The organism is Alicyclobacillus acidiphilus NBRC 100859 (genome assembly GCF_001544355.1).
GTDB lineage: Bacteria > Bacillota > Bacilli > Alicyclobacillales > Alicyclobacillaceae > Alicyclobacillus > Alicyclobacillus acidiphilus.
Window position 1 is genome coordinate 1 of sequence record NZ_BCQI01000021.1, and the last position, 47,645, is coordinate 47,645.

42 protein-coding genes are annotated in these 47,645 nt (G+C 56.2%); 13 read left to right on the forward strand and 29 right to left on the reverse strand.

Translation table 11 applies throughout. From position 1 onward, the window contains the following. A partial coding sequence (locus AAC01S_RS19710) for a hypothetical protein (protein WP_217997826.1) occupies positions 1 to 227 on the forward strand: 227 nt, incomplete at its 5' end. Positions 228 to 265: 38 nt separating this feature from the next. Here the strand turns inward: AAC01S_RS19710 and AAC01S_RS09750 are convergent. Next, the gene (locus AAC01S_RS09750) at positions 266 to 1,159 is read right to left on the reverse strand and encodes an alpha/beta hydrolase (protein ID WP_067621511.1); all 894 of its coding nucleotides are present in this window, start codon (positions 1,157 to 1,159) and stop codon (positions 266 to 268) included. Positions 1,160 to 1,309: 150 nt separating this feature from the next. On the opposite strand from AAC01S_RS09750, the gene AAC01S_RS09755 reads away from it, so the two are divergent. Both AAC01S_RS09755 and AAC01S_RS09760 read left to right on the forward strand, forming a co-directional pair. Then, positions 1,310 to 2,284, forward strand: a complete 975-nt coding sequence (locus AAC01S_RS09755; RefSeq protein WP_067621512.1) for a helix-turn-helix transcriptional regulator — start codon at positions 1,310 to 1,312, stop codon at positions 2,282 to 2,284. 173 nt (positions 2,285 to 2,457) lie between these two features. Beyond that, positions 2,458 to 3,564: an NAD(P)H-dependent flavin oxidoreductase gene (locus tag AAC01S_RS09760; RefSeq protein ID WP_083511672.1), complete on the forward strand. Its 1,107-nt coding sequence runs from the start codon at positions 2,458 to 2,460 to the stop codon at positions 3,562 to 3,564. Positions 3,565 to 3,704: 140 nt separating this feature from the next. Here the strand turns inward: AAC01S_RS09760 and AAC01S_RS09765 are convergent, their stop codons facing one another. The 7 genes from AAC01S_RS09765 to AAC01S_RS09800 all read right to left on the reverse strand — a co-directional run bounded on the left by AAC01S_RS09765 (position 3,705) and on the right by AAC01S_RS09800 (position 12,238). After that, positions 3,705 to 5,504: an ABC transporter ATP-binding protein gene (locus AAC01S_RS09765; protein ID WP_067621513.1), complete on the reverse strand. Its 1,800-nt coding sequence runs from the start codon at positions 5,502 to 5,504 to the stop codon at positions 3,705 to 3,707. Next, positions 5,501 to 7,267, reverse strand: a complete 1,767-nt coding sequence (locus tag AAC01S_RS09770) for an ABC transporter ATP-binding protein (protein ID WP_245630156.1) — start codon at positions 7,265 to 7,267, stop codon at positions 5,501 to 5,503. Before AAC01S_RS09770 ends, AAC01S_RS09765 begins: the two co-directional genes overlap by 4 nt. A gap of 339 nt (positions 7,268 to 7,606) precedes the next feature. Then, positions 7,607 to 8,533: a hypothetical protein gene (locus AAC01S_RS09775; RefSeq protein ID WP_067621514.1), complete on the reverse strand. Its 927-nt coding sequence runs from the start codon at positions 8,531 to 8,533 to the stop codon at positions 7,607 to 7,609. 60 nt (positions 8,534 to 8,593) lie between these two features. Then, positions 8,594 to 9,679, reverse strand: coding sequence for a sensor histidine kinase (locus tag AAC01S_RS09780; RefSeq protein ID WP_083511670.1), 1,086 nt, complete (start codon positions 9,677 to 9,679; stop codon positions 8,594 to 8,596). After that, a complete protein-coding gene (locus AAC01S_RS09785) occupies positions 9,679 to 10,353 on the reverse strand; it encodes a response regulator transcription factor (RefSeq protein WP_067621515.1) in 675 nt (224 codons plus the stop codon). Before AAC01S_RS09785 ends, AAC01S_RS09780 begins: the two co-directional genes overlap by 1 nt. 695 nt (positions 10,354 to 11,048) lie before the next feature. Continuing rightward, complete coding sequence (locus tag AAC01S_RS09790; RefSeq protein ID WP_067621516.1) at positions 11,049 to 11,255, reverse strand: hypothetical protein; 207 nt, start codon at positions 11,253 to 11,255, stop codon at positions 11,049 to 11,051. A gap of 437 nt (positions 11,256 to 11,692) precedes the next feature. After that, positions 11,693 to 12,238 (reverse strand): MarR family transcriptional regulator, encoded by a 546-nt coding sequence (locus AAC01S_RS09800; protein WP_067621518.1) that lies wholly within the window; start codon positions 12,236 to 12,238, stop codon positions 11,693 to 11,695. A gap of 144 nt (positions 12,239 to 12,382) precedes the next feature. Between AAC01S_RS09800 and AAC01S_RS09805 the strand changes: the two genes are divergently transcribed. Next, positions 12,383 to 13,798 carry an FAD-dependent monooxygenase gene (locus AAC01S_RS09805; RefSeq protein WP_174520843.1) on the forward strand — a complete coding sequence of 472 codons (1,416 nt, stop codon included), beginning with the start codon at positions 12,383 to 12,385 and terminating at the stop codon, positions 13,796 to 13,798. On the opposite strand, the gene AAC01S_RS19245 is transcribed toward AAC01S_RS09805, so the two are convergent. From AAC01S_RS19245 to AAC01S_RS09845, 9 genes are all read right to left on the reverse strand, one after another. Further along, entirely contained in the window at positions 13,705 to 14,409 is a 705-nt protein-coding gene (locus tag AAC01S_RS19245; RefSeq protein WP_281178126.1) for an MFS transporter, read from the reverse strand. The two genes, AAC01S_RS09805 and AAC01S_RS19245, sit on opposite strands and share 94 nt — an antisense overlap. A 139-nt stretch (positions 14,410 to 14,548) precedes the next feature. Then, positions 14,549 to 15,010, reverse strand: coding sequence for a GNAT family N-acetyltransferase (locus AAC01S_RS09810; protein ID WP_067621520.1), 462 nt, complete (start codon positions 15,008 to 15,010; stop codon positions 14,549 to 14,551). Positions 15,011 to 15,103: 93 nt separating this feature from the next. Then, positions 15,104 to 15,814 (reverse strand): metallophosphoesterase family protein, encoded by a 711-nt coding sequence (locus tag AAC01S_RS09815; RefSeq protein WP_067621521.1) that lies wholly within the window; start codon positions 15,812 to 15,814, stop codon positions 15,104 to 15,106. A 378-nt stretch (positions 15,815 to 16,192) separates the two neighbouring features. Continuing rightward, entirely contained in the window at positions 16,193 to 16,531 is a 339-nt protein-coding gene (locus AAC01S_RS09820; RefSeq protein ID WP_067621522.1) for a hypothetical protein, read from the reverse strand. A gap of 110 nt (positions 16,532 to 16,641) precedes the next feature. Beyond that, complete coding sequence (locus AAC01S_RS09825; RefSeq protein WP_067621523.1) at positions 16,642 to 17,025, reverse strand: hypothetical protein; 384 nt, start codon at positions 17,023 to 17,025, stop codon at positions 16,642 to 16,644. A gap of 440 nt (positions 17,026 to 17,465) precedes the next feature. After that, positions 17,466 to 18,074 carry an SAM-dependent methyltransferase gene (locus AAC01S_RS09830; RefSeq protein ID WP_067621524.1) on the reverse strand — a complete coding sequence of 203 codons (609 nt, stop codon included), beginning with the start codon at positions 18,072 to 18,074 and terminating at the stop codon, positions 17,466 to 17,468. A 54-nt stretch (positions 18,075 to 18,128) separates the two neighbouring features. Continuing rightward, positions 18,129 to 18,653, reverse strand: coding sequence for a YfiT family bacillithiol transferase (locus tag AAC01S_RS09835; RefSeq protein ID WP_067621525.1), 525 nt, complete (start codon positions 18,651 to 18,653; stop codon positions 18,129 to 18,131). Between the two features lie 50 nt (positions 18,654 to 18,703). Next, positions 18,704 to 22,489: a helicase-exonuclease AddAB subunit AddA gene (addA, locus tag AAC01S_RS09840; protein ID WP_067621526.1), complete on the reverse strand. Its 3,786-nt coding sequence runs from the start codon at positions 22,487 to 22,489 to the stop codon at positions 18,704 to 18,706. Next, a complete protein-coding gene (locus AAC01S_RS09845; protein WP_067621527.1) occupies positions 22,486 to 26,142 on the reverse strand; it encodes a PD-(D/E)XK nuclease family protein in 3,657 nt (1,218 codons plus the stop codon). Before AAC01S_RS09845 ends, addA begins: the two co-directional genes overlap by 4 nt. A gap of 137 nt (positions 26,143 to 26,279) precedes the next feature. Between AAC01S_RS09845 and AAC01S_RS09850 the strand changes: the two genes are divergently transcribed. Continuing rightward, on the forward strand, positions 26,280 to 27,497 hold the full coding sequence (locus AAC01S_RS09850) for an MFS transporter (protein WP_245630157.1): 1,218 nt from the start codon (positions 26,280 to 26,282) through the stop codon (positions 27,495 to 27,497). Positions 27,498 to 27,506: 9 nt separating this feature from the next. On the opposite strand, the gene lepB is transcribed toward AAC01S_RS09850, so the two are convergent. The 7 genes from lepB to AAC01S_RS09885 form a co-directional block, all read right to left on the reverse strand. Further along, positions 27,507 to 28,043, reverse strand: coding sequence for a signal peptidase I (lepB, locus tag AAC01S_RS09855; protein ID WP_067621529.1), 537 nt, complete (start codon positions 28,041 to 28,043; stop codon positions 27,507 to 27,509). Positions 28,044 to 28,097: 54 nt separating this feature from the next. After that, positions 28,098 to 29,084, reverse strand: coding sequence for a tRNA dihydrouridine synthase DusB (gene dusB, locus AAC01S_RS09860; protein ID WP_067621530.1), 987 nt, complete (start codon positions 29,082 to 29,084; stop codon positions 28,098 to 28,100). 118 nt (positions 29,085 to 29,202) lie between these two features. After that, on the reverse strand, positions 29,203 to 29,433 hold the full coding sequence (locus AAC01S_RS09865) for an NINE protein (protein WP_067621531.1): 231 nt from the start codon (positions 29,431 to 29,433) through the stop codon (positions 29,203 to 29,205). A gap of 98 nt (positions 29,434 to 29,531) precedes the next feature. After that, complete coding sequence (locus AAC01S_RS09870; protein ID WP_245630158.1) at positions 29,532 to 30,419, reverse strand: D-alanyl-D-alanine carboxypeptidase family protein; 888 nt, start codon at positions 30,417 to 30,419, stop codon at positions 29,532 to 29,534. A 56-nt stretch (positions 30,420 to 30,475) separates the two neighbouring features. Continuing rightward, positions 30,476 to 31,165, reverse strand: a complete 690-nt coding sequence (locus AAC01S_RS09875) for a metal-dependent transcriptional regulator (protein WP_067621532.1) — start codon at positions 31,163 to 31,165, stop codon at positions 30,476 to 30,478. Beyond that, entirely contained in the window at positions 31,162 to 31,845 is a 684-nt protein-coding gene (locus AAC01S_RS09880; protein WP_306307175.1) for a fumarylacetoacetate hydrolase family protein, read from the reverse strand. Before AAC01S_RS09880 ends, AAC01S_RS09875 begins: the two co-directional genes overlap by 4 nt. A 158-nt stretch (positions 31,846 to 32,003) precedes the next feature. Continuing rightward, a complete protein-coding gene (locus AAC01S_RS09885) occupies positions 32,004 to 32,420 on the reverse strand; it encodes a BrxA/BrxB family bacilliredoxin (RefSeq protein ID WP_067621551.1) in 417 nt (138 codons plus the stop codon). 256 nt (positions 32,421 to 32,676) lie between these two features. Between AAC01S_RS09885 and hemE the strand changes: the two genes are divergently transcribed. From hemE to hemG, 3 genes are all read left to right on the forward strand, one after another. Further along, positions 32,677 to 33,735, forward strand: coding sequence for a uroporphyrinogen decarboxylase (gene hemE / locus AAC01S_RS09890; RefSeq protein WP_067621534.1), 1,059 nt, complete (start codon positions 32,677 to 32,679; stop codon positions 33,733 to 33,735). 73 nt (positions 33,736 to 33,808) lie between these two features. Continuing rightward, the gene (gene hemH / locus AAC01S_RS09895; protein WP_067621535.1) at positions 33,809 to 34,729 is read left to right on the forward strand and encodes a ferrochelatase; all 921 of its coding nucleotides are present in this window, start codon (positions 33,809 to 33,811) and stop codon (positions 34,727 to 34,729) included. Positions 34,730 to 34,742: 13 nt separating this feature from the next. Then, positions 34,743 to 36,206, forward strand: coding sequence for a protoporphyrinogen oxidase (gene hemG / locus AAC01S_RS09900; protein WP_067621536.1), 1,464 nt, complete (start codon positions 34,743 to 34,745; stop codon positions 36,204 to 36,206). On the opposite strand, the gene AAC01S_RS09905 is transcribed toward hemG, so the two are convergent. Next, positions 36,197 to 37,495: a WD40/YVTN/BNR-like repeat-containing protein gene (locus AAC01S_RS09905; protein WP_067621537.1), complete on the reverse strand. Its 1,299-nt coding sequence runs from the start codon at positions 37,493 to 37,495 to the stop codon at positions 36,197 to 36,199. The two genes, hemG and AAC01S_RS09905, sit on opposite strands and share 10 nt — an antisense overlap. 475 nt (positions 37,496 to 37,970) lie before the next feature. Between AAC01S_RS09905 and abc-f the strand changes: the two genes are divergently transcribed. Then, complete coding sequence (abc-f, locus tag AAC01S_RS09910) at positions 37,971 to 39,824, forward strand: ribosomal protection-like ABC-F family protein (RefSeq protein WP_067621538.1); 1,854 nt, start codon at positions 37,971 to 37,973, stop codon at positions 39,822 to 39,824. 49 nt (positions 39,825 to 39,873) lie between these two features. Here the strand turns inward: abc-f and AAC01S_RS09915 are convergent, their stop codons facing one another. Continuing rightward, positions 39,874 to 41,193, reverse strand: a complete 1,320-nt coding sequence (locus AAC01S_RS09915) for a HAMP domain-containing sensor histidine kinase (RefSeq protein ID WP_067621539.1) — start codon at positions 41,191 to 41,193, stop codon at positions 39,874 to 39,876. Beyond that, a complete protein-coding gene (locus tag AAC01S_RS09920; protein WP_067621540.1) occupies positions 41,190 to 41,885 on the reverse strand; it encodes a response regulator transcription factor in 696 nt (231 codons plus the stop codon). Before AAC01S_RS09920 ends, AAC01S_RS09915 begins: the two co-directional genes overlap by 4 nt. A gap of 221 nt (positions 41,886 to 42,106) precedes the next feature. On the opposite strand from AAC01S_RS09920, the gene AAC01S_RS20220 reads away from it, so the two are divergent. The 4 genes from AAC01S_RS20220 (at position 42,107) to AAC01S_RS09940 (ending at position 44,574) form a co-directional block, all read left to right on the forward strand. Continuing rightward, positions 42,107 to 42,370, forward strand: coding sequence for an SHOCT domain-containing protein (locus tag AAC01S_RS20220; protein ID WP_067621541.1), 264 nt, complete (start codon positions 42,107 to 42,109; stop codon positions 42,368 to 42,370). A 175-nt stretch (positions 42,371 to 42,545) separates the two neighbouring features. Then, positions 42,546 to 43,295, forward strand: coding sequence for a hypothetical protein (locus AAC01S_RS09930; RefSeq protein ID WP_067621542.1), 750 nt, complete (start codon positions 42,546 to 42,548; stop codon positions 43,293 to 43,295). A 41-nt stretch (positions 43,296 to 43,336) separates the two neighbouring features. Beyond that, positions 43,337 to 44,122: an SDR family NAD(P)-dependent oxidoreductase gene (locus tag AAC01S_RS09935; RefSeq protein ID WP_067621543.1), complete on the forward strand. Its 786-nt coding sequence runs from the start codon at positions 43,337 to 43,339 to the stop codon at positions 44,120 to 44,122. After that, positions 44,119 to 44,574 carry a hypothetical protein gene (locus AAC01S_RS09940; RefSeq protein ID WP_067621544.1) on the forward strand — a complete coding sequence of 152 codons (456 nt, stop codon included), beginning with the start codon at positions 44,119 to 44,121 and terminating at the stop codon, positions 44,572 to 44,574. Before AAC01S_RS09935 ends, AAC01S_RS09940 begins: the two co-directional genes overlap by 4 nt. Positions 44,575 to 44,901: 327 nt before the next feature. On the opposite strand, the gene AAC01S_RS09945 is transcribed toward AAC01S_RS09940, so the two are convergent. Next, positions 44,902 to 46,146 carry an MFS transporter gene (locus AAC01S_RS09945; RefSeq protein ID WP_067621545.1) on the reverse strand — a complete coding sequence of 415 codons (1,245 nt, stop codon included), beginning with the start codon at positions 46,144 to 46,146 and terminating at the stop codon, positions 44,902 to 44,904. A 389-nt stretch (positions 46,147 to 46,535) separates the two neighbouring features. Beyond that, complete coding sequence (locus AAC01S_RS09950; RefSeq protein WP_067621546.1) at positions 46,536 to 47,366, reverse strand: N-acyl homoserine lactonase family protein; 831 nt, start codon at positions 47,364 to 47,366, stop codon at positions 46,536 to 46,538. Between the last annotated feature and the right edge of the window lie 279 nt (positions 47,367 to 47,645).

The following is a 47,645-nucleotide window of genomic DNA, read 5'->3' on the forward strand; positions in this document are numbered from 1 at the left end:
TCCTGTTCAGCAAGCACCATCCCGTCGCTACACGTGTGTACGAAGACGTCCCGATCGCGCCTGCCGCCGACACCGTCGTATCAATGCCCACATTCTCGATGGTGCCAGTTGCGTCACCGAAGAAATCCACAAAAGCAGGAGTCGACCGTTTGTGGATCGCGCAAGCAACCGGATTTCACCTTCATGCTCGCGAGTCATCTGCGCTTGTCGGCGACAGGGACTTGTAAAACACCCGTTCTGTGAAACTTGCCAATCCGGCACAACATCAACTCAGATGCTGCGCGATGAAGAGTGCTGCTCGATCCAGCGCTTGATCGGCTTCCTCGAGGACACCTGCAAACGCTTGGAAGACGTGCGGAACATCCGCGGTCACGTCGAGGATCACATCCACGCCTGCCGCCATGGCGCGGTGTGCCATCTGCGTGGAATCGTCAAGCAGGACCTCATTGGTCCCGACCTGGAGCAGGAGCGGCGGGAATCCGGTCAGATCCGCGAACCTTGCGGGGCTCACAAGTTCATGATTCGGGTCCTGTCCAGCGAGGTACATCGCATCTGTGCGGTCAAAACTCTCACGGGTGAAGAACGGATCGATCCCGGCTTTGCTGTCCATGCTCGCCCCAGAATGCGTCTTGTCCAAGCCTGGCGAGAACGCGACCACTGCCGCAGGCATGGGCAGACCCGATTTTCGTGCCATGAGGCACGTCGAGACTGCGATTCCTCCGCCAGCGGAGTCACCAGCGAAAACGATGGACGCGGCTTCGATCCCACCGTCCAGGATCTCGCGATAGGCAGCGAGCGAGTCTTCCAGCGCCGCAGGAAACGGATGTTCCGGAGCAAGACGATAATCAAGCGAAATCGCTCGGATACCTGTCCTGCTGACAAGGTTCGCGGTGATTGGCATGGCGGTTTCGGGAGAGCCGAATATAAACGAGCAGCCATGAAAATAGAGAATCGTTCCCGGACGAGCAGTCTGTTGAAATTCCACGAGCACACCAGGCCGATTCCCCAGGGTTGTCTGCGTTGTCCGCACGTTCTGAGGCACATTCATCGTCGCCATCATGGCGGCAAAACCTGCTCGCATCTCCTCGACGGTTTGCGGCTTGGACGGTCGGACACGCCGAAGCATTGCGTCCACTGCTTTACGCTGTTCTCTACTCATAGGTTTCTCTCTTCCTTTCCACGACCAATATGAGGCCAGTCCGATGCGGCGAATTCCTGCTTGCTGTCATTTCGTCCTCATCCCATACTCATTCGTAGCGTAGAATACAATAGTGACAAAACACGTCACTATTTTTGGGGTGAACTCTTGATGAGCAAGTCGCGGCGCCTCATCGAATTGATGATGGCGGTGAATCGGAAACGAAAATTCACGGTCAAAGAACTCGCCGAGGAATTTGGCGTGTCTACCCGAACCATGCTGCGTGATTTGCAGGAACTGAGTGGTATGGGTGTGCCCTTGTACTCTGAAGTGGGCGCGGGAGGAGGATACCGGGTCCTTACGGAGCGAAGCCTTCCGCCGATCTCGTTTACGGAAAATGAGGCATTCTCCATATTCTTTGCCTGTCACGCGTTGAGACACTACAGTTCGCTCCCCTTCAAGGCGTCTGCCGAGTCCGCGCTTCGCAAGTTCTTCGCGTATTTGCCGGATGACCTGAAAAATCGCATCGATGACATGCGACACCGTGTGGACTTCTTTACACACAAACGTGCGCAACGGGCTGAATACCTTGAGATATTGCTTCAAGCATCCATGGAAAGGCTGCCTGTAACCATCGATTATGGCGTTCGGACGGATCAAACCACACGCAGGACCATCCAGCCTGTTGGAATCTATGCGGATGAGGGATACTGGTTCTGCCCAGCATACTGCTATCTGCGAAAGGCATACCGATTGTTCCGAGTGGATCGAATATGGTCAGCCGCTATAGCGAATGCCGAAACAATCCCGGAGCCGGTTGATGTTCGCGAGGTAAATTTGTCGAACTTTGGCTTGTATTTTCAAAGCGAATCCGAAAGCGTAAACGTCAAAGTGAAACTCACAGCGAAGGGAATTGAATTGTTCCGCGACAAAAGCTGGTTGTTCCCTTGGGGGAAGATTCGTGTGTCCGATGCCGGGACAGGTGTGCTCGAGGCAGGTATTCGCGCCTCAGAAATACCATTTTTCGCCGAATACTTTTTCTCGTTTGGAGCGGAAGCGATCGTGCTGGAACCGAACGACCTGAAAGAAGCGGTTAGAGCGAAGTTGATCCATGCTCTGAAAGAGTACGACCTCTCAAACGCCTAGCGTTCTGTTCCCTCGCCTTCTATGCCAACCAAGCCACTGCAAACAATGGCGAACGGCAGTATAATCAGCCTAAACCAACAGGATGTACGCCCTGCCGGGTGCAGCGCTTCCTGTTACCGGACGATATTTCTCGAGCTTTCAAACCGAACGCCTACGTCAAAGGGGAGAGTCACGTGTGGAATGACACGTCAGTCACGCGCATGTTGGGTATCCAATATCCAATTATCCAGGCGCCAATGGCAGGTGGCCCATCCACACCTGAGTTGGTTGCCGCGGTATCCAATGAAGGTGGACTCGGTTTTCTTGGAGCTGGGTACATGTCGGCTGATTCGATCCGATCAGGTATTCGCAGGATACGAGAACTGACAGACAAGCCATTTGGGGTGAACCTATTCATTCCGGATGAGAACATACAGCTTGATAGGGAGATCATCAACTCCATGAAACGTCAGCTAAAGTCGCTGGGGTCGTTTGCAGAGGAATTTGCGGGCGAGATCGACAGCATTCAAGTAGAACATACCCCTGGAGCCGACTTTGCAAAACAACTGGAGGTTATCATAGAAGAACGGGTTCCTATCTTTAGCTTCACTTTCGGGTGCCCTACACGGGAAACCATCGAGGAATTGAAAGCAAGGGGAACCTGTGTCATCGGTACTGCAACCACAGTTGCGGAAGCGATGACACTTGAACGCGCAGGCGTGGATGCCATCGTGGCTCAAGGTTATGAAGCCGGTGGCCATCGGGGCACGTTTCTAGGGTTCGGCGCGTCTTCCCTCATCGGCACGATCGCGCTGGTCCCTCAGATTGTGGATACGGTACACTTGCCAGTCATCGCGTCGGGCGGGATCATGGATGGCAGAGGCATCGCAGCTTGTCTTGCCTTGGGGGCGTCTGCGGTTCAAATGGGTACTGCGTTTCTCGCCAGTTTGGAAAGCGGAGCCCATCCAGAGCACAAGCATGCCATTCTCCATAGCCGAGACGCGGAGACCGTGATCACGACGGCTTTTTCGGGAAAACCTGCCCGTGGTATTCGAAACGACTTCATGACGATAATGGAAGCATATGAGGCACCCATACCGCCGTACCCGGTCCAAAATACGCTGACTCGTCCACTGCGAAACTGGGCCGCACGACAGTCCAATCCAGCGTTTATGTCTCTGTGGGCAGGGCAGGCTTTTGCCCTGAGTCGGGAGGCGAGTGCGAGTGACCTAGTCCGGCGGTTTGTTCAAGAAGCACAGCAGGTTTTGAGTCCGTTTCATGATGAACAGCCAAAGACGTGAGGGAAAATTTAACCTCATCGATACTCCAACCTTCCGCATCGAAATTCACCTCGGTCGCTTTCACTTGCGATTTGCGTCATGGTAAAGGCCAGTCGCGGTCAGTGCACGCCCGCGACTGGCCCTTGCGCCTCCTCCAAACGTCATGCAAACTGTTCCTGCCCGGATGTTCCAGGCTCCTCTTCCTCCAACAACTTGCCGTGCCACAGCTTGCGCATCTCAGAACTGGTCTGCAGCAATTCATCCAAGGTCCCTTGGGCCTCGACACGCCCATCCTTGAGAACGATAATCCGATCCGCTTGGGCCAATGCCGCCCGGCGGTGCGAGACGGCGATGCAGGTCGCTCGATTCTCCGCAAACAACCGCAGCCACAATTGCTTTTCCGTCTCTGCGTCCAAGGCGCTCGACAAATCGTCGAAGATGAGCAGCTCCGCTTGCGTCAGGAGCATTCGCGCCGTTGCCGCGCGCTGAATCTGTCCGCCGGAGAGCATCACGCCGCGCGGTCCGACGAAGGTGTCGAGGCCGTGTTCGAGATCGACCAGGTCCTGCTCCATCACCGCGTGCCGAATCGCCGTGTCCAAGGTCGTCTGGGATACGTCTCGGCCCATGGTGATGTTTTCGCGCAGCGGATCGCTGAACAATCTCGGCACCTGGGACGTGTAGGCGGCGTGCGGCGGCGTGAAAAACGCCGCTGGCTCGTGAATCGTCCGGCCGTTCCAGCAGATGGTCCCGGCCGTTTTCGGGAGCATGCCGAGGAGCGTGCGAATCAGTGTCGACTTGCCCGATCCGATGCGCCCCGTAATCACGAGGAACTCGCCGCGCTTGATGCGAAAGTCGATCCCGGCAATCCCGTTCTCCGATTCCGGATATCGGTAGGTCAGTCCGCTGACCGTCAGTTCGGCAAACGGCTCGGCGGCAGGCTCAGCGTGCTGCGGTTGGGTCTGACCGGGTTCGTCGTAGAGGTGGATATCGGCGTGATCGATCAGTCTGTCGCCTTCCCCAGGCTTGAACAGAATGCGCATCCGATCCAGCGCGACCCGCAGCCGTTTGTGTTGATACACCATGTACGCGAACAGCGAGACGCTGTTGCCGAACCACGCCAGATAGGTCGTGAACAGGGCGAAATCGCCGACGGTGAAATGGCCTGCCCGCATCTGCGCCGCGCACATCAGCAGAATGATGCCGGTCGAAATGTTCAGCACGTGCTGGTTCATCGACTGCACCCATTGGCGAAACAAGTTGTCGCGCAAGGCTGCCTGGCGGCGCTGTTCGTTCAACTCCAGGAACCGACCCAGCACATGATCCTCAGCCTGGCCCAGTTTGACGGCCTGAACCGCGCCGAACACTTCGGCGATGAACCCGGTGATACGGCCGGTAGCCTCGCGGTTCAACCTGCTGTACTTTCGAGCCCGGTTCCCCGACAAATTGTTCAGCAGCGTGACAATGAGCAGTGGAATCATCGCCACCAACGTGATCTGCCAATTGACGCGGACCATGATGGCGATGGAGACAACGGCAAAGACCAGGAATCCCCAGAAATCCGTCCACGACTCCACATATTCAACCACTTCCTGCACGTCTTCTCGAAACCGCGTCATCGCCTCTCCGGGCGACGCAGGCAAGTGGCGGCCCGGCCAACGCAGGATGCCAGCCAGCATGTTCGTCCGAAGCACGGCCTGCACGTGATAGATATGCGTTACCCAGGTGAAAAACGCGCCAAGAAACACGCCGACGCGCGTCCACCGCACGATCGCGACGAGCAGCAACGGCACCGCCATCCACCACATGCTGTGCGAATGATCTGTCATTCTATCAAAAAACCAGTCCATTCCAATCCCAATGCCAAGCGGCAACGAGTGGAACACGCACCACTGCAGTCCGTCGACGACGTACAGCAGCGATCGGAAGCGAATCAACTTCCACATAAACTGTGTGACTGTCACGCAAATTCCGCCTTTCCATCGGCACGCAAGAGCGCGGCATAATGCGACGACGGATCGACCGCCAACGCGTCGCGTGCTCCAAATTCCACAATGCGTCCGTTTCGCAGGACCATGATTTTGTCGACTCGCTCCAACGTCGACAGCCGATGCGCGATCACGATACCGGTACAACGCTCCAGCAATTGCTCCACTGCGGCTTGAAGCGTCGCTTTCGTGGCGGGATCGAGCCGAGACGACGGTTCGTCGAGGATGACGAGGCTCGGCTTGGTCAGAAACACCCGCGTCAACGCGAACAATTGCGCCTCGCCGGCAGACAACGAGGTCCCGCCAGAAGCCAGGTGCGTATCCAGGCCATCTGGCAGGCTGTCAATCCATATCTTCAATCCCAATTGCTCCGCGATGTCGAGAATATCCCCATCCGTCATGTTTCGGTTGAACAAGGTCAGGTTGTCGCGAAGCGTCCCGTCGAATAGTTGAACGTCCTGCGTCACCATTCCGACGCGGCGATACAACGCCTCAAAGGTCAGGCTCCGGATGTCGACACCGCCGACCCGAATCTCACCGCTGTCGAAGTTGTACAAACGCAACAACAATCGACTGATACTCGATTTGCCGCTGCCTGTGCGACCGACAATGCCGAGCCGTTCACCCGGCCGAAGCTCGAAGTGAACGTCGTGCAAGACAGGCTCGCCTGGGTTGTAGCCGAAGCTCACGTGATCAAACTCGACGCTGAGCGGGCCCTCCGGCAAATACGCGTGCTGGCCTTCTTCAATCTCGCTTCGCAAGGCCAACAACTCCCGTGCCCTCCGCATGCCGGATTTCGCGCGCTGAAATTCTTGCATCTGGTTGCCCAGTTGCTCGATTGGGTTGTTCAACATCTGCGTGTACTGAAAAAACAAGTAGACGGCGCCTAACGTCACCTGGTTGGTCAAGTACAGATGCAGACCGGTCAGCAGCACCGCGGTCACCGCGATGGTGAACAACACAACCGTCGCGTTCCACGGAATGACGCGCAGCATCCAGGCTTTCCGCCCTGTCTGAAAGACGTCGCGCATCGCGGTGAAGAAACGTCGCATCACGTAATCCACAGCGCCGTTGCTCTGGACGTCTTCAATACCCGCAATCCGCTCCTCAATCAACCCGAACAACGCCGCGCTCGACTGGCGTTCGGCTTGTGACGCGGTGACACCGAGATCGCGAATGGCCGCCATCACGACGAGAGACGCCGCCGTGAACGCCGTCATCACCGCCGCGATGAGCCAATTTTCAAAGAACATGACGACGAGAATCCCAGCAAGCAAGATGAAGCTGCCGACAATTTGCACCATGAACATGGCGAAAAAGTTGGACATGTTGGTGATGTCGCCATCGACCCGCTCAATCATCTCGCCTGGCGTCTTCAAATTGTGAAACCGCATGTCGAGGCGCAGCAGGTGCTTCATCAAATCGGCCCGCAGCTGATTGGTCGCGCGCCACGCGACATCATTGCCGAGGTAGCTGACGGCGACCGTGACAAATTGGTTGGCGATGGCAATCACAAGGTAGACGCCTGCAAGGTACAGCAGCGTTGCCACTGGCCCCCGCCCGCTCGCGACATTGATAAACCGCTGCACAATCTGCGGATTGACCAATTCAAATATCGTCGTCGCAAACAGCAGCGACACCAGTAAAGCCATTCTCCCTTTCACAGGTTGCAAATAGCGAATCATCCAGGTCATGGACATGGAATTGGATGAACGATGTGATGAATCCGGGGATTTCACAAATAAGCCTCCTTCAGGATGGATTCGGTCACAAAGCTGTCCATTCGGCTTCGTTGTGACATCTCCATGAGGAGGCCTGGGGATATGAGTGGAAATGGAAACAAAAACACCCCAGGCTTACCGCCTGGAGTGATGTGTTCGATTGGATAAAACTATCGCACACGCACAACGAGGTCAGCCGAAATCGACAAGCTTATGAAATTGGATGAGATAACTCCATGAAGTTGCCGCATGTATGACGACCTCCCTTAGATCAACGTGTATGCTTGACGCGTATTGACCATAACATGGCAATTCAACCATGTCAACCACAAAAGCGAAGCTGGTGCGACGTACAGGTCAGTCCAGTTCGACGCGATCGAAATCACGCAACGCTTTGAGCGTCTTGACAGTAAGATGCCCTGCCCATTCCACTTGTGCCTTTGCCCAATCTTCTTCGTATTCGCCGAACCACGACCAGTTGGGGTGCCAAGCGCCATCCTCGCCGAGATGCTGAATCTCGTAATCGAGATTGGCGTCAATCGCTTCCCGCAGGGGAGGCGTGAACGGGCTTCGCGGCGACCACGCAATGTTGAGCGGCTTGGCTGCATATCCCTCCCATTCTGCGGGATCGATCGCGACGGTGCGGTGAACCGATGGGGCCAAGCGCGCGAGAATGTGCGATCGATGCGACTGTGAGAGACTTTCGGCGAGCCGCTGATAGCAGAGAAAATCGTGCATGTCGATGGGGGCTGGCAAGGCATCCAGTTCGGTCATGGCTTTGTCCGTGATCGCCTGCAAAAACGGCTCAGGGACGAGCGCTGAGTAACGCCACAGATACCCTACGATCTCGGCATTGGGATTGGCCCACGTGCCCTCGACGCCGCATCGGCCAGTCGTCGGATCGAAGGTCCACCAGGGGGCGTGAGGGTATTCGTTGACCTCGTCAGGTACCGCGTGCCAGCGCTGAGCCGCCTCATCAAATGTGTCAAGAAGGTACTGGATGGCTCGCTGGACGATGGGATCGCGGGCGGTCAGGCCCAACTCCACCGCATATTGCAAGCCAACCGTCGTGGCCATGGCCGACGACGCCGGCAGACGAAAATCTGGCTCTATAGCCCGGCCGAAGCCGCCATCCTCATTTTGATAAGCTTGCAGCGCGTGACGGACGCTATCGATTGATCCGCCGTCGAAGTAGAATGCGGCAAGCGAAAGGTCGATCTCTCTGGCGTGTTCATCGATAAACCGACGGGCGCGACGCCAAGCGTCCTTCGACAAGATTTCCATCGTTTCACCCCATGATTGGAATATGTGTGCTATTGACCGAGAAACAGCGCTGCTCCTCCCTCACATCGACCCCGACTCGCGATTCGGCAGTTTGACAACGAACGTGGTCCCCTGGCCCAGTTGACTGTCTACCGCGATCTCGCCGCCGTGCATGTCGACAATCCGCTTGACGATGGACAAACCGAGACCGCTGCCAGATTCGCCGCGCGCACGGGCCTTATCCGCCTTATAAAACCGTTCGAAGATATGTATCTTTTCGTCATCGGCAATCCCGATTCCTGTATCTTGAAGCCGAACACATACAAACATGTCGTTCGTTTCCAACGCGATCCTGACGAAACCGCCTTCGGGCGTGAACTTGATCGCGTTTGCGAGCAGATTGATCCAGACCTGATTGAGCAAATCTCGATCACCGACGAACGAGGTGCTTGCGAGATCGAGATCGACCTGAATGGATTTTCGTTGCCACAACGGCTCCAGCGACAACACCACATCGCGAAGCTGCCTATCCAATCGATACGATTCGGGATGAAATGGATGGTATCCTGATTCGAGCGAGGTCAGTTTCAGCAAATTATCGCTCAGACGCGATAAACGGCGGCTCTCGGTCTCGATGATCTGCAGATAGTGGTTCCGCTGATCTGGCGCTAGGTCGGGCTGCTTCAAGGCGTCGACGAAACCGACAATCGACGTCAGCGGCGATTGAATTTCGTGAGACACATTGGAGATGAACTCTTGACGCATCTGTTCGAGCTGAGCCAATTCTTGCGCCATGTCGTTGATACTGTGAACCAATTCGAAAAACGGATGGTGTTCGACTCTCGGATCCTCGGCCATGCCGAGATCGACCCGAACGTTGAAATCCCCCTTGGCAAGCCTGCGGATCACCTCGATCACCGACTGCACGAACGCCCTCTGACGCGGCGCGGCAACCCTGCCGATCATGCCTCCTGTCACGCCAAACAGCAGCATCCCGATGGCGACCGACGTCATCTGCCAAAGATACGGACTGGGCTTAACGCCGATCTCCCGATACAACCATGCGCTTACCAAATACCCCAGCGAGAATGCGGCGAATGCCGCAGCGAGCGCCGAGGCGATCCGCCAGCCGATCCGCCAAACGTTCAGCCCCCGTCTCTCCCGCATCACCCTTCCGCCTCCAAACGGTATCCGAGGCCCCGAATGGTTCGGATCTTGAACGAACAGCGCTCCTCCGAAAATTTGTCGCGAAGCCGCTTGATATGGACGTCGACCGTCCGTTCGTCCCCGTCAAAATCGTAGCCCCAGATGTCCTCAATCAGTTGATCGCGAGACAACGTTTGCCCAGGATAGCTCGCCAGCTTGAACAGCAGTTCAAATTCCTTCGGCGGAAGCGCGATATCGTCGCCCTGATACGACGCCTCGCGCGTCCGGTAATCGAGGCGCAAGCCCCCAAGTTCAATCACTTGCTCCATGCTGATTCGATATCGCCGAAGCAGCGCGCGGACGCGAGCGACCAGTTCTACCGGCTCAAACGGCTTGACGACATAGTCGTCCGCACCCAATTGCAAACCCTTGACCTTCTGCACAGTTTCGCCCTGAGCCGTCAGCATCAAAATCGGCAACGAAGAATGCTCGCGAATCTCGCGACACAACGCCCAGCCGTCGACATTCGGCATCATGATGTCGATCACGGCCGCATCGACCTTCATCTCGCCCAATAGACGCAGTGCTTCGCGTCCATCTCCCGCTTCGCACACATCAAAACCATCGCGTTCGAGATTCAAGCGAACCAATTCGCGTATATACGGATCGTCGTCAACCACCAAAATCCGAGTCATATGGACCTCCCCATACTGCAGTGACATCGCTAAGTGGGATGATCCCACGGAAAGATGAACGCAAAATGAACAGCGCTTGGCTTCAGCCTGTCCGCACCTGCCCGCATCCATGATACTGCCAAATCTGCACCGGCGGCGAGCAATGGGCGTGGGGGCGTCGGGGCGTCGGGCGGGGATGCATACGGCAAATAAGCCGCCGTGGGCCGCTTAAGTGTGTCGAATCATCTGAGTCACGCCGAATAAGCGGCCCACAGACGCTTAAATCGCCGCAACCACGCCATTCCGGCGGGTACGGAAGCAAATAAGCGGCCCACGGCCGCCTATTTGCCATCCATTCGGCCATTTCATCGAAATAAGCGGCCCAGGGCAGCTTATTTCCCCCTGCCAACTGCCTGCCAACTGCGCGAGCCTGCCCGATCACGCCGCCCCCCACCTCCGCGATCGCCCCACCGCACGATCCCTGGCGAACGGGGGACGCACACGCCAAATAAGCCGCCGTGGGCCGCTTAAGTGTGTCGAATTATCTCAGCCGCGACGAATAAGCGGCCCACAGACGCTTAAATCGCCGCAACCACGCCATTCCGGCGGATACGGAAGCAAATAAGCGGCCCACGGCCGCCTATTTGCCATCCATTCGGCCATTTCATCGAAATAAGCGGCCCTGGGCCGCTTATTTGCCCTACCACCTATCTCCCCTACCACCTATCTCCCCTACCACCTAGAACGGTGCCGCTCGGCGCAATCGTTTTGCGGTTTTGGATGAACGTCATGCGCTTGAAATGAAGCGTGATCACATGAGCGTGCGATTGAACGCCAACATAGGCATCTCCCTTGGTTATAAACAAGGGAAGGTAAAATGCATTGAGCGACGAGCCCAGAAATGCATCTTCGATCTGCCTCATCTGAGTCTCCCGTTGTCTCCATCGCACGAGCCTTGCGTTTGGCGGGGTGAGTCCATGTGTAGGGCTATCGCGCGGACCACATTCGATCCAAGCGGCACATTACTTGGTGAATTCGTTGTCTGGGTTTGCGGATTGATTTTCCGTTCGGTTTTGCGATCGCGTATGATTCGAAACCGTCGTGACATGTGCAAGGTCCCCACGCTGGGCATGCGCAGGCGGGCCATGGTGCCGGCGATCGCGATGAGAATGGCGGCGACTGCCGTTCCGTTGGTTCCTACCCAATTTCGCTTCTGTGTTTTGTCGTTGCGACGATATATTCTTTCACCGTTTGTTGTTCTGTCACCGATCACGCCCCCCAACCTGATCCCACCATGAAGAGATTCTATCGCCTCGTCGCCGCGACAGTCGAAGAACCGTGTCACGATGACTCTGAGTCCCTAATCGACCTCATCAGGTTCGGGTGCAATCCATGGAGACGCCAAGCCGTCTCTGAGGAACGACACGATAAAGCGGAGCTCATTGACATCATACTTTTGAAAGAACCTCTGAACGCCCTCATCGATTCGTTCGTGGAGCATTCGATGAAGGCCAAACAGTTCGTGTCCCAACGGGGTCAAGCGAAAGTAAATTTCCTTCCTGTTTTCAGGAATGCTCCCCGCGATGATCAGTTCGCTTTTCATTAATCTTCGTGTGATCTTAGACACCGTGCCCTTCGGAACCTGCATCTCCTTCGAGATGGTAATTCCATTGACAGGCTGACAGCGACCAATGGTGTCGAGGACATGAAGCGTCATTGTCGTCATATTATCCACCATCTGCTGCAGGACAGGATTTTCACAGTGTGCTCGAAGCCATTGTTTCTCTTCGTCGAATTCGATACGTTGTTGCAACTGCACGATCAAACGAATGATTTCATTCATCAAAGTCTTGACTTCATGCCCATCGTTCCGCTCAACAGGATCGTTGCTTTGAAAGCGTTCCATGACTAGTCTCCTTCATCGTCCTGAGTCTCATTATAGTGGAGAGCGCGTCACCAAAAAAGTTTCTTGGAAACGATATTGATCTTGCCGTCTGTTTAGACTAGTATAGTTTCCAGGAAACTTTATGAAAGGGAGATGTACTGAATCATGGATGTGATGATTGCAGGAGCTGGCCCGACCGGACTTACGTTAGCCATTGACCTCGCTCGCCGTGGACTCGATGTCCGCATCATCGACAAGGCGACTGAATTCTTCGCCGGATCGCGAGGGGACGGGCTGCAACCGCGCACGCTCGAAGTATTTGAAGATCTCGGCGTTCTCCATCAAGTGCTCGCACAGGGCAGATCCTTGCCGACGATAAGGGTGTACCTCGACGGAAAATTTGCAACCGAGCGGCGGATGGCCGAACCGCTGCAACCGACGCCGGACATTCCCTATCCCAACGCCTGGGTCCTCGGTCAGTCCCAAACCGAGGCTATCCTGCGCAATCGATTGGAGGAATTTGGCGTACACGTGGAATTAGGCACGGAACTCGTCAGCTTCACACAGGACTCGGATGGTGTCACAGTGCACCTATCCACTGGCGAGATCTCGCGAGCGTCGTATCTCGTCGGGGCCGACGGCGGGCACAGCACCGTGCGCAGGGCGCTTGGCATCGCGTTCGAAGGTGTGACAGACAGCTCAATCCGCATGCTCCTCGGAGATGTGGCTGTGGACGGGCTCGATCACGAATACGGATACTGGCTCGCCACGGCCGATGATCCGATGACCGGGGTTGGTCTCAGCCCGTTGCCGAACACAGGCGGACTGTTCCAATTCAACGCCCCTCTGTCCGAGTGGGACAGCGATACCTCTCTGGACACCCTCCAGCGTAAACTCGATGCGGTCCATGCGAACGTGCAAGTCGTGAATGTCACGTGGTCGACCGTGTGGCGGCCGAATGTTCGGCTCGCCGAACGCTTCCGGATCGGGCGGGTATTCCTGGCTGGCGACGCCGCACACGTGCATCCTCCTACGGGTGGCCAGGGACTGAACACCGGCGTACAGGACGCCTACAACCTTGGCTGGAAACTCGCAGACGGCTCGCCGGAATTGCTCGACAGCTACGAGACTGAGCGGCGCGCGGTGGCGGCGAAGGTACTGGAAATCAGCACGAAGCTCATGCAACGGTATAAGGATGGTGCCGAGGACGCGCACGAACGCGGGGTGAACACCCGCCAGTTGGATGTGAGCTATCGTACATCAGAAGGCAGGCTCGTTCCAGGTGATCGCGCGCCAGACGCACCCGTGATGGGCCCCGAGGGTAACGCGATCCGGTTGTTCGATCTCTATCGCGGTCCGCACGGGACCCGCCTCGTCTTCGGCGCCGCAGCTCCGGACGAACCACACGCCTATGCGGTGCTCCGACCAGGCCAGTCTGTTCCCAGCGGCGCATACGTCGTCGACGTCGAAGGACACGCGTTCGCTGCCTACGATGCCGTGGACGGTACCACCATCGTCATTCGTCCCGATGGGTACATTGGCGAACGCAGTTTAGCGTCCCGTGATTCCATGCGCCCATGACCTTCTGGATGTCCAGGTCGCAGGAATTGTGAACCATATTCATCTCTCGTGTTCGCCCATGGACCATAAGAGCGGGAGGTTTCGCACAGCCTCCCGCCAACTGCCTGCCGTACGGGAGCCTTCCAACCAAACCGCCAAGATGGAATGTTCACGTCGGAGTTCTCCGCTGAATAGAACGACGAAATTAATTGATTGCGCGCTCGTTCGACGAGCAGATCGTCCTCAGACATGCCAGCAACCGTTTCTCGGACGGCATTTCGTAACGCTTCGATGGGACCTAATTCGGGCGGCTGTGCTTCGAGGGCCTCCACAATCCAGCGATCATACTCATCGTGCAAGACTCCGGCCTGAATGATGCCATATGTCGTGCAGACCAACCCAATGCTAAAAGCGGATGAACCAAAGACATCGATGTGTGTTGTGGCGGATCGTTCCGATTTTGGTAATCGAATTGCAATTGCGATGATGGTAACGATCACGACGGGCACGTTGATTAGAAAGATCCATCCCCACCAAAAGTGCTCCAACAACCAACCACCGATGATGGGGCCAAGTGGTAGAGAAAGCATGGTCCCAACCAGTAGTATGGTTATCGCCCTAGAACGCCCCAAGAATCAATTTCTTGCTCCCGAATCGATCACCGAGCAACCCTGCCGGCATCATGAGCGCGGCAACCACCAGTGTATACGCGTCTTGAGACGGTCTTCTTGGAGACGGATCGGATGCCGACGTCAAGCTCGCGTAACGTCACTACAAATTCAAAGCAAGCCTAACCATGTCACGGCACTGGATTCCGTTCTCATAGATGGGCTCGTCGTAATGATGAGTGAAAAAATCTCTATCCACACCGACGATGCGAAAACCACATTTTTGATACAGGGCCAACTGGCCGACGCTGGAGTTCCCTGTTCCCAGCTCAATCGTTTTATATCCCATTGAAATTGCGGTTTCTATCGCATGAAGAACCAAATGCTTGCCGATCCCTCTACCCTGTTCTTCCTCCGCAACCGCAACATTCACCAGTTCGACCGTTTGTGGTCGCGTATCAATGAGGACATACACCCCAATCATTTCGCCCTTCGATTCAGCAATAAAGCAATGCCCACGGTGAATATAACTCTCGACGGATTTGATACATGGATCGGCAAGCAACAGCAGTGGCATGGGGAACTGTTCTTCAGAGCGTAAGCGTCGAATTCGAAGACTGTCCATCGTCAGATCGCCCCTATTTTGACTATCTCAGAACCAACGATCACAAACACGCATCCAAAGCCATCAACTCGTGTACCCAGCGATTCTGTACATTTAGGGTCCGTCGGTTGGTGGATTCAAGACGTGATTGGCAAAATCATTCGCCATGGGTACGCCGGATTGACGTATCTGTTCGGCGGCCTGATGGTAATCATACGCCGTCTCCCGCAAATCCACATTCGGACCGAGCAAAACCCAGCAGGCTCCTCGTGCCGCGCTTTGGAGCCCAACACTGCCAGCGTTGATGATTCGTTTTCCAAGTACGGTGCGGTCAAATTGAATGTGCGTGTGGCCGCAAACGATTGTAGACTGTTTTACCGAATCGACCATCGCCGCAATTTCAGCTTCTGGGGTATCTTTTCGAATCGCTTCTTCATCGCTCCGCGGGGAACCGTGCACAAACAGGACTTCACCAAGCCCATCGATGTGTATCGTTACATGTTCTTGCAATCCGTTCAGGAAATCGATCTGTTTGGGGGTGAGTTGATCTGAGCACCATTGATTGATCTCGGCGGTCCCATCATCAAGACCTTGATCAACTCCGTACCGTTGTCCAACCTCCCTGTCGGCGTTGCCTCTTATGAAATGCACGTTTCCGCGAAGTGACATCAACCGTTCCATGACGAGTCCAGGCTGCGGTCCCCAGGCTAGATCCCCGCCAACTACAATGGTATCAACGCCGCATTGTTCAACTTCTGATAAGACAGCGTCTAATGCCGCGGCGTTTCCATGAATATCATAGATGGCTGCGACTCGCTTTGCCATGACTCGGCCTCCCTTGCGCGCTCATGTCTATGGGCCTCCAAACAGGAAAACAAGGTGCTAAGATAGTGCGAATTTTCAGATGGTCCTGACTGACACGGGCTAATGATTCATGCTGGTTAAAATCCACGTCTTTGCCGCCTCAAAAACATCATCATGAGTGACAGGCTCGTTGACAGTTCAAACCTGTCGGCCTTCACGGTGCCGATCAATCGATGCATGACGATGCACAAGAGACCAACGTATCGGCCTTTGTGAAATTCGGGCTACGATACCATTCGAACATGTGAACCACTCCTGTTAAGGAATTTCCCCGGGGATTTCGCAGGTTTTTCGATGGAGACAGAGAGCAATGCAGATGGTCGCAGGCATGAGGTCGTCTCAGGGTTGCACGGTTGCTAGTTTGTATTTAGCCCAACTCCGCAAACCGTCGGATAAGCCCTCAGGAGTCAGTGATTGCCTCTTCCACCCGTGTGAATCTGCATAATCAGTGTACTTCTTCATCAGGCGATCCCAAGAGCCATCAATGACCCGAATTTCATCCGTTACCATGTCCATGGATACCCTTATCAACTTTTCGCCATCCGGCTCGAACCATAAATCAAGCGCGACTCGTTTCGACTCTTGGTCAATACTCACGTTCTTGAATCCGATGATTCGATATCCATCTCCAGGTGCCAAGATACCCACAGCCTCTCTTTCAACGGTTCCAACAAGCATGCGCCACCACCACATTTGTCCGGTAAAAGTACACAATATTTCGCCTTATCTTAGCAACTTTCGACTTGTTTTGCCAGTGAGCGTAATCATGCACGACCGAAATGAGCTTGCTACTTCATGCGCAACGTTCTCCAAAGCCACCTGACAAAACGCACTAACCTCAATCCAGCGTCCGTGGTCAACAAGACGACAATGACCGTGGTACAGACAAAGCCAATCCCGATTGGCAGAAACATTGGGTCCGCTGTGACACTCTGGTTCATCGTGCCAGTTATCGCTGTATAGACGACCTGAACAGATAGGAATCCATATAACAGTGAAAAAACGAGTGCCCTATACCCCGTTCGAAAATTTCGTGAATTCGTAAACAAGAATAAGAGAAATAAGCCCACGACGAGCGTCATATACGTAGCTGCATCCTGTACAATGTAGAGCGAAACTGTTGCTGCAATGAAAGCCAAACAGCAGATCACGAACGTCATGACTCGCAGCATTTTCTGCTCTGACCTCCATGAGTTGCGCTATCACTCTGAATACCTGATGGGTGTACGGAGACTATGATTTGCGCCTTCTTTCATCATGTATTAGCTTCCCACCGAATTCCTGAAGAGTCTATTTCCGGAGCGGCATAAATTGTGCAGGATCTAGCGCATCCGATTCTATAACAATCGCAGTTAAGCCAACGTCCGTCTTCGTTTCATGCCATTCTCCCTGTTCCCAAAAGACCGCGTCACCAATTGCAACAGGAACGATCCTATCTGAATTGGAGCGGTCCGTCCTTAGCAACATCGCCCACGTTATCGCGTTCCATTCACTCTTGATCGTCTATTCCAAGTTCGACAATAGAGTGATGAGACACGAGAGCATGACGCGCGGTCTCCCGCGCGCGGCCATCTTCACATCCGGCACAGCGTGTGGCAGTCCGATCGCTCCCTCAGCGGATCCGCCGCGCGATCAACACGTCCATGGCGTGTTTGTGCGGGACGCCGCTCGAGTTGCAGTCGAAAATGACTTCTTCAAATGCAAGGATCTCCCAGTCCCAATAGTAGCGCAGCAAATCCCCGGACCTGTAGAAGTATTCGTCTGTGCCCCAGTCGGGCGGCGTCTCGAGGAACGGCTTCTCGACGAACGCGTTGAACACGTTGAGGCCGCCGACGCGGGTGCACGCCTTGTAGTTTTCAAACTTCTCGTCCCGTCGCTGCGGATGCAGGTACGTCAATGCACCACTGGAATAGACCATGTCGTACATCTCCGACAGGGCGAAATCGTCGAGGTGTGCGTGGATCGTGGTGATCGCGAGGCCCTCCTCGGCCGCCCAGCGTTCAGCTTTCTCGAGGCCAGGCAACGAGACGTCGACACCGACCGAACGGAAGCCATGCTTCGCAAAGTGAATCATATCTTTGCCTTCGCCGCAGCCGAGATCGATCACGTTTCCACCTCGAAGCCCGCAAGCATCGATGGCCATCCGACACAACTCGTTTGGTTCCTTGCCCCAATAGAATTCTGGCTTCCTGTACACTTCGTCGTACGTCTCCATGGACATGCGCCTCAACTCCTGTAATCGTACATTTCTCACATGCGTGGGGAAGCTTACGGTCTACCACCCCATGCGTGCCCGCAAACCTGTGATTTGTGCAAGATGGTGACGCCCATGCCAAGCAAACATCTGAATCGCACGTTCCAATGTCACACGGCCATGTGTGGGACTGACGAAGGTGCGGGCGAGATCGACAGGCTTGAGTTGTCGTACCAGTATCGCGAACCGTGTGCGCAGGGCTTCAAGCAACAGGATGGACGTCTCTGCAGGGGTCTCCCGGCTATCGCTCAACTCAGCCCACAAATCTTGTCGGTACGTGCCTGCGTTGGGATCTTCCTCGGTCAAAGCCCGTTTGAAGCGAACATATGCATGCACGTCGTTGTCCGCCAAATGGTGAACGACCTGCTGTACGGTCCAGCCCCCCGGACGGTAAGGCGTCGCCAACTGCTCCGCTGTCAGGCCGTGAATTGCCTCTCGCAAGGCTTGCGGCAACGCCAAAATCGTCTGCAGCCATTCTTCTCGCTGATCCACTGTCGATCCGTCGGCCGGCACAAACCGTCCAATCGGATAGCGAAGCTCGTCCATCTCGATTTCCTCCCGACTCTGAAGGGAATGCGCGGCGAATTCACAAATGATCACTCCCGCTCGTTCAATCGCGTTCGATCCCGATGAATCAACCGCAGAAACACGTCAGCCAAGTTCATGGGCCGGACGGTGACGGCCCTGGCCGGACGGACGAAGTACAGGTAGGCAATCGCTGGCTTGTCGGCCGTGATCGGAGCCAACGCCGCCAAATAGGTTGCCACCTGGGCTTCGTACTCGCGCGCCATGCTTGCGACACCAGCTTCGTCGACCCGATCCGTCTTGTAATCGACGACGACCCAGCCGTCCTCTTCCTCGAACAGACAGTCGATGACGCCCTGCGCAATCACCGATACCGACTTTCCGCCTTCCTCGGCCGGCACGTCGATCCGGTGAAAGAACGGCTGCTCCCTCACCATCCGCAGGGCTTTCTGCATCCGTCTGCCAAGCGGTGATTCGAGAAACGCCGCGACGTCTTCCAATTGGACGGCGGCGGCGAGATCGGGCGAAAGCTGTCCGATTTCGACCAGTCGATCTCGCTCGTCCATGAGCGCAGCCAGACTCGTGGAAGGCGGCCACGCGCACCGCTGCATGAACGTGTGAAACGCGACGCCGCCATCGCGAGGGGTGGCGCCGCCATCGCGTACAAAGACCGGTTCATCGAGCAGCGAAGCGGCTGCGTTCACGTGCAGTCGGCGCACACCGGAGGGCGACGTTGCCACATGCAAGCGACGCATGTCGGTCGCAGTCACCTTGGAGAAGATCATCTCGAAGGCGTCCGGTGTGCGATCGCGAATCTGGACGACGCGCGGGCGGGCGGGATCGAGCGTCAGTTCGCGCAACCGCCGATCCCAGTCGATGCCTGTTCTCGCGTCGCCGAGTTCATCCGAAGAGCCGACGTCCGTCCCGTCATTGCCCGCCTCGTCCGCAAAGACATGCAGTTTCACAGACAAACGGGCCCGATCCGTCTCGAACAGGCGGCCATCGAAGGCGAAACCTCCCGCAAATTCCCGCAGCGCGCGAGCTTGCGGATGGCGAAGAAGGACTGGAAGCATCCAATCGAGATACGTCCTCGCGGCAAAAAAGCGGCTTGTGGCGAGTCGGCGATCCGCCAGGTCATGGGCGTAACAAGCCATCCGAACCTGCTGTTCGAGGTTGCGGCAGGATCCGACCAGGATCAAACGTTCTTTGGCGCGCGTGAACGCGACATACAGGATGCGCGCCTCTTCGGCAAGCGTTTCGCGAGCTTCCGCGTACTGCGCGGCAATCGCGGCCATCGTGCGCCAGCGTTGGCCTGTGGCGGGATCGAACGCGTTCGCGCCGACACCCAGTTTGCGATGCATCGGCAGGTCGTCCGGACGCAGGCGGAATTGCTTGCCGAGATCGATCACGAAGACAATCGGGAATTCCAGCCCTTTGCTGCGGTGAATCGTCATGACCTGCACGCTGTTCGCTTCCGGCGGCGCCGCGAGGCCAACGTCCAGCTCTGCGTCCTCCTGTTCGCGCCATTGCTGCAAAAACGTGAAGAGGCTCGCCATCGGCTCTCGTTCGTCGTGCGCCTGCGCGAATTGCAGCAACTGGGCGACGTTGGCCCGCCGCGCGGCTCCTCTTGGCATGCCGTCGAGATACAGCAGAAGATTCGTGTCGGACAGCAGTTGCAGCAGCAGTTCCCGAACGCCGACGCGTCCCGCCAGCCGACGCCAGCCTTCGAACCGCTCGAGGAACGCGGCGCACGATTCGGCGACCGCGCGATACTCGTGATCTGCCGGGCAGCGGGCGCCCGATTGCACGGCGTGCCAATACGATCCACCCGCAACCAGCCTGACTTGCGCCAGCAAAGTCTCGTCCCAGCCGACGAGCGGAGATCGCAGCAAGGCCACCAGCGCAAGCGAGTCGAGTGGATTGTCGATAGCTCGCAGGGCCTGGATCAGCCACTGAATCTCCATCGCGTCGTAGAAACCCGTCGACGTGTTGCCTGCGGCTGGAATGCCGTGTCGCGCCAACGTGTCGATCACGACATTCAACGCGGCCTTGCCGGACCGCATCAGCACCGCGAAGTCGCCGAAGGCGACGGGCCGACTCTCCCCCCGCTTCGCATCGTAGACGACCGTTTCCTGTGCGAGCATGTCGTGGATCCGCGCGGCCACCAACGCCGCTTCGCGTTCGAGCGCCGTCTCGTCGATCTCGTCGGCCTCTCCATCGCGAAGGCCGCTGTCGTCGGCTGCCCCGCCATCCGAACCCTGATTGTCCTCCGACTCGGGAGCGCCGTTCGCGAAACGAGCGGGATCGCGCTCGAACAGATGCGCTTCGACGACGCACTCGTCGCCTGGAAGCGCCGGGTAGTCTGCCATGCTTCGCATTTCGACGTGTTCATCGTAGGCAAAACCGGTCGTTTCGACGTGAAACAGTTGCCGGAACGAGAAGTTGATGAAATCGACAATCTCGGCGCGACTCCGGTAATTGTCCTGCAAATCGATGCTTTGGCCGCCGTCTCCCCGCGCATATCGTTGATAGCGCGCCAGGAACAGCGACGGTTCCGCCATGCGAAAGCGATAAATGCTCTGTTTCACGTCGCCGACGGCAAACAGGCCGTCCCCGCGACTTGTCAGCAAGTCGACGATGGCGTCCTGAATCGGACTCGTGTCCTGATACTCGTCGACGAAGACATGCGCGTATTTCGCCTGGGCCCTGGCAAGCGCCGTCAAGTCCGAACTGAGAATCTGGTAGGCATCGTGTTCGAGATCGTTGAAATCGAGGACGCCGTCCTCCGCTTTCCGAAGCCGCGCGTGGTCAATCAGCCGTTGGCACAACGACGTCAGCGCGCGAATATGCGGAGCCATGCCAATCAAGTCATCGAGCAGCGCATCGTCTCCGCGCGACAACACGGGCAGCAGCGTCTTTTTGACGATGTCCGTCGCCATTTTGCGCAGCGTTTTGATCTCGTCCGCTTCCCAGCCCTTGTACGAAATGGACGCCGCGCGGCCTTCGAAGAACCGGAGTTCGCGGTCGACGTCCGCCAGATCCGCGCCAGGGCTGTTCAGTCGATCCAGAGCCGCATGCAACGCTGTCAGCGCGTCGCGCAACCATGCGGCGGGTTTGGCGAGTTCGTCCACAGGCTCCGCCAGACGAAGCGCGATTTCGACGGGCGTGACGGCCCGGCTCAGCCAGTCCCCCACCCATTGGCGGAACAGGCCGGCAAACGGCGTGCTTGGGTCAGCCGCGTGAAGCGGATACGCATTCGCGGCCTGGTCCAACCAGTCGACCGGATCGACCTGGGACCTTGCCAATTCGTACAACTGAATCAGCACGCGCGTGAGCGATCTCGCGTCGGTCAGCCGCAGGAAGGTCATCATCTGCCGGACCTCGGTCGCGAACGGCTCCTCGGCGAGCGCCTGTCGGACGGTTTCTTCGGCGAAGCGGCGGAGGGCGACTTTCTGTTCGTTGTCCGCCATCAGCCGAAACCGTGGAGATCGCCCAAGAACCGTGGGATTTTGTTCGATCACGCTAAGACAAAAGCTGTGAATGGTCGAAATCTGCGCCTGCCAAAGCAGGTCCAGTTCGCGGCGAAAGCGGCGCGCAAGCCGTTCGTCGCCAGCCGCCCGAGCGGCTTCGACGGCGGACTCGATTCCGCTCGCGAGCCGTTGTCGCATTTCGCCAGCGGCAGCCTCCGTAAACGTCATGACAAGGAACCGATCCATGGTGAGCCCGTCGTCTTCCCGCAACAGGGAAAGAACGCGTTCGACGAGCACCGCCGTCTTGCCGGACCCGGCCCCCGCCGAAACGACCATGCGTGTACCGCGCAAGCCAATGGCCCGCGCCTGCGTCGGCGACCATTTCATCGCGTGTTTGCCTCCTCTCCCTGATCTCTCCAGGTTTCGCGGGCGTCGAACAACTCGTCGAATCGCCGCGACCGCAAGACGCGGTAGTGCGTCGCATGCAGGCCATGCTCAAACTGGCAAATCGAATTGTAAGAACAGAAGTTGCAGGCCCGATCCGCCCGCTGGCGCAAATACGGGCGGACTGGGACCTTGCCCGTCTTGATATCCGCCGCGAGCTTTTTGATCCTCGCCTGGACGGCCTCAAGGACGTTCGACCACTCCTTCGCGGTCCAGACCTTGGCAGTCTTCAACAGCGATCCGTCCTGCTTGTACACTTCCTTGAACAGCATCGATTGGCGCCGCGGCAAATCGGCATCCATCGCCGCAATCACGGCATCGTCCGCCGCCATGTAGCCTTCGGCGCGGTACACCTTCAACACGTCGTCGTGCGCTTTCGACGCGTCCAGCGGACCATCGAGCAAATCTGGCTGCGTGACCAGCGGCATATAATACACGCCTGCCGGCAGCGCGGGCTTGTCGTCCGACAGCAATTGCCCGACGACTGCCGCGTACGCCAACAGTTGCAACTGCAGGCCGTAATAGATGTTGGTGGGATCCAGCCGCTGGCCGCTGCGCGTCTTGTAGTCGAAGATGCGATACCAGCGAACGTGTTCGGTCTCGAAGACATCGACGCGATCCACCCGCCCTCGCAGTTCGATCTCACTGCCATCGTCGCCCTCGATCCGAAACGCGGGCATATCGTCTTCGCCAAGCCCGAACGACCACTCGAGCGCGTGCGGCCGGAACTGGCTGCGTTCCATTTGCCGCCACAGAATCTCCCCAACCACGTCCACGTAACGGGCGAGATCGCGCGAACGGATCCGCCGCAAGGCATCGGCATCCATCGCCCGATACAGGGGACGGTGAAGCACCTCTTCAAACTTGTCCCGAACGAGCCGTTGGACATCCTCCATGCTCAGGTGCGCGACGTCCTGTTGACTCAATTCCTCGACCATCGCGTAGACCACATCGTGCAACAGGTTGCCGATGTCCTGCGGACGAACGTCGTCGAACGCAATGGGCTCGATCCGGAGCCCGTGGCGGAGGAAGAACGCGTATGGACAAGCGGCGTACGACTCCAGTCGGTTGACGCTCGTCTTGAGTGGAGAGCCAAACAAGGCCGTGGCGATTGGCTCCGGTATCCGTCCGTTCGGCAGCCGGTGGCCAAGCCCGCGCAAGCCCTGGGACCACGCGGCCGCGACGCCTTCATCCTGCTGTGGATGAAGCAGGTACTCCAAGATGTCCTGGACAAGCGGAACGCGCAGTATCTCGTCGGCCCCTTCTGCCGACGTGATGGAGGCCAAGGTTTGAACGAGCAAGGTCAGTGCCTGGCGCGGACGCAGGATTGGCAGGCTTTGATCAGCCGCATGAGCGGGGCCGATGGCCTCCGGTTCGATATGGTCAAACGACCGGTTCAACAATTCGCTGAGATAGGTCAACAGTTGCGCGGGCCGTCGTTCTGCACCGTGTACGAACTTCGCGTAACTGACGACGAGGCGTTCCCTGGCCCGCGTCAGGATGCGATACGGCACAGCCTGCAGCAAGAGAAACGTCTCGCGCTCGGTCCAGCCAAGCGGCGTTCCGAAAATGTGTGAAAACATCTCGCGCTCATCGTCCTGCAGGAGGCCGCTGGCCCGGGCGCGAAGCGGGATCGTCGTATCGTTTGCACCGATGACAAAGACATGCGGTTTCGTCCAGTTTTTCGCATGTTGAAAATCGCATAGAAACACTTGATTGACGCCGCTCGGGATGGTCGACAGGCGTTCGCGGTCAAGCGCTTCGAGGACGAGCCTCAGCGCGTCCAATCGGTCGAGCGGCAGATCGGGATGGACCGTGGCAAGATCGTTCAACAGCGCGACGATCTGACTCCACGCCTGCTCCTCCTGACTCGCGACAAGCGGATTGACTTCGGGGTCCTCACGCACGACCGATATGGCGACCTGAGCCCGGACGTCAAATGCTTCAAACAATCCCCAAACAGCTTGGGCCAGCTGGATCGGCGTGATGGCGGCTTGGCCAGCGGCCGCGAGAAACGGCTCCAGCCGCGCGTACAAGCGGCGACGCAACTTGTCGGCAAATTGATCTTCCGGCGCCACCTCCGAAGTCGCCTCGGATTGCCGCGTCCGTCCGGCAAAAGCCCACGGTTCCGAGGCTTGCCAGACGTCGGCGCCCTGAACGCCGTATTGGCGCAGATAGAGATCCAGCCGATCGCGCTCAGCCAGCGAAAGCTGCACGTAGTCGGTTCGAATGAACGCCGCGGCGGCGTCCACCGACATATCGTCGCGGGCAAGCTTCATGGCGGCCCCGAGAAAGCGGCCGAGCGGATGCGCGCTCAATTTGGGAAACGTGTCGATGGCGTACGGAATCTGCTGCTCGTCGAAGATTTCCGACAGCCGCAGGCCTTCGTCCTCAATCGAAGGACAGACCACGGCGATATCGGAAAACCGAACGCGTTCCAACTCGACCAACGCGGTGATGGCCTTCGCGACCTGGCGAAATTCCGTCTCTTCATCGCGACACGCCCACAGACTGACGCCCGCTCCGGGAACGCTCGGCGGCTGTCCGTGATCGACACCTGCCGTCACACCTGCATCCTCGCGCCGCACGGGCAGACTCTTGCCCTCGCGTATCGCCGTCTCGAGGGCCAGCAGATCGCTGTGCGCAAACCGCCTGGGCTGGTTGAATCGCCGGACTTCGATGGCGACGCCAGCACGCTGCAACACCGCCGACAACTGTGCAAACTGATATTCGCTGCCAAGCCACAGACTGCCGACCTTCTCGCCTGCCTGCAAAGCGTAATCCTGTAACCGCGGAAACGAGGATTGGGCTTCGTGCGGATGGCCCCCGCCGACGCCTGCGTCTGACGCGCTTCCGTCGCGATCGCCAATCACGATCACTTTCCCCCCCGCCGTCGCGATGGCCGACACGAGCCGTATTTGCTGATGCGTGAACGAGGTGAATCCGTCCACCGCGAAATGCGCGTCGGCGATCCACGGAACCTGGTGGACGGTGCTGGCGGCTTCCGTCAGATTGAAGGCGGGATCGAAAAAATTTCGTTCCTCCAGCAGCGCGCGGTAGCGCACATAGAGCGTGCACAAATCGCGCAGTTTGCCAAGCAAGGACGTGCCGGCTTGGCGGCGGAACGGCTGGTCGGATTGCGAGAGGGACAAGGCGGCCGACTCCAAGGCCCCTTGCAATGCGGCGAGATTCACCTCATGCTCCGCGAATTCGTCGAACACGTCGAGGATCATCTCGAAAAATCGTCCATCTGGATTCACTTGCCGGAGCGGCCCCAGGTCGCTCCGCACATCCCGATACGCCGAGCTCAACAGAATCTGCTTGCCGGTGCTGTTCACCGTCGGCCGACTCGGTTGCGCGGCATACGAGCGAATGCGTTCCGCCAATCGCTCGAACGTAATGACCTCTGGGCGCAAAGCCGACGACATCCGCTCCATCAACATCTGTTCGGCCGCGAACGCGGTATCGCTCGGAACCACCCAAAACAGCGGCGCTCCGATGGGCTGCTTGGCCGTTTCTTCAAGAAACGCCTCCACCACTTCATACGATTTCCCCGTTCCGGACGGGCCAATCCAATAGGACACAAGCTGGTTCATAGAAACCTCCTGCAACCTTACATCTGTTTCCTTATTTCGACACGTCGATGGCCGACTCCTGTACCTGGCCGTTTGTCACATGTTGGCCGTCGCCCACATATATCGAGGATATCCCGTGACGAAAGATGGTGAAAAACGTGTCAGACACGATAGTTCAACTCAGCAAACGGGTCTCTCCAGCCCGTATCCTCACCGCTTCGGGATTTGGGCTCTTATTTGACTCGTTCGACGTCGGCATCCTGTCGTACGTGCTGGTCGTGCTGGCGAAAGATTGGAATCTCTCGCACACGACTACCGGATTGATTGGCAGCATGAGCTCACTCGGTATGGCGATTGGCTCCGCGCTCGCCGGGCTGTTTGCGGATCGCTTTGGCCGGAGAACGCTGTTTTTGTTCACGCTGCTCATTTATTCCGTTGCCACAGGCTTGTCCGCGTTTGCCACAGGCATTGGGCTCTTCTTTGTCCTTCGCTTCTTTGTCGGCCTCGGCCTCGGCGGCGAATTGCCCGTGGCCACGACGTACGTGTTGGAGTCCTCGCCGGAAGCCGTTCGCGGTCGCCGCGTCGTCCTGCTCGAATCGTTCTGGGCGGTTGGCTCCTTGGTCGGTGCGCTCGTGTCGTTCTTCGTGCTTCCTTCACTCGGATGGCGAGTCGTGTTCCTGTTGGGCGCAGTCCCTGCCCTTTACTCCATCGTGCTGCGGCTCTCACTGCCGGAGACGCCAAGATTCCAGCATCTCCAGAAGAGGACTTCGATGCTGGAGGCGATGAAGAAGATCTGGGCGCCTGGGATTGCGTCGCGATCTGTCGTGACCTGGATCCTGTGGTTCGTCATGAATTACGCGTACTACGGGCTGTTCCTGTGGCTGCCGTCGGTTCTCTCGGATAAAGGCTACTCACTGGTTCACAGCCTGGGCTACTCGCTGGTCATGACGCTCGCGCAAATTCCCGGTTATCTGACGGCGGCTTGGCTCGTGGAAAAATGGGGACGGAAACGGACGCTGGCGACGGCGATCATTCTGGCCGCGCTGGCCGCGCTCGCGTTCGGATTCGCATGGAATACAGCCAGTCTCTTGATTTTTGGCTTGCTGCTGTCGTACTTCATGCTCGCGGCGTTCGCTGCCACCTATATCTTCACCGTTGAACAGTTCCCAACGGCGTTCCGCGCGACTGGCATGGGCTGGGCGGCAGGGTTCGGCCGCATCGGCAGCGTTCTCGCGCCGTTCATCACGGGTTGGCTGCTCGGCGCAAAGTTGGCGTATGGATGGATCTTCGGGGTGTTTTTCGCCATCCTCATCGTCGGCTTCATTTTCGTCACTGTGCTGGGGCGTGAGACGAAAGGTGCAACGCCCGAAGAATGAGACGGCGGTTTAGAAGTGTTGGGGAATCCGTTTGAACTTGGATAAGGGGAACAAGACAAAATCCGCTTCGCCGACAATGGCCTTGCGAGCCACGTACTTTTGTGCCCAAAACCGACTGTCGTATGACACGGAGCGGTTGTCACCCATCATAAAATAGTGACCCGCTGGAACGCGGTACGTTCCAAACCCCCGCAGATTCGGCTGTGTGATGTCTGGCTCATTCAGCTTCTTGCCGTTCACATACACCGCGTCGTTGGTCACCGTAACGGTGTCGCCAGGGAGACCGACGACGCGTTTCACATACAACTGCGTCGGGTCGTCTGGAAAGTGGAAGACAACCACTTCGCCGCGACGGACGCCGTGAACGTCCAACGCCAGCTTATTGTCCAGAATGTAACATGGGTTGGGAATCGCCAGAACCATGGATGCCGACGGCACATACGCGGCGCTCACCACCCACGCTCGAATGCCAAGCGCAATGCCGATACCAATGACAATCGGAACGACCCAACCAGTCAGCCAGTCCCGCCAACTCAGCCGATTCATGACTTGCCACGTCCTCTTCACAGAGAGCCATCGCCTGCTCGTCGAATGCGGGCGTCACGCGGATCGCATCTGAAGCATCTGTTCGACGTACGACCGCAGCGCGCGTTCCATGCCCTCCATCGTTGTCTGTTGGTTGATCACGGTGCGCATCTCCGCCGATCCCGGCAGTCCCTTGATGTACCACGCCGCGTGCTTTCTCATCTCGCGAACTCCGATGTCTTCTCCCTTGTGATCGACCAGCAAACGCATGTGTCGCAGCGTCACCGCGATGCGCTCCTCCACATCCGGCCCTGCCAGAAACTCGCCTGTCTCCAAATAGTGTGCGATCTCGCGGAAAATCCACGGATTGCCGAGCGCGGCGCGCCCCACCATGACGGCGTCGCAACCCGTTTCCTCAAGCATCCGTTTCGCTTCCAGCGGCCCCGTCACGTCGCCGTTGCCAATCACAGGAATATGGACGGCTTCCTTGACCTTCCGGATGATGGACCAGTCGGCTTGTCCGCTGTACATCTGTTTCGCGGTCCGCCCGTGCACCGCCACCGCCTGTGCTCCGGCTTCCTGAACCGCCAGGGCGACCTCGACGGCATTCACGTGATCATCGTCCCAACCCTTGCGAAATTTCACCGTCACCGGCTTATCCACGTGACTCGCGACGGCGCGGACGATCTCGGCCGCGTATTTGGGATCTCTCGCCAAAGCCGCGCCGCTTCCGTTCTTGTAAATTTTCAAAACGGGGCAGCCCATGTTGATGTCGATCAAATCGGCATTGGTCTCCCCAACCATTTCCGCGGCCTTCTCCATCGAATCCTTATCGTAACCCATCAACTGAAGACTGACCGGATGCTCGTCCGGCAAAATCGTCAACATTCGCTGGGACTTTTCACTGCCGTGAATCAGGGCCTTGTCGCTCACCATTTCGGCGCAAACCATGCCGGCGCCGAGCTCCTTGGCCAAAATGCGAAACGGAGGATTGCACACGCCTGCCATCGGCGCGAGAATGACCGGGTTGTCCAACTGTACGCCGGCAATCTGGACTTTCATAGAAAATACCTCTCTTTGTATCGTAAATTGTGATTTTGTCATGATTCAACTTGATTTGTCCGGCATTTGCGCGAAAGCAAACGACATCTGCATATTATACGGCCGTTCCCAGGTCATATCAACCGCGGTAGCCGCACATGCGGGCGGTGAGGACGAGATCGAGCAGCCACCAAATGCCGACGATGAACAGCAGAATATGTCCAATGAAAATGGCCGCGGTCAAGCCGCCGATGACCGTGCACGCAGCCATCACGAGTCCGCTGAAGACGCGTCCGCAATAGAGCCGATGAATTCCTAGGTAACCCAGAAAGAACCAGAGCACATACGCCAGCGCGATACTCTTGCCCATGTCGCCGCCCCCATTCGCCTGTTGTAATACAGGGTATGAGTGTGCTGCTTGTCAACTTTCGCAGAAATTCGACAGTTGACCATGGGGGCAGGCGAGTCTCAGGCCTCCGATTGTCGATTCGCCCACGCGAGAAGGCGAATTGTCTCGCGGTACATCAAACTTTTACGAGGAGCGCCGAAGACGACGCTGATTCGGATATGTCCATCGTCTTGACGCACAGCCGTCGCCAGACAGTACATGGCCTTCGAAGTGAATCCCGTTTTGCCGCCGATAAATGTGCCAACGGAGGCAGGGGTGCTGTACAACAGTCGGTTGCCGTTGCGAATGGTCTTCCCTGCGACGACGTCAGACTGTGTTTGCATGGCGGTCACGATGCGAGGATAGCGGATCGCCTCTGCGAGAATGAGCGCGATATCCTTTGCGGACGTCGTGTGCGCCTCCTCGTGCAAGCCGTTCGGCGTGACAAATTGCGTGTGTGTACACCCAAGCACGCGCGCTTGTACATTCATCATTCGAGCAAAGCCCATTTGCGAACCGCCGACGGTTTCCGCGACGCCGTAGGCGACGTCGTTGGCGCTTTTCATCAGAATGGCGTTCAAAGCCTGCTCAGCGGTGATGGTCGTACCCGGTTTGACACCGAGGCGCACGCGAGGTTGTCGCGCTGCTGTCGATCCGATGTATACCGGACTGTCGGGATCGAGATGCTGCACGAGCAAGATGGCCGTCATCAGCTTCGTGGTACTTGCTGGATACATCGGCGTGTCGGCATGTTTGTCATACAACACCTTCTTCGTGGTGGCGTCGTAGACAATCGCCGCTTTTGCGTTGACATACGGTCCCTTGTCGGCCGCCATGACAGGCTGGCCCCCGACAAGGCCAAAGACCAGACAAACCGCCGAGATACCTCCAATCACGCCTCGCCAGACGCGAACCTGCATCGCCGATCGAACGCAATATACAAATCTTGAAAGACGCTTTGAAAACAAAAAGTCCACCTCATTCCGCATGACTTCGCGGTTAAGATGGACGAAATGACGTTCTTCTATGCTTCGGTGACCGAGGCAACCGCCTGCTCCGACAAGCGTTTGACCTGAACGCGAGCGGCGATTTCCGCATCGAGCGAAATGCTTTGACCCCTGACAATCACCGGAATGCCCGCTTCAAACTGCTGCTGCGGCTCAACGCGAACGGTTTCCCCAGGCACCAGCCCGTTGCGGTGGAAAAATCGAAGCAACTCCAGATCTTCCTCGGCGACCTCGACGATCCGGATGACCTCGAGCGGTTCGCCAACCGGAGCTTCCGCAAGCGATACACCCTTCGGCTGCTCGAATCCGTTGCCGGGAATCACATTGCCATGAGGGCACGTGGTCGGATGATTGAGCATCTCGTCCAATCTCCCTTCGACGAGCGGCGAGACGCTGTTTTCCAAGCGCGCCGCTTCGACGTGCGCGTCAGCCCAATCCAAGCCCAGAACGTCGGTCAACCACCGTTCCAAGAGCCGGTGTTTGCGGACGATCCCCTCTGCCCTCTGCAGACCCTCAGGCGTGAGCAGAAGTTCTTTCGACTCGCCCGTCTGCACGTAACCCGCACTCATCATGCGCTGGATGGTTTGCGATACCGTCGGGCGCGAGACGCCAAGGTAATCGGCCACTTTCGACGCCAACACCTGTTCGCCTTCCGCACGCAGTACGTAGATTGCTTCGAGATAACTGTCCATCGCGCTTCCGCTCACTCAAGTACCCCCTCGATATTGGCCTGCCCCATCTGAAACAGGGCGATGTCTTCCCCGTTCAGGCGCATGACGACGTCGTCCCCCGCCTTCAGCGGACCGACGCCTGCAGGCGTTCCTGTGAACAGAATGTCGCCTGGCCGCAATCCGAAATGTCGGGCGCAGTAATCAATCAGCGTGTCGAAGGAGAAGACCATGTCCCGCGGCTCACCGACTTGGCGGGACGAACCGTTGACGAGCAGTTCGAACGTCGATCTCTGTACATCGTCAAACGTGTCAAACCGATAGAAATCGCTCAGAATCGCGGATCGAACGAAGCTCTTGGCGAACTCCCAGGGATGACCTTTCTCTTTCAGGCGAGACTGTGCTTCGCGATCCGTGAGATCGAGCCCCAGCGCGATTGCGCCAACGACCTCTTCCGCACGGCTCCCGGCGGCAGCGGGTTTGTCTATGTACAGCACGATCTCCAATTCGTGGTGCACGACGCTCCGCTGAGGCGGCAACAGAACGGTGCCGGCAGCGGCGGCCAAAGCGTGTGTGAATTTGCCGAAGATCATCGGTTCCGTGGGAACGGAATTGCCGAGTTCACTCGCGTGATCGCGATAATTGCGTCCCACACACAGAATGTTCCGGACATCTGGCAAGACGGCTTGTACTGGCCGCCAAAGCGTGAAATTCTCCATCATCGACCGCTCCTCAAGCTTATTAATTCCATCTTACCATGCCGTTCAACCCATGCACCGACGAAATGGGCTGCCCCGCATGGCCAAAGCCACGCAGGACAGCCCATTGTCTTCCGGCAAAGGACAAACCGCCTGAAGAACCACCCAAGGTGTCGTTGTTACTTCTTCACAGGGTCACAGTACTTGTCAAACAAGGACATCAACTTGCCCGCAACGATGTCTGCGCGAGATCCTTCGATGTCGTGGCGATGCAGCACTCCGACCAATTCCCCGTCCTTAAATAAGAAGAAGGACGGCGACGAGGGCGGCATGTTGGTGAAAAATTCACGCGCACGCGCGGTTGCCTCTTTATCCTGACCGGCAAACACGGTCACGAGACGATCCGGACGATGGTCGTTCTCGAGCGCCATCGCGACCGCCGGACGAGCGATGCCGCCTGCGCATCCGCATACCGAATTGACAACGAAGAACGTCGTCCCGGTCTTTTCCGCCATCACTTCGTCGACTTCTTCAGCCGTACGAAGCTCGCGGAAACCTATATCAGTCAGCTCGTCACGCATCGGTTGAATCATCATTTGGTAGAAATCCAGTTCCAAACTCACGAGCGTTCCCTCCTCTTTACCTTATGGTTCACTATTATACGCTTTGGCAAACGCAAATGACAGTTTCACGAACTCCTTCTTACAAATTGTTAGCACAATGGGTTCTAGCATTGCAAGCAGGCGAACGAAATGGGTATAACTGTAGGGGTAGTGATTACGGGGACGCCCGTCGCGCGGCGGTTCACGGAGGCCCATCCGGCCTGACCTCGCACAGCGCGGCTTCAACTGGGTGTCGAATGGAGCAACGGCATTGTTGAATGACCTATTTTTGAGAGCCTGCAACATGGAAACGACGGCGACGGTGCCCGTGTGGTTCATGCGCCAGGCCGGAAGGTACGATGCGGACTATCGAGCGATCCGGCAAAAGTACACACTGGTGGAGATTTGCGAGCATCCTGAAGTTTGCGTCGAAGTGACCAAAATGCCCGTTGACAAGCTCGGTGTCGATGCGGCGATTCTCTTTTCCGATATTATGGTTCCCGTCGGGGCCATGGGACTGCCTTTTGTGATCAAGGAGCACGTTGGCCCCGTGATCGACACGCCCATCAAGTCAGAGGCCGACGTGGATCGGTTGCGCCTGTTTGACGCGGAGGAATCCCTGCCTCATGTGATGCAGAGCATCCGCATGCTGAAACGCGAATTGTCCGTTCCTCTCATTGGCTTCATGGGCGGGCCGTTCACACTCGCCAGCTACATGATTGAGGGCAGTCCATCGCGCGATTATCTGAACACGAAGACGATGATGGCGGCGCGGCCCGACTTGTGGGCGAAGTTGATGGACAAGCTGGCGGACATGGTGATTGCCTATGGCAAAGCCCAAGTTGCCGCGGGCGCGGCAGCTTTGCAAATGTTCGACTCATGGGTGGGCAGCTTGGCCGTGCCGCAATTCAGGCAGAGCGTCAAGCCAGTAGTGACGAGGATTTTTCAAGAACTTCGCGAACTCGGCGTACCGCTCATCTACTTCGGTGTCAACACGGGAGAATTGCTTGGCGATTTCGCCGAGACTGGCGCGACCGTCATCGGCGTCGATTGGCGCGTACCGCTGTCTGTCGCCCGCCAACGCGTCGGCCAAGCCGTCGCACTGCAAGGGAATTTCGATCCCGCCATGCTGTATGCCCCGAACGACGTGATCGAACGGATTGCCTTGGACATTCTGGCTGAAGGCACAGAACAGCCCGGCTATATCTTCAATTTGGGCCACGGCGTCAAGCCCACGACAGACATCGGTGTGCTCAAACACTTGGTGGACATCGTGCACGCGTACAAGCCAGGCAGTGCACACAGTTGATTGGACGGCCGATCCAGCCTCAACGGTCTCAACGGAACGCTGGATCGCTTATTTTGTGCTAGGAGGATGACCGATGACCAAGCCGCTTGGACTGCTTGTCATGGCCTACGGGACACCGCGCAGTTTAGACGAAGTACTGCCATATTACACGGACATTCGCAGAGGCAGGCCGCCATCCGAAGAACAATTGAACGATCTCGTGAGGCGCTATCAGGCGATTGGCGGCGTGTCGCCGCTCGCGGAAATCACCACACGCCAAGCCGAGGGTCTGGCCAGGATATTGAACGAGGACGGCGGCCGACCTGTTCAAATGTACCAAGGGATGAAACACACTCGCCCTTTTATTGCCGACGCCGTGGAGCAGATGGTGAAGGACGGGATCGAAGAGGCGATTGGCATCGTTCTGGCTCCGCACTACTCGACGATGAGCATCGGGACGTACCACAGCAAAGTGCGCGAGACGGCGGAGCAGTTCGGCGGCCCCAGGTTTAAGCTAATCAATGAGTGGCACATGGAACCGACCTTTCTGGACGTGCTCACGCAGCGCGTGGACGAGGCGTTGACCAAGTGCGCCAACCGGGATGAAGCGATGGTCGTATTCTCCGCGCACTCGCTGCCGGAACGCATCCTTCAAATGAACGATCCGTATGTGGATCAACTCCACGAATCCGGGAACGAAGTCGCCCGGCGGCTGAATTTGAAACATTTCACATTCGGCTGGCAAAGCGCGGGCCGGACAAACGAACCATGGCTGGGGCCCGATATCCTCGATCTGCTCCGAGATCTGAAGAAGCAGGGATTTGCCGAGATCGTGTCGTGCTCGCAAGGTTTCGTGGCGGATCATCTGGAAGTGCTGTACGACATCGACATCGAAGCGCAGCAGGTCGCCAAGGAACTCGGCGTACACCTCGTGCGCACCCGTCAGATGAACGACGATCCGGCCTTCCTGAAGGCCTTGGCCAACGTGGTAAGGCGGATCGAACGCGAGGAATGAAGGGGGACGTCCCATGCCAAACACGCGTGTTGCGATTATCGGCGGCGGCATTACCGGTCTCTCGGCTGCGAAACGGCTGATCGACGAAACCAAGGCGTCCGGTGAACGCCCCGCCATCACGCTGTACGAAGCGGACAAGCGGCTCGGCGGCAAGATTCGGACATACCGCGAAGGCGGCTTCACGCTCGAAGCCGGCCCAGATTCGATGTTGGCTCGCAAGCCATCTGGGATGCGGCTGCTGCGGGAACTGGGCATGGAATCGGACATCGTCTACATGAACAGCGCGGCATCCCGCACATTCATCGTTCGAAACCGCCGTCTCGAACCGATGCCGCTCGGCAGCTTCATGGGCCTTCCCGGCGCGCTGCAACCGTTTTTACGAAACACCGTGCTCTCGTCCTCGGGCAAACTGCGCGCCTTGTTCGATCTCGTTCTTCCCCCAAGCGACCTCAGCCACGACGTGTCGCTCGGCCATTTTCTGCGCGAACGCTTGGGCGACGAGTGGACGAACTATCTTGGCGAACCGATGCTGGCCGGCATTTACGCCGGCGAGATCGACAACCTCAGCTTGTTCGCCACCTGGGGCCAGTTCGCGGAACTCGCCAGGAAACACCGAAGCCTCATCCTAGGCGCTCGGGATGCCAAGCGTCGGCAGGAGACGAACGCCACGGGACTGTCTGGGCGAAGCGCCTTCGTCACGGTGCGCGGCGGACTGGAAAGCGTGATCGAACGATTGGCCACGTTCGTCGGACCCTACACCGAGTTTCGGATGGGCTCTGCGGTCGAACGGATCCGCCAAACTCCGGGTGGTTTCGAGATTGTGTCGCGAACGGGCGCAGACACGGAGCGCGCGATCTACGACAGCGTCATCCTCGCCGTGCCGGTCAAGCAGTTGAATTCGCTGCTCGGCGATATCGCAGGCTCTGCCTCGCTGACGCTCGACGTACCGTACAACTCGACGGCGACCATCGCGCTCAATTACCGAAGCGAGGACGTCCACGTCGACCTCAGCCAGGCATCGGGCTTTCTCGTGCCGCGCGACGAGGGCATCGCGATGACAGCCAGCACATGGCTGTCGAGCAAGTGGCCGCACACGACTCCTGCAGGGAATATCGTGCTGCGCTGCTATGTCGGCCGAGCCGGGCAGGACACGTACCTGAGCCTCGACGACGAAGAGTTGGCGGACGTGGTGGCCAAGGAAGTGACCGAAATCGTTGGTATTCAGGCACGCCCCACATTCCACAAGGTGACGCGGTGGAACGAATCGATGCCGAACTACCGCATCGGACATCTCCATCGGGTGGCGGCATTTCGCCAGTCGCTGCAGGCGCAGGCGCCCGGGGTTGCCGTCGCTGGAGCAGGACTGGACGGTCTCGGGCTGCCCGACTGCATTATTCAAGGCGAACGTGCCGCAGATGAGGCCCTGGCATACGTGCGCAGCAAACGCATTCGCGACAAAGCTGCTGGTCAGCCGTGATCGGCTGGAACCCATCCACCCGTATCGTCCGTGCGGAACAGCACGGACTGGGTGTGATCGCGGGAACCGAGCAGCATGTAGCCAATCCCCTCCGTCAGGAAGTCGATGCCGAGCACACACGGGTATTTCTGCAAGGCCGTCTCCAGCGAGTTCGAATGCTCCCAGCGCCAACTGTCCCCTGAATCGGTCGTTCTGAGCAGGCGATCGCGACTCACCGCAAAGCCATTATCCGGATTGATGAAGACGGCTGGCGCGCCCTCGACGTTCGCCTGCGCCTGATCCAACCGATCCACCAGTTGCCCAGCGAACGTCTTACCGCCGTCCCGAGAGCGGAACACGACCACGCGGTTGTCTGCTGCACCTTGGCGATTCGCTTGGAATACGGCGACGAACGTCCCTTCGCTGCCAAGCCGGACTGGGGCGTACACCCGCACGGCTGGAAGCGCCCCGAGTGGTTTCGGTGCGTGCAGAAGTCTCGACGTCCACGTGCTCCCGCCGTCGTTGGTTTGGCACAGGTACAATTGCCCTGTCGGCGAAATGGCTGCCATCCACCCCTGCTTGTCGTTGTTGAAGGTCCATGCCCCGTCGATTACGCCGCCCTTGCCGTTGTCGATCACGCCCGTTCGCATCGAAGCGACCGTGGCCTGATTGGACCGACTGATGAGGTGGAGGAAACGCGTCTCACCCTGATTCCCCGTTCCTCGAGTCAGCCACAGCCACGCGTCCGAGCGGCTCGGCTGGCTGACACTGACCAACTGATATCCGGTGCGTCCGAGATTGCTTTTCGATACGATCCAGTGTTGCCCGGCGTCCGCCGAGCGGCACGCGACGAGCGTCTGACCCTGTATGCCGTACACAAAGATGCTGTCCGGACCAACGATTTGCACATTCGGATTTTCCGACCAACCGCTGCCGGTTGTTCCATCCGCAGTGGTGAATGTCACGGGCAGCGAAATGGTACTCCAGGCACCGCCTTCATTCGAAGTCCTTTGCATGGCGAAGCGGCCGTTCATATATCCCCAGCGATAGCCTTCCGACGCGTTTGCCATCTCAAAGTGATACCAGGCGTTGGAACGCTGCCAAGCCGCAAACGACGTCAAGGCCGGAATCGCTGTTTGATACGGCTCTTGAACCATCGCTCCGTCAGGCGCGTGGCTTGGGCGCACCGACGTTTCCGGCTTGGATACCATCGATCCGGCGGCCCCATTGGTATTGGATACGTTACAACCGCCTAGGCAAACTGTCAGCGCCATGGCGGATGCCAACGAAATGGCAGTCAATCTGCGCATGCGATGCCCTCCTCTGCCGAAGCCTTCGTTTGACGTTAGCTTGGCTTTTGCGAGGAAACGGCATGCATCGGCGAAAACTTCTGTCTTGCCTGATGAAGATTCGCATGGTACTTTGAATACGACGACATTCCAGTACGTGGAGGTATCCAGATACATCACGATGAAGACCACCCGTTTGTAATCAACCACAACGCAATAGGACTATAGGGCCTCGTGGAAGATGCAAATCGGGATGATCTGTCTATTTGTGGTGTTGGATATCGAAAGGCTGGCGGGATATCGCCAACGACCGTTTCACAGCCTCTTCCTGCGCTGTGGATCGCCAAGCGAATCGCGACAGCCATCTCGAAGACACATCGAAATCGACATGTTCAACCGCAGGCCTAGGCCTGCGGTTTTTCGTTCTGCGGCCTGCGAATCACCCGCGGCCATTACACATGGAATCTCCCGAGGCCGATCATTTGGGGGAATCGGCATGGCATTTGTCATTCGCGTTCAGGATGTGGCGAAGGAATGGGAAGGAAAGCGGCTCTTTGAGCATATATCGATGGATATTGCCGAAGGTGAGCGCGTTGCGTTGTTTGGGGCCAACGGGATCGGCAAAACGACGTTCATCCGGGGATTGATGAACGACATCACGTTTGACAGCGGCAAGGTGTGGCGGCGCGATCCGATTGCAGAATGGGGCTGGCTCCGACAACAAATCTCGGTGGCGCAAGATTCCACCTTGCGCGCGTTTGTGCAGTCTGGGCAGCCCGGGCTCGACGGAATTCGCAAAGACATGGAACGACTGCAGCGGGTTTTGCGCGAGATGTCGTCTGCCAATCTCGACCAAAACGTCGTCGCCGCGTACGGCGAGGCGATGGAACAGTACATCGCGCGAAACGGCTACGACTGGGAAGTCGAAGTCGAGCAGACGCTGAGCCGCCTCGGCTTTCGAAAGGATCAATGCGATACGCCGTACCACCTGCTCAGCGGCGGCGAAAAGACGCGCGCTCAACTGGCTCGTCTGATCGTGTCGAATCCAAGGTTCCTCATTTTGGATGAACCGACCAACCATCTTGACACGGAAACGCTGGAGTGGCTGGAGGATTGGCTCAAGCAGTACCAGGGTGCTGTTCTGTTCGTATCCCACGATCGTCAGTTCATCGACGACGTGGCCCATGCGGTCGTCGAGCTCACGGCCAACGGTATGAAGCGATATGTGGGTGGATACACGTCCTTTCGGGCCCAGCGCAATCTCGAGATCCAGTCGCAAACCGCCTTGTACGAGAAACAGGTGAGAGAAAAGAAGCATCTGCTCGAGGCCATTCGGCGCTACCAACAGTGGTATGCGCAAGCGCACGAAGCCGCCGGGATCGATTTTCATCTGCGCAAGAAAGCGGAAAAGAACTCGACTCGCCTCAAAGCCAAGGAGAAAGCGTTGGCGCGATTGGAAAGGGAGATGGTCGACAGGCCGCAATCAGGGCCATCGCTTCGACTCGATTTTGCGGACGGCGAGTTATCGGCGAAGACGCTGATTCGGTTCGACGAGGTCGCATTCGGATACGGATCGACAGCACTGTTTCAACACCTCAGCCTCGATGTGCGCCGCGGCGACAAGATCTCGGTCATCGGCCGAAACGGCACTGGCAAGTCGACACTGCTGAAACTGCTCACCAGCCGCCTGGCGCCAAACCGGGGCCGGGTGTACCAGCACCCCGCGCTGCAAATCGGCTACTTCGCGCAGGAACTGGACGATCTCGACCTTGAGCAGACCGTTCTCGACACAATCCTCGCGATGGACGGCATGACGCTGTCCCACGCGCGCACCGTGCTGGCGGGATTTCTCTTCAGACAGGACGACGTCTTCAAGCGAATCGCCGATCTGAGCATGGGCGAACGCTGCCGCGTCGCCTTCGTCAAGCTGTATTTTTCAAAAGCCAATCTGCTCGTGCTCGACGAGCCGACAAATTACCTCGACATCGACGCGCGCGAACGGATTGAGGAGGCGCTCGCGGCTCGGCCCGGCGCCTTGCTGATAGTGTCGCACGATCGCTTTCTGACCAAGCGGATCGCCAACCGCATCTGGCATCTGACAAGGTCGCCGCAAGCTTGCGCGACAACGGTGCAGGCGTTTGACGGCTCGTACGAAAGTTGGCTGGCCAGACGCAGTCAGTCTCGCGATATCCCGACGCACGTGCACAATCAGATTCACCAGTTGGAATATCGATTGGCGCAGGCTGTCGCGGCTGAAGTGTCCAGCGAGATCGAGCAACGTGCACTGGCGGCTGAAATTTCGCGAATCAGCCGGGTGTTGGCCGAATTAAAGCAGCAGTGGGAAGTGTAAACAGAAGCTGGCGTGCCTGCTCATTGGGCGCGCCAGATGCTCTTATGCATTATTCAATCGAAGTGGAGTCCTGTGGAATCCATCCTGTAAGAACAGCTCCTCCACTTGGCGAGTTGTCAGCAAATAGATCTCCTCCATGTGAACGGAAAATACGCCTCGCTATGGTAAGCCCAAGACCTGCTCCTCCTGTGGAGAGGTTTCTTGACGTATCTCCCCGATACATCGGCTCAAACATGTGCGTCAAATCATCAGGTAGAAAACCTGGACCAGTATCCCATATCTTCAGTACGGCCTTCTCCGGTTCTGTCTGCAATTCAACCGTTATCTTGCCCTCATTGGGTGTGTATTTGAGCGCATTATCCAATAGATTTGTGATAGCCCGTTCCAAAAGATGCGGGTCGCCGGAGATAAAAAACTCACCTGTCGGCATCTTCGTATCCAACAAAATTTCCTTTTCTTGTGCTCTGTGAGCCATGCTTGAAACCGTTGCATTGACGACCTCAGATAAATTGAAGGATTCCCTTTGAAGCGTCTGTTCCATATATTCGAGTCGGGTAAAAGCGAATAAATCAGAAACCAAGCGTTCAAGGTGAATTGCTTTTTCTTTACAAACTGAAACATAGTGCATCATTTTGTCTGGGGATGAGGCAATGCCTTGCTCTATGCCATCCAGGCACCCACGTAATGCAAACAACGGGGTACGCAGATCATGCGCGATTGCACCGATGAAGAACCGCCGTTCATCCTCCAACTTCTGTTGCTTCGCAAAACCTTCACGAAGCCCGTTTACCATGACCTGAAACGCATTACGTACCTGCCTGATCTCCACTGTGCTTGATGAAGCAAGCTTAAAGTCGAGATCTCCCTCAGCGATTTGCAGTGCTGCGCGACTCATTGATTCCAAGGGCTTTATCACGTTTCGTCCTATTTGAAAGCTGACAAAAACAATAGCAAGGATGGCCGCTGCGATCGCTCCAATCGCCGCCGTCGGGTCAGCGTTTCCCGGAGACGATAACAGGACAGTTCCGACCCATTTTCCATCGTTCATCACCATCGCTTGTTGCGTCGACATCCAGCGTGGATGGGGGTGCTTCTCAGATTCAAATATCACTTGATTCGTGGAAGAAAGTATCTCTATGTCAATGCCCTGACGCTCTAATTCTGCAGCCACACCGTGCTGCCACTCGGGATTTTTCCAATTGCGCTCATGTTGGGCAACCATTTTGATGGTCCGTGCCAGGTTCGCCTGTTGGACACTGCTTTGCGTCTTCCATGAGTGCCCGTCAACCATTGATATAAAAAAGTAGACGAACCAAGGAAACACCACAATACAAAGCACGCCTATGACCATGTATTTTCGAATTCTCATTTCGGTGTCCCCTCAAATCGATACCCGACACCCCACACATTGATGATAAACTCGGGCTTATTTGCATCGCGCTCAATCTTCTCTCGAATCCGCGCAATATGAACACGAACCGTATGCCTATCGCCAATGCCTTCCCAGAACTTGGCGAGGAGATATTCATAAGTGAATACTTGGCGAGGATGCTCAGCCAACAAGCAAAGTAAATCAAATTCCTTCGGCGTCAATGAGACATACTGTTCGGACACCGTCACCTCGCGTGCCGATATGTTCAATACGAGTCTGCCGTAGTCGAGAACCACTTGGCGACTGGATTGTTTGGAATTCATCCGACGCAATACCGCTTTAACTCTAGCGACCACTTCTGCTGGGGACGCAGATTTGACGATGTAGTCATCTCCGCCAATTCCCAGTCCACGTATCTTATCCACATCATTGTCCCGAGCACTCAAAAACAAGATCGGAACATCGCCTCGATCTATACGAATCTGCTTGCACAAATCAAAACCGGTTTGACCGGGCATCATCACATCGAGAAGCATACAATCCACCGATGCACGCTTGAGCACATCCAATGCCTCGTCTGCGCTGGTTGCAACGTCAACTCGAAAACCGTCATTTTCGAGAAAATCTCTCATGAGTTCCACAATCGATGGATCGTCATCGACGACTAGAATTGTTTTTGCATTGCTCATAGAGATCCCCTTCCACTTAACTTCGCAATCAATCCTTTATCTCAATTCAGGGCAAGTGTAGCATGTTGCGTACCGCATCTGGGTGGTCGGCAACTGATTGTGCCTCTTTTGTGATGCGTTGTTGATCGTTTCGTGACACTTTCCCCCACAGATTTGAGACATTGCATCGATATCCTAGGGTCACGCGCTGAAATACGTGACAGCATAAGGGGGAATTGATTATGTGGTGGGGACACCCTTACGGATTCGGGTTTTTTCCGTTAGTCTTTCCGTTTGGATTTTTCTTCTTCGTGGCACTCTGTTTCATCGTCTCTCGTATCGTCTGCTTTCGCCGGTTTCGCCACTACGGTTACGGCTGCGGTGGACCAACGTACAGAGCGTGGAGCAAAGTCAGTGATCCCGAAATCATCTTGAAACGACGGTTGGCAAAAGGAGACATCACTGAAGAAGAATACAGACATCTCCGTGAGACTTTAAGGGGTTAGTGAACCGATTCGTCCGTTGATGACTGATAGCACGTTGGCACGGTGTGCTTCTGCTCTAGTTTCCCACTGATAAAAATGGGATACATGGAAGGAGAATACATTCAGAAAGGATATCCCTTTGACGTGCTGGCCGATGACTCTGCATTCATCACTTTCACCAAAAGGAGGCGTGTACGTGAACGTTTCAATTGTAAACGCTGATAGCAAATATAGTCGCGTACCCTTGGAAGAGCCAACGTCCCGCGGTTATATACACATTGCCGCCCAGACGTGCGAACCCAGTTTTCCCTTTCGACCCAACACTGACCCCAGGCTTTTGGCAGAACTCAAAGACCTAGTCGAACATCTGGAGCAGGTGGACTGCGTCGATACCATTCACACCTTTAGGGCAGTTGGTCTGCCGCCAGTGAGCCGACTCCCTTATGTGAAAGATCACGCTGGTTCGATCCGGATTGCACGATTTGATGTTGCGGTGTTGATTGAGATGAAAAACAAAGAATCACTGGCAGAAGTTCAAGGTACGCCGCTCTACGAAGCACTGGTCGAATACCTGAGAACCCATTCGAAATCGGTCCATGTGATGCCTGCAATGAATATGAAGCGTTTTGGCGAGGTCAACAGCACGCAAGACGGATTATTCCTGTTTAACTACTTTGTTGCCGAAGACGCAGCAACATTGATGGAACTGTGGGACTATATGGCAGACTGGTACCGAGTCGAGATGGACCTAGACAATTCTCTATTACTCGTACCCACAAATCCAGAGGCATCCGATTATGTTGCACTCAACTATGCCCGCTTCGAGGGCAGCCTGCCCAGTTTTCTAGCGAAGCAAATGCCCAAGAGGAGTTTCCGAAATTATTTGCTGGCTAACCTTGACACCCATCACGTAGGTGCCATGCCCATTCTGTATCGGCTCGCGTAGTAACCACGCTGCATTACAACACATGTAAGGGAGAGGTAAAAATGAAATCGCCTAGTATACCTTTCATTCCGAATTACCCAGACCTCGCTGGCAAAGTGGCCGTTGTAACCGGTGGGTCGAGCGAACTCGGAGCCGCTACCGCTCAAGCTCTTGCGAAAAATGGAGTATCCGTCGCCGTGGTCGGGAGAGAACAAACGGCTATTGATGCTACGGTTAGCGGTATTCTATCTAAAGGCGGCCACGCCATTGGCGTGGCTGCAGACTGCACTGTCCAAAGCGATGTAGAACGACTACATGACACAGTTTCCAAACAACTCGGCTCCGTAGACATTCTTGCCGTGTTTGCTGGAGGCAACGGAATGCCCGTACCTACCGCGAAGGAGACGGTTACACATTGGCGTGAAGTCATAGAAGCGAACCTTACGTCAACCTTTCTCACGATTTCCGCGTTCTTGACAGATATGATCGAGCGACAATCAGGTGCCATCGTCACCATGTCCTCCGCGGCGGCTCGCCAAGCCGCAAAATCGTCGGCAGCGTATGCAGCGGCGAAATCTGGCGTGATTGCTTTGAGTCGCCACTTAGCTGGGGAATTTTCGAAAGACGGAATCCGAGTGAACTGCATTGCCCCCTCGGCGATCGAAACCGACCATATGCGCTCGCGGGTTCCAGAAGAACAACGCAAAGCGCTTGCCACCGCGTTCCCATTAGGACGCCTCGGGCAGCCTGAAGATGTTGCAGCGGCGACGTTGTTTCTCGCTTCGTCCGCATCTTCATGGATTACTGGTATCACGCTCGACATTGCCGGTGGGAAGGTGATGCTATGAGTGGTACAGAACAGCGCAAAATCTCGAACCTACGTGTTACTTCGTTTGTAGCCTTGGTACTTCTCCTCATTGAAGACGGTATTGGAATGGGAGGACGTCTCTACGCGGCATTGCCCGCTCATGCCGCCGGGACCTCGCTGCTTGCGAGTTTTGGCAAAGCGGTGACGAATGGTCCTTTGGCACTGACTGTACACGCTTTACTAGGTACAATATTAGTCGCCTCTGGCATCGCGGGGATTGCGCGTGCCATCCCTGTCGGTAAAACATTGTTGACCATGCTCTCCTGTGTCGCGATGTTCGCCATACTTGTGGCGTGGGCGTCAGGTTCGAGATATGTGGGCGCCCCTAGTTATGGAGGCTCCTTATCTATGGCAATCAGTTCATCAGTGGCGATGTTTTGTTACGCGACCATTCTGTCAGTCATACCTGCAACACCTCGTAAGACACCGTAACCATATTGTCTCTGGATGACTGAGTATCAGAAGGCGGAATTGGGGCTAGATTTGAAATGACCGAAAGGCACCGTCAACATGTCACTCGATAAGCCTTTCGGTCATGATCTTGTAGAGTAATACCTATATGCCATTCCTCAATCGCCGCGGGATTCTTCCGCGTCGCGTTTCCAAGTTCTTCACGCGTTCCTTGGTCTTCGCCATAGAGTACGAGGCTCTACATCGATGTTACACCATGGTAATGGCAACGCCCCCTACAACGTCGAATCCTCATAAATCTTCCGTTTTTTGTATTTTGCGTAGCTTGTTATAGGGCTAGGTCGCCCTTCAAGAAGCCCTATTCGGCGCAGGATCCGTCAATTTCGACTGATTCCTCGGCGACAACGAAAGAAACGCTATCGAGAGCGCGGCCAATCCCATCAACGTCGTCATCCCGACCATCAAGCTGCGTACTCCTAACCAAGTCGCTACAAAACCTCCAAGCAGTATAAACACGATGTTGAGGAATTGTTGAGGTGGACCGACCACGCTATTGATCCTTCCCATGTGCGACACCGGCATTACCTGTTGCGTGTATGTGGTGAAACCAACGCTCGCACTCGAACCAAACAACCCCAAAACGATAAGACCCCCAACAGCCGACCAAAATGAATGTGCTAGAGCATAGAGCAGATATCCCAACGCACTCAACAGTGTGCCGATACCCAAAAGCCATGTTGTACTGATCCTTTTGGACGTGATCGATAACATCAGGGAACCAGAGACAAATCCTACCCCAGCGAAAGTCACCATCATTCCGTAACCAAGTTGCCCAAGGTGCAGTGTTTGCCGGGCAAAGACAACCTCTTGCGTGTCTGCCGTGAGGGTAAAAATGTTAATCAGTGCATTTAAACCAAATAGGACAGTAAACAGTCGGTTCTCGCTGAGAAATTGAAACGCAATTTGCCAATCCTTGAACACGGTACGCCAAGGGTGCTGTCTTTCCGTCGATGCTTGTGGCGTACCCAATTCAGGTAACAAGATGAACGATATTGCAGAAGCCAGGAAACTAACCGAATCCAACCAAAGAGGGATGGAAGCATTTCCGTGCATTGAGAGCACGCCAGCAATGGCAGGTCCCGTCAAAAATGCGCTGTACCGAAGTGTGCTAACAATCGAATTTACTTGTTTCCTGGAATCCTCAGGAATAAGCAGCGTTTGATACGGAAGAAACAGACTCCCGAAGAACGTACTCCCGACTCCAAGTAAAAATAGAAGTGCGTAAATAGAAGCCAAGTGGGACAGCAGCGGCAACACACCGATCAACACCGCACGGGCAAATTCGATACCAATCAGTTGTTTCCTGCGGGAAAATCGATCGGTTATGCTTCCGACCCATGGTCCGACAATGAAAGCGGCAATCCTCGACACAACCCACAGACCTGCAACAGCGGATGCCGAGTGTGTTTGATCGAGAACAAGGATGTTGACGGCAACCAGGTATATGAAATCTCCGATAGCCGAAATGCCAACTCCAGATACAAAGATACCCATCCATATGTGAGATTGAAACTGTTTGGTCCCCGGAGTCATTCGTTCACCTCGAACATTTCTATTCAGGTTACTGTCAGTTCAACCACCATATTACGCTATGGTGAATGACAACAACCTCTGCAAAGCATCACCGCGACGTCGGGACGTCGGGTAAAGTGCTCCCATACGTAAATTCCTACGTAACCTCAGTGCATGCTCAGACGGGCTCCGTAGTGAGACCTACCCACGACATGCGTACCTGCGACCTCTTCGCACACGGTCTAATAGGTTCCGTTTCAGAGATCATCGCTCGAATTTTCGAATCCAGATGATTGCCCAATCTAACAAACGCCAAATGGCAGTGTAGTCAACCAAGGAGATATGTGCCTGCTCGTTTGGCAACCACTTGTAGCCTACATCGCTTGTCATGGGACTGACACGCCGCATTTTCAAGAAACGATGGTCGGGATTCTTTGCACCATACGTTCCTTCGACTGTGGATCGTGACTGGGGAGATAAACTGTAGGTCCTCCACTGATAAACGCATGAATTCGATCAATTGTTTCACTGGCGAGCTTTGCATTTGGAGAAACACCATCGATACTTCTCTCTATCATCAGTTGGTCGCTATAGGAAGTATCACCTGCAAAAAAGTACGTGATTTCCCCGTCACGTACAATAACGGACTGATGCCCAAGGGTATGTCCCGGCGTTGGAACCACTAACACATCTTCAGCTTTTGTCACGGTATACCCTGTTCTGAACGCACCGTACTCTCCGAGAGTATAGCTCACGATTTTCGGGTCAAACCACGTTGGGAAGCAGTTCGGTAAGTAGCCTCTTAATTTTCCCTTCCATCCCAGAGACAGTGCATATTCCCGACGTGATACGAGAAATTCCGATGTCGGAAAATGATATATCCCACCAGCGTGATCTGTATGAAGGTGAGTCATAATCACCCACCGTACGTCATTTAAAGACAACCCTAGTTTTTTGATTCTTGACCCTACTTCTTGCTCCGGCTCCACCCGCATTCGTACACCAAAACGGAAATACGGGTGCCATTTGGGAAAATGAGATGGATCTGACGTTCTTGCTGTTTCCCCTGTGTCAATTACAATGATCCCTTCTGGATGTTCGACCACCCAGCAGTATATTGGCAACCATTCGGTCCACGTCCTATCCAATAACGTGTTAAGGCGTCTTCCAATTGCCCCTACTCCCTTCCTCTGTCTGGACTTTACCGAAACAAGCCCAGTTTCAATTGCGTGGATTTTCATTCTCAGCCCCCCTTGTTATTTGGTTAGCATTTACAAACTAACGGACGCACAGTGATTTGCTTCAAACCGACCAATCGTTGTTGGGTCTCAGTCTTCATATCGATAAGGGTCGGCGGCAACCATCCATATCACTAAACACGGCTAAGTATGTCAACGCACCTACGAGATGCCGCTGCTAAGCATGCAACATTGTTATGAATTCCATTTTATTGAAACCTGAATAAAGTCAATCATAGACACAATTAGCAAGCGCTATCTGCCATCCAAACGCGCAAAATC

What these genes read in the sequence shown, in the direction of transcription:
- abc-f (WP_067621538.1), top strand. Translation starts at nt 37,971, where the DNA reads ATGGCATTTGTCATTCGCGTTCAGGATGTGGCGAAGGAATGGGAAGGA.
- AAC01S_RS09750 (WP_067621511.1), bottom strand. Translation starts at nt 1,159, where the DNA reads ATGAGTAGAGAACAGCGTAAAGCAGTGGACGCAATGCTTCGGCGTGTC.
- AAC01S_RS09810 (WP_067621520.1), bottom strand. Translation starts at nt 15,010, where the DNA reads ATGGACAGTCTTCGAATTCGACGCTTACGCTCTGAAGAACAGTTCCCC.
- AAC01S_RS09780 (WP_083511670.1), bottom strand. Translation starts at nt 9,679, where the DNA reads ATGCGGGAGAGACGGGGGCTGAACGTTTGGCGGATCGGCTGGCGGATC.
- AAC01S_RS09950 (WP_067621546.1), bottom strand. Translation starts at nt 47,366, where the DNA reads ATGAAAATCCACGCAATTGAAACTGGGCTTGTTTCGGTAAAGTCCAGA.
- AAC01S_RS09920 (WP_067621540.1), bottom strand. Translation starts at nt 41,885, where the DNA reads ATGAGCAATGCAAAAACAATTCTAGTCGTCGATGACGATCCATCGATT.
- dusB (WP_067621530.1), bottom strand. Translation starts at nt 29,084, where the DNA reads ATGAAAGTCCAGATTGCCGGCGTACAGTTGGACAACCCGGTCATTCTC.
- AAC01S_RS09830 (WP_067621524.1), bottom strand. Translation starts at nt 18,074, where the DNA reads ATGTCCATGGAGACGTACGACGAAGTGTACAGGAAGCCAGAATTCTAT.
- hemH (WP_067621535.1), top strand. Translation starts at nt 33,809, where the DNA reads ATGACCAAGCCGCTTGGACTGCTTGTCATGGCCTACGGGACACCGCGC.
- AAC01S_RS09790 (WP_067621516.1), bottom strand. Translation starts at nt 11,255, where the DNA reads ATGAGGCAGATCGAAGATGCATTTCTGGGCTCGTCGCTCAATGCATTT.
- AAC01S_RS09935 (WP_067621543.1), top strand. Translation starts at nt 43,337, where the DNA reads ATGAAATCGCCTAGTATACCTTTCATTCCGAATTACCCAGACCTCGCT.
- AAC01S_RS09835 (WP_067621525.1), bottom strand. Translation starts at nt 18,653, where the DNA reads ATGGACGAGCTTCGCTATCCGATTGGACGGTTTGTGCCGGCCGACGGA.
- AAC01S_RS09885 (WP_067621551.1), bottom strand. Translation starts at nt 32,420, where the DNA reads ATGATGATTCAACCGATGCGTGACGAGCTGACTGATATAGGTTTCCGC.
- AAC01S_RS09905 (WP_067621537.1), bottom strand. Translation starts at nt 37,495, where the DNA reads ATGCGCAGATTGACTGCCATTTCGTTGGCATCCGCCATGGCGCTGACA.
- AAC01S_RS09775 (WP_067621514.1), bottom strand. Translation starts at nt 8,533, where the DNA reads ATGGAAATCTTGTCGAAGGACGCTTGGCGTCGCGCCCGTCGGTTTATC.
- AAC01S_RS09915 (WP_067621539.1), bottom strand. Translation starts at nt 41,193, where the DNA reads ATGAGAATTCGAAAATACATGGTCATAGGCGTGCTTTGTATTGTGGTG.
- hemG (WP_067621536.1), top strand. Translation starts at nt 34,743, where the DNA reads ATGCCAAACACGCGTGTTGCGATTATCGGCGGCGGCATTACCGGTCTC.
- AAC01S_RS09940 (WP_067621544.1), top strand. Translation starts at nt 44,119, where the DNA reads ATGAGTGGTACAGAACAGCGCAAAATCTCGAACCTACGTGTTACTTCG.
- lepB (WP_067621529.1), bottom strand. Translation starts at nt 28,043, where the DNA reads ATGAATCGGCTGAGTTGGCGGGACTGGCTGACTGGTTGGGTCGTTCCG.
- AAC01S_RS09820 (WP_067621522.1), bottom strand. Translation starts at nt 16,531, where the DNA reads ATGCTTGTTGGAACCGTTGAAAGAGAGGCTGTGGGTATCTTGGCACCT.
- AAC01S_RS09825 (WP_067621523.1), bottom strand. Translation starts at nt 17,025, where the DNA reads ATGCTGCGAGTCATGACGTTCGTGATCTGCTGTTTGGCTTTCATTGCA.
- AAC01S_RS09755 (WP_067621512.1), top strand. Translation starts at nt 1,310, where the DNA reads ATGAGCAAGTCGCGGCGCCTCATCGAATTGATGATGGCGGTGAATCGG.
- AAC01S_RS09800 (WP_067621518.1), bottom strand. Translation starts at nt 12,238, where the DNA reads ATGGAACGCTTTCAAAGCAACGATCCTGTTGAGCGGAACGATGGGCAT.
- AAC01S_RS09785 (WP_067621515.1), bottom strand. Translation starts at nt 10,353, where the DNA reads ATGACTCGGATTTTGGTGGTTGACGACGATCCGTATATACGCGAATTG.
- AAC01S_RS09945 (WP_067621545.1), bottom strand. Translation starts at nt 46,146, where the DNA reads ATGACTCCGGGGACCAAACAGTTTCAATCTCACATATGGATGGGTATC.
- AAC01S_RS09805 (WP_174520843.1), top strand. Translation starts at nt 12,383, where the DNA reads ATGGATGTGATGATTGCAGGAGCTGGCCCGACCGGACTTACGTTAGCC.
- addA (WP_067621526.1), bottom strand. Translation starts at nt 22,489, where the DNA reads ATGAAATGGTCGCCGACGCAGGCGCGGGCCATTGGCTTGCGCGGTACA.
- AAC01S_RS09815 (WP_067621521.1), bottom strand. Translation starts at nt 15,814, where the DNA reads ATGGCAAAGCGAGTCGCAGCCATCTATGATATTCATGGAAACGCCGCG.
- AAC01S_RS20220 (WP_067621541.1), top strand. Translation starts at nt 42,107, where the DNA reads ATGTGGTGGGGACACCCTTACGGATTCGGGTTTTTTCCGTTAGTCTTT.
- AAC01S_RS09880 (WP_306307175.1), bottom strand. Translation starts at nt 31,845, where the DNA reads ATGGAGAATTTCACGCTTTGGCGGCCAGTACAAGCCGTCTTGCCAGAT.
- AAC01S_RS09845 (WP_067621527.1), bottom strand. Translation starts at nt 26,142, where the DNA reads ATGAACCAGCTTGTGTCCTATTGGATTGGCCCGTCCGGAACGGGGAAA.
- AAC01S_RS09865 (WP_067621531.1), bottom strand. Translation starts at nt 29,433, where the DNA reads ATGGGCAAGAGTATCGCGCTGGCGTATGTGCTCTGGTTCTTTCTGGGT.